Origin of the sequence: Dapis brunnea BLCC-M229 (genome assembly GCF_050015995.1) — a bacterium.
Taxonomy (GTDB): Bacteria; Cyanobacteriota; Cyanobacteriia; order Cyanobacteriales; family Microcoleaceae; genus Trichodesmium.
This window is the reverse complement of the sequence record NZ_JBNHEP010000080.1, coordinates 55,453-111,415: the sequence shown is the minus strand read 5'-3', so window position 1 is coordinate 111,415 and position 55,963 is coordinate 55,453. Positions and strand designations below refer to the sequence as shown.

The window sequence follows — 55,963 nt, the reverse complement described above, 5'->3', positions numbered from 1 at the left end:
TGATTGGTCTTGGCAGTTATAATCATTCCCTACCCCATCATATTGAGTGGATACAGTTTGAGTGTCTCCCATCAATACTTTCAATAAATTTAACGAGGCTGAGTCCGCCCATTGCAAGTCATCAAGAAATAGGGTTAGAGGATGTTCTTTTCTGGTGAAGACGGCGATAAATTTCTCAAATAGGAGATTGAATCGATTCTGGGCTGCATTGCCAGAGAGTTCCGCCACGCTTGGCTGTTCTCCAACGATCCTTTCCAGTTCGGGAATGACTTCTATGAGAACTTGCCCTTGCTCTCCTACTGCTTCTAGGATTTTCTCTTTCCACTCTTGCAATTGGGCATCACTTTCTCCGAGTAATTGCCCCATTAAATCTCGCAATGCTTGAACGAAGGCAGAAAAGGGTATATTGCGATTGAATTGGTCGTATTTCCCTTTGATAAAGTATCCCTTCTGTCTGGTGATGGGTTTGTGAACTTCATTTACCACCGCAGTTTTCCCAATACCGGAAAATCCAGCTACGAGCATGATTTCCGCTCCTCCTTCCTTACCAATGGGGGCTGCGACTCTTTCAAAAGCATCAAGAAGGTTCTGGACTTCAATTTCACGTCCGTAGAGTTTTTCTGGAAGCAAGAAGCGATCGCACAAGTCCCGCTCTCCTAAACCAAAAGGTTCGATTTTCCCAGTTTCAATATATTCAACCCGACATTTTTCCAGGTCATATTTTAGCCCCAAAGCACTTTGATACCTTTCTTCTGCATTTTTCGCCATTAATTTCATAACTATATTGGCTAAGGCTGTCGGTACTTGGGATTCAGGAATTGTTGGAGGGGTTTTGGCCATGTGTGCATGGACTAATTCCAGAGGGTCTTCGCTTTCAAAGGGCAGTTTTCCTGTCAACAGTTCGTAAAATGTTACTCCTAGAGAATAAAAATCGCTGCGATAGTCTATCCCTCTATTCATCCTTCCTGTTTGTTCCGGAGAAATATAAGCTAGAGTTCCTTCTAAGACATTGGGGGTTTGCAAACTTGTTCGTTCTTTGGGCAGTAACGATGAGATACTAAAATCTATTAATTTTACTTCTTTTGTTTCTGGATGAATTAATATATTTGCGGGTTTGATATCTTTATGAATAATTTGATTTTGATGCAGATGGTGCAGAATTTCTGTTATAGAAAGAGCAATTTCCCAAAACTGTTCGATGCACACACATAATTGTCGCTGATATTCGGCGAGGGAGATAGCTCCTATATCTTCCATGATTAGAGCATAGGCATTTTTGTAACGTAAGAGCGAGTATGGTTTAATAATACTGGGGATGTGTAGATTTTTAGCAATGGCGTATTGATTTCTAAACTGCACTAATTCGTTAAAGTTCGGATATTCGTGACCCATCAATTTGATAATTACGGGTTGCCCACTTTCGATATTTATACCGCGATAGACTAGGGTACGTTCGCTTTGGTGAATGAGTTCATGGGTTTGATAATTGCCTATTTTAATTGTTTTTGTCTCAGTCATTGGCTTGGTTTATTTGTCGTTGAGTCTAATTTTTCTCTTCCTCAGCCTAGTTTACTTCATTTTTGGCCAAAAGTCCAACTATGATAAATCTTTACCGAAAAATAAGGGTTTAAAGCCTCTCCTTTAAAGGAGAAAAAGCGGTCGTTTGCGGAGCATGGAGTAGGATGGGATAGCGAAGTTTCCCGCTCTTGCAGAACCGCTCCGCTTCATGTCGGCGACAGCCGTTTCGCTGCGCGACATGAAAAACGAAGTTGTGCGTTAGCTAAACGCCATATCCAATCTCCCCTTGAAAAGAAAAAAAATTCCCTTTTAATTAATCCTATCCGTTTTCAAGAAGAGGTAATTATTAATTATTAATTAGACCTCTCCGGAAAAGAGGGAGTAGGGAGTAGGGGAAAATAATTGATTATTTCTGGATGATAATTGATTTGATTTTTGATTATCGGAGATGTCTATTGTTAATTATTAATTATTGAAAGTTGTCGGTTTTCATCATTAATGCAGCCGGAATGCTTCGTTGGTGAATCTGGCTACAGTTTCCAGGAGGGCTATATTTTATCTAGGAATCATGATCGTAAAAATTGTACCTTGCCCAACTGTTGAATCACAGCTAATCTTGCCACCGTGTTTTTCTGTAACGATTTGATGAGCGATCGCCATTCCCAAACCCGTTCCTTTCCCCACTCCTTTAGTAGTAAATCCTTGCTCAAATATCCTAGCTTTTATTTCTTCGGGTATTCCCATAGCATTGTCAGCAATTTCCACGATAACGTTTTTTTTGTCTGCGCTCAATTCTGTGCTAATATTAATCTGATTTGGTTCTTTTTCTATTTCTGAAAAAGTTTTTCCTTGATTGCTTTCATCTAAAGCATCTATTGCATTGGCCAATAAGTTCATAAACACTTGATTTAGTTGCCCTGGATAGCATTTAACTTCCACAATATCCCCATATTTTTTGACAATTTCAATAGCAGGTCTTTGCTCGTTTGCTTTCAGGCGGTATTTTAAGATTAATAACGTGCTATCTATCCCATGGTGTAGATTAAACTGGGTTTTGCTGGCGGTATCGGTGCGAGAAAATGTTCGTAGAGATGTGCTGATATTGCGAATGATATTGCACCCCTCTTCCATTGACGCAATTAGTTTGGGGAAATCTTCGGCAATAAAATCTGGTTCTAGTTCTTCAATCTCTTCCACAATTTCTTTAGGAGGAGAGGTGTTTTGTTGATAGAGAGAAAGAATTGATAGCAAATCTTGCAAATGTTCTTGGGCTGCATCCACATTGCCACCGATAAAACCAACAGGATTATTAATTTCGTGGGCGACTCCGGCGACAAGATTGCCCAAGGTTGCCATTTTTTCACTTTGAACTAATTGCAATTGTGCCTGTTGTAAATCTGTTAATGCTTGTTGTAAATCGTTTCGTGCCAGTTGTTCTTTGTGGTATAATTGGGCATTTTGCAGTGCTATGGTGGCTTGGGAACAGAGCAAATTCAAGATTTCTATGCGATCGCTGGTGAATGCTCCCGATACTTGATTGTTTTCTAGATAAAGAATGCCGATAAGTTGGCCTCTGTCAATTAAAGGTATACATAATACTGACTGTGGTTGATGCTTTTGGATGTAGTCATCTCGGCTATAGTTGTTGTTTTCTTGGTCACGATCTAATACCAGGTAAGCTCGCGTGTTTTTGACTTGATTAACTAGAGTTAAAGGCACTTTGTTACTTGTCTCAACTGGAGTGTTCATTACAGACATTTCCTCTCCTGCAACGTGGGCTGTCAGCATGAGAGTATTTTCTTGAAAGAGCATGATAGCAACGGTTTCGGCTCCAGCATTTTCTTGGATGACTGCCATGAAGTTGGCAATGGCGCTCTTGAGGTCAATTTCTTGGGAAAGACTGCGGGATGCCTTCATTAGGGTAGCTAAATCTAATAGCTCCCCAGTGGAGGTATTGGTCTGGGCAACTGTTCCTTTTATGAGAGTCGCTATCGTACTATTAGCATTCCTCCCCAACTGTTGCCGTTCGAGAATGGGAGAGAGCAATTTGGGATAGCATTTTTCTAGGTCGTCGGTTTTGGCTTTAGCTCCCCATTGAGCGTAACAATAATAGGCATCAATTAGATAGGTGCAAGCAATTTTCTCTTTTCCCCATGCAAGATAAAATTTGCCAGCCAGTTCGTTAGCTAGAGCTTCTTCTTGAATGTATTCGTTTTCTTTGGCTCCGGCTATGGCGCGGTCGTAAGCTTCCATTGCTTCCATGTTTTTCCCTAAAACGCGATACCCTTCTGCTTCAATTAGATCGTATTTGTGTTGGTAATTTTCTGGAACTTGCCTAGCCCAATATTGCATTATTTTCTGATTGTTGGCAACTTGGGATATCCCAGGGTCACCTTGCTTGAGAACGTCAGCGATCGTAGCTAAAGTTGCCAGAGAATGATAAAAATTTTGCTCGCCGACCGTAACCATACCCACAACGGCTTCCATATATTGGGCTGCACGTTCCAAATGACTTAATGCTTCATTAAATTGATAGAAAAGATAGCAAAGTCTACCTTTAGCAAGATATAAATTAAATAATAAAGCAGCATTACGCGACTCTAAAAAAATAGGCAGCATTTTCGCCTCATCAAAAACCAAACCTGTTAATAAATAGGGACAATCATTTTGGCCTAACAAATTTTTAACAACTTGCAAGCCCATTGAATGATGTTGAATGGTATATTCTTGCTGAAGATTGATTGCTAAATTCAAATAAGCCTCACGTTTCTGATGTAAAGCATCTAAAGGTTCGCCGATCGCAAAAGTTTGATCGCTACAGTTTGTACTGGCATAACCGACATATTCAATATCTCCAACTTCTAATCCGATTTGAATTGCATCTTGCAGGGGGTTAAGGGTTGTTTTAGTATGTTCTTTCCAGTGCCGAATATTGCCGTTAAAAACTAGCAAAATTCGTGGCTCGATCTCTTTAGCTACAAATCGCTCCAATAATTTCAATGCAAGTTTACCATAACGATAGCCTAATTCGATATCTTGGAGGGGACCGCACAGTAATAATCCATAAAGCACATACCCATAACCAGAATGAAACGAGTTTCCATACTTAAGAGATAGTGCAATTGTCGTAAAGATAATTTTCGGCATCAATGGAGGATCGGCAAAATAAGCAGATGAAATCAGACTCATTAAAATTCGTATAGTTGCGAGATGATGGGAGTCTTGCATTTCAGGAAGATCGATTAAGGCTTCAACTTCTAATTGTCCGGGAGGAATTTCTACTAATTCTACTTCCAGCATATTTAATACTTTTAATCCTAAATTCACTGCTGCCATCATTTCCAGCCGAGCAACGTGCATTTGAATTTTTATTTCGTAAATTCGCACGCGATCGAGTAAGTTACGAGCATTGTTTAAGACAATTTCTGCTAAAGCACTTGCCCGTTCAAAATTAGCATTAGGATACTCAGATTCAATCGCATTAATATAACAATCAAGGGTTAGATTATATTGACTCGTCCAACAATCTCCGGGAAGCAAGCTCAAACTTTGAGATAAATATTCGCTAGCAGAAGCATAAGCCGTTGCAGTTTTCGCCTTCTTTCCTGCAATGAGATTTAAACCAGCAAGTTGCAATTTTTCAGGAGTTGAGACGAACGCATCAATTGCAATGTTTAATTGATTAACAATCATAAAAATATTTTCGCTTTGCTTTGCTTCGGAGCAGCTTTTTAACAGGATTTTTCCTATTTTCAAATGGGTTTTCCGTTTGCGAACGCTAGGAATTAAAGAATAAGCAGCTTGTTGAACGCGATCGTGTAAGAACCTATAACCTACTGTAATTTCAATTTTATCCACCAGAGCATCCTTTTTTTTCCATTCTTGGAAAAACTTGTAGGCTTCGCTCTGGGGTAAAATCAACCCTTCTCGTAGAGCATTCCACAGATCGGCTGCGACTTCCTCCAAAGGGGTTTCGCAGATAATGGCTAAGGTCTCTAGGTCGAATTGATTCCCGATGCAGGCAGCTAATTTGAGGACTTCTTGGGTTTCTTCCGGCAATTTATGCAAGCGTCCTGCCATAAATTCCACCACATCATCCGTGAGGGCAGCATCTCGCACCTTCACCAAATCGCATTCCCAATATCCCAAATTTTGATTAAAAGTAATCAAATCATCTTCATACAATCCTTTTAAGAATTGGGTAGTAAAGAAGGGATTGCCTTTTGTCTTGTGATAGACTAAATCTGTTAAGGGAGTAGCTAATTCTACCGAACAACTCAGAGTTTCCGCCACCAATTGATTGATGTGACCGACAGACAAGGGGGTGAGGGTAATTGTCGAAATTTTTGTTTGTTGTTTCTTTAATTCCCCTAAAGTTAACATCAACGGATGGGCGGGAAAAACTTCGTTATCTCGATATGCCCCCAACAGCAGCAAATATCCCCTTCGAGTATCTCCCATTAGCACTTTCAACAAATTTAACGATGCTGAGTCCACCCATTGCAAGTCATCTAGAAAAAGTGTTAAGGGATGCTCTTTGCTAGTGAAGACGGCGATAAATTTCTCAAACAGAAGGTTAAAGCGGTTCTGAGCTGCACTGCCTTCTAGTTGGGGGACGGGAGGCTGCGCTCCGATAATCCTTTCTAGTTCAGGAATAACATCAATGAGCACTTGTCCATTTTCTCCCACTGCTTCTAGGATTTTTCCTTTCCACTCTTGCAATTCGGCATCGCTTTCTCCGAGTAATTGTCCCATTAAATCTCGGAAGGCTTGGACAAAGGCAGAGAAAGGTATGTTGCGATTAAATTGGTCGAATTTGCCTTTGATAAAGTACCCTTTTTGTCTAGTTATCGGTTTGTGCACTTCATTGACCACAGCGGTTTTCCCTATCCCAGAAAATCCTGCTACTAGGAGCATTTCTGTTTGTCGTGCTGCTACTCTTTCAAAGCCATCAAGCAAAGTTTTTACTTCTTTTTCCCTTCCATACAGTTTTTCTGGGAGCAAGAAGCGATCGCACAGGTCTCGTTTTCCCAGAGTAAAATGTTCGATTTTTCCCGTTTTCAGATATTCAACCCGACATTTTTCTAGGTCATATTTTAGACCCAATGCACTTTGATACCTTTCTTCCGCATTTTTTGCCATCAATTTCATAACTATATTAGCTAAGGCTGTCGGCACTTGGGATTCAGGAATTGCTGGAGGGGTTTTGGCCATGTGTGCGTGGACCAGTTCCAGAGGCTCTTCACTTTCAAAGGGGCGTTTCCCCGTCAGCAGTTCGTAAAAGGTTACTCCTAGAGAATAAAAATCACTGCGATAGTCTATCCCTCTATTCATCCTTCCTGTTTGTTCGGGAGAAATATAAGCGAGAGTTCCTTCTAAGACATTGGGAGTTTGCAAACTTGTTCGTTCTTTGGGCAGTAACGATGAGATACTAAAGTCTATTAATTTTACTTGTTTTGTTTCTGGATGAATTAATATATTTGCTGGTTTGATATCTTTATGAATAATTTGATTTTGATGGAGATGGTGGAGAATTTCTGTTATAGAAAGAGCAATTTCCCAAAATTGTTCGATGGATACAGAGAATTGGCGCTGATATTCTGCTAGGGAGATGGCTCCTATATCTTCCATGATTAGAGCGTAGCCATTTTTGTAACGCAAGAGAGAGTATGGTTTGATAATACCGAGAATGTCTAGATTTTTGGCAATGGCGTATTGATTTCTAAACTGGACTAATTCGTTAAAGGAAGGATATTCCTGAGCCATCAATTTGATAATGATCGGTTGCCCACTTTCGATATTTATACCGCGATAGACTAGGGTACGTTCGCTTTGGTGAATGAGTTCATGGGTTTGATAATTGCCTATTTTAATTGTTTTTGTCTCAGTCATTGGCTAGGTTTATTTGTCGTTGAGTTTAATTTTTATTATATTCACCCTAGTTTACTTCATTTTTGGCCGAAACCCCAGGGATTAGACATCTCGGAAAAATCAATAAATTCTAAGTAATAATGATAAAAAAATTAATTTTTGGTAGTTCGTTAAGCAAGTTTAGGAATGGTAGAATAAAAAAGTTTCTCCTAAATAGTTTCTATACTTATGGAATGTCTTCTTTGTGCCCTTGATAAATAGAAAGATGAACTGAAAGTTGTAGATCGGGTAAAATCTGTAATCAGAAGAGATACCCGAAGTTTGTCAACTTAAGTTTGATACTTTCCTATGTAATTTTATGAGTAGTTTACCATTACCAAAAGGACAAAAGGGAGGAGATGGAGATGGGGCATTTGCACAAAAACCTAGGATTTAATTCTGCATTGATTCTTTTACTCGATTAATCCAGCCTTCACTTCGTTTCAGCACTTCAGAATAGGGAAGTTCGCTCTCCATTATCAACTCCATTGGCAGAGGATTTGTCAGCAATGGAAACCAAGGTCTTAGTTTCTTACCAACGGTCAGGCGAAAAACAAATTCTAGCATCATAGGTTTTGAGCGGGGAAAGGTATAATCTGATAGTTCTCGCAAAGCATGAACATCTGATAGTCGCTCCGCTGTAAAAGCTGGAAGAGCTTCTTCCCACTTATCCTCATACCGATCTAAACATTGAGCAAATACTTGCACATCTTGCAGTGAAGCATTACATCCTTGTCCAATTGATGGAGAAACTGCATGGACAGCATCACCAACAAGCAAAATGCGATCGCCGACGTGCATCCGGTCGCACTTCACGGTCAAAATTTTTGATACAGGGCGTTGCCGGAGGACAGCAACATCTTCTAACCGCATTACAGATTTGAGAAATGGGGTGTTCTCTTGAAAATAAGCTAGAACTTCTTCATCAGTAGTGCAATTGTCCAGTGGATTATTGTCAAGGGGAAAAATCAGCGTTCCATGAAGCCAGTCGTCAGGTTGAGGAGCTAGAACTAATCGAATTCCTTTGCCCAAAGTTGAAGTGTGAACGTAGTTTCCTACCAGCTCTACTGTTTTATCCGACGTAATTCTGGGAACGTGCAATGATTTGTATACATCTGGGATAAAATCCTGTTGACATTGGATATCCGATCTAGCACTCAATACCTCCCGTACCTGGGAACGTACTCCATCAGCTCCCACCAGACGATCGTATTTAGCCGTAAACCTTTCTCCATTGTTGTGCTCGAGGATCGCTTCGTGACTTTCTAGATTAATGTCAACGCAGGAACAATCAAATTTGACAGTCACCAACTCCTGACTATGCTTCTCTAGCAGATATTCCAATAGTGCCAAATTAAGTTGATTGCGGTCAATGAGTAGTGTAGGCATCTTCCGGTTAATCCGACGAGGTTGGCCCTGTTTGCCATGAATTAAAACTCCTTGAGACCAAACTCCTTTTTTTGCTAAAGCTACTTTTAACCCAAAAATCTGCTCAATAGCATTTAGACCTCGTGACTGTAGAGCAATTGGGAAGGTACGCTGATTTGATTGTTTTGCCAATCGAGGATCGAGCCGACTTTCATAAATCTCAACCTGGTAATTTCCTCGACTGAGTAGATAGTGGGCTAGCAATAATCCTGCTGGGCCAGATCCAATAATTATAACCTTTTGCATTTGTTATTTCTTTCTTTCTATACTCTAATTAAACGCTATATTAATTTTGTAGAGGTAGTCTTTATCCCTGATAACTGCTGTGAGGAAATGTGAAAATAATAGGTAATTTTCTCATTGTCCTTAACCCATACTCTAATGTAGATGTGCTGTGCATCAGTCCCTATTATCAAAAATCCATTGTATAAACCCCCATTGTCCAAATCCAATCCAGACATGGGGCAATAAATTTTGTCAAAGTTGTGGAACCCCACTCTTACTAAACGATCGCTACATTCCCTTGCGAAGAATAAGTACAGGTGGATTTGCCAAAATCTACATTGTTTGGGACCAAAAAACTCAAACTGAACGTATTCTAAAAGTATTACTTGAAACTTCCCCCAAGGCTCTTGAACTATTTGACCAGGAGGCGTTGGTCCTAGCTAGTTTACGTCATTCAGGCATTCCCAAAGTAGAACCAGAAAACTATTTTCACCTGCGCAAGCGAAATCGTCAGTCAGAAGGTGGCCATTCTAGCCAAGGGTTATTGCCATGTTTGGTCATGGAAAAAATAGATGGTTGTACCTTAGAGGAAATTGTCGAACAACATCCCCAAGGATGTCCCGATATATATGTTATCAACTGGCTTTCCCAAGCTGTAGAAATTTTATGGGAACTACACCGCCGAAAAATTATTCACAGGGACATTAAACCATCTAATTTAATGTTGCGAGGAGTGGAAAATTCCTCCCTGACAAAATTCTCCCAAACTTTTTCTCGTCATCAAAGAAAAAACAAGGGTCAACTGGTAATCATTGACTTTGGGGGAGTGAAACAAATGAGTAATTATAAAATCAGACCTACAGAAACTGTGGCAAAACGCAGTACAACTCGGTTAGTTTCCCCTGGATATAGTCCCCCAGAACAAATTGCTGGAGGTGAAATAGGTCCTTTTACAGATTTTTATGCTTTGGGTCGGACTTGCATTCATTTACTGACTGGTCAATATCCGGCAGAATTGGAAGACCCCTCTACTGGTAAACTGAAGTGGCGACAGTTGAAACCTGTTAATCCGACTTTGGCTAACTTACTTGATGATATGGTTAGTTTAGATTCAGCTCAACGACCAGCTACAGCAGCAGAGGTTCAAGTCCGTTTAGCTAAAATTTATCGACAGCAAAAGAGGTCTCTGGGAATATCTGCTTTTCGCACAAGGGTTAAAAATTTCTTGAAGCTTCAGTTGATAAACCTGAGCTACAATATTAGTAGACTTTCTCATACTGCATCCCAAATAGTTAATCAAACACTTGCAGGTTGTGTCGATACAATTTGGGAAATGATATTGGGAGGAGTTGGGGGAAGTATTGGGGCAATATTCGGATTAATTTTTGCTTATTGGTCGGGAGTTGGCGATCGCTTTGCTAGTTTTAGTTTATTTACTAATTTTTTGTTGATGATGTCGGGTGTTCCTGTGACTATCGGTCCGGAAATAGTTGTTTTTGGTTTGGCAGGTTTGGGAACGGGAATTGGTTTAACTGATGTGGGAGGTTTTGGTCAGCGTCGTCGTTATTGGCGCACTGCATTTATGGGAACGATCGGTTATATTTTAGGTCAGTTATGTTGGCAATTTTCTCAAGTTGCGACCACTGTCTACACGACAACAGAAGATTTAATTATTCTAGAAATTATGGGTAAATTATCTGTGGGGGTAGCGACTGGTGTGATGACTCTGGGTCTGGGTTTAAGAAAGCATAGTTCGGTTTATGCTTTGTTGGTTGCTGGTTTAACACCGATAGTTTTTCTGAGTTTGGAGCAATTAAATATATTTCCCAAGTTATTTTTAGAGTTTATTGTTGTGACTCAAAGTCATCCTAATTTATTAGAGTTTTTTGCTAGTATAAGTTTCTTTAGTTTGTTAGGTTGTATTGGTGGTTTTTGTCTGGGTGTGAGTCATTATATTATTATTCCTATTTTGCGGAAGTTGGGTTTACAATAGACCTCTCCAGAAAAGAGGGGCTAGGGAGTAGGTGGAAATAATTGATGAAGTATAGTGCCATAATTGATTTGATTTTTTATTATTGGAAATGTCTAATATCATTTTGATAAATGTTTGCTACAAATGACTAGAGTATTTTTTAGGAGTCAACCCACCCCTAACCCCTCCCAAGAGGGGAATTCAGGAGTCAGGAGTCAGAATAAATGCCTTTAATACCATGTTTTAGTTCGGAAATTATCTTTTTTGTCAAAGGAAAATCTTCTGAAAAATATTTTTATTCCCCTTACTATTCGCAACATTATTTTTTCAAATTGGTATAATAGAATAGAATTTGTAAAATTGAAATAGATTTGTTTTTCTTCTTTTCTGTTTCCTTTCACCTAAGTATAAGAATTGCTATAGCAGGGAACAGAAAACAGTTGGAAAAAAATTTCCTAGTCTAAGATTCAGTAGTCCTGCATAGTAATGGTAAATAGTAGGGACGTTGGCAACGTCTGTACAGGGATCAAGATGCTCCCATTACCATATCTCGTAACAAAAATAATTACAATGCACTACCATTAGAATGCACCACCACCACCTAAGATTCATTTAGAACCCACATTCGGAACGTCAACTTGTAATATCAAATCCGGTTAAACAGTTATAGATTGATTAATACCATGTCCGGATAAGAGCGTGATGAAAACACTTTTTTCCCTATCTCCTATCTCCTACCTCCTATCTCCTATTTCCTATCTCCTACCTCCTACCTCCTACCTCCTACCTCCTGTCTCCTGCCTAATTATTTATAACTGTTCAACCGGACATGATATAAGTCGTAATTGAGTCAACCCACCCCTAATACCAAGCGTGATAAATGTTTGCTACAAATAGCTAGGGGATTTTTGTTTGAGTCAACCCACCCCTAACCCCTCCGGTGGAGGGGAAGACAGGAGTCAGGAGTCGTATGGGAATAACTTCGATGCCATTTCTTAGTTCACAACTTATCCTATTAGTCAAAGGGATATCTCCTGTAAAATCATTTTATCCCTCTTATTATTCGTAACATTCTTTTTTAAAATTGGTATAACCCCTCCGGTGGAGGAGAAGTCAAGAGTCAGGAGTCAGAAGGGGAGAGAATTACAAAGATTGAGTAGTTATGACGATTGGAGAATTTTTTTATGTCCAATTCCCCCGGATTTGATATAACATTGAAAGTAGTATAAAAAAACGTAGCTTGGTAAGTATTTATACTATATATCTCCGATTCATTGGGCTTTCTCAGGAGTCAGATTCTCAGGAAAATATTAAGCATGGATACTTAATTACTTACTCAATTATGACCACTATAATTGTCTCCTGTCTCCTGTCTCCTGTCTCCTGTCTCCTAATTTTTTATTCTACATTTTGTCGTGGGGAATATAGATTAGAACACCAATCTTTTCTCAAGATATCAAGTTTTTCTTCCAGTTGAACTGTTAAACTTTCAAGTTGAGTATCTGAACTCAATTGTTGTCGTCCAGTTTGAGAAATTTTCAGCAGTTGTGTACCAGAAACTTGTTCTTGTTGTTGCCAAATTTGTCTGAAGTTAGGGAATTGGAGTAAACTATTTTTCCAATGACTAAAAGCATTTAGAGAGGAACGAATTCCACCTGCATATTGGGGATAAGATTTAACCAAAGGTGAAAGAAAATAAGGATAGTATTCTACAGCAATTGAAGAACACCAATCTTGCCATTTAAACGGTAAAATTCTTGGACTTGTAATAATAGGAATCCAAGGCACCCTAAAAGTATCAGCTATAATTGCGCCATGCATTGCTTCAGCTAGTAAAATTTTTGTTTGACTAATAGTAGATAAAACTTCATCTACTGAGGAGCGGGGATCTAAATAATGAAATCCGATTTGTTCACATATATTCTGCCATCTTTCTCCTGCAAAAGTGGCATGATGAATATGGGGCATAAAAGTAAAACGATAAATTTTTTCCAGTGAAGGTTGATATAAACGTCTCGTTAAAATTGCCCCGTCTGTAATTGCTAAATCAGGAGATAAACCTAACTTTTTAGCAGATAATTTTCCTCGAACACAATACAATTTCCAATTTTTATCTAAAGTTTTTAATGGTTGTTCATAACCTACGCCTGTACTAAAAATAATTAAACGTTGAGCTTGGGGAATTCGTTGAGGTAAGAGTTGATTTAATAGAGTTCCAATACCAATAAAAGTCGTTGTTTCATCTTCATCAAAAAATTCTGGTAGAAGTTTATGCCATAACCAATTATTTAATTCATCTCCAAAATTACTAAACCCATCTCGACGTTTGTAGTAAAATAGTTTCATAGTTTAATATTTGATGCCACAGACATAATTTTAGACTTTCCTCGATGAATCACCCAAGATAAATAACGAGTTTCGAGAATCATATTTTGAACTAAACTAGATTTAGAACACCAGTCATCAAAAGCAGGAATTGCAATTTCTGTGAGAAAGTAACGCCACTTTTTAGTAGTTTGAGCGGGATTAATTTGTTCTGCTTGTAATTGACCATTATTTACTAAAGTCTGACGTAAGTTTATATCTGATTTTAGCTTCTTTAAACTGTCAAGCAACTCCTTCAAAGAAGTAACTTCTAAATAATTAAAGTTAGGTTTTCCTTCTGCACGATATGCAGATTCATAACCTAATATAGCGGGAACACCTGCCAGCCAAGCATTATATAGTTTAGTTGCTGGTTTGTTTACATATTTATTCTGTTTGCCAAAACTGCGAATAGCAACTACTGCATCAACTTGACTATAATCATTCCAACGATTATCAATTTTTTGATAATCTGTTGAGTGATTTTGATTAATAATTGGACTCCAATTTAAATCGAGTTTATCGAGTTCATTCGTCCAATTAAAACTGAAAAGTTCCGGATCTAAATTATTTTTATGACCAAAAAAAACAATATTTTTAAACTCATTACCTCGTTCAATATTCCGAGGAATTAATCCTGGTTGTGTCCAGTGAGGTATATAGTAATTATAATTATTTCTAGCTGTTGTTTCTTCAGGATTTTGTACCACATGAAATTGAGCATAGGGATAAAAATTTAATTCGGCTTTAAGACAAATTAGAAGTAAATTTTTTCCTGGTTTGATGCCTTTATGAATATAAAGAGAATTGCGATGAACAATAACAATTCCAGAGTGGGGTAAATAATCTACTAATTCACAAGGAAAACCATCAGCTTTTAGACGCAGATAAGTTTGCAATGTCCAAGCGTAAATTCCTAGACCAAATCCAGCCCAATTCTCATGGGGATTTTCAGGTAACTTTTGGGGAAATAATTTACGAGGGATATAAAAGTAAATAGTCGGTTTCATCAAATATTTTATATTTTTAAGCCTTAAACCAAAACTGTGGAAATGACTTTTTTGTTTGTAGTAGGGCTTTAGCCCTATCTATAGTTATAATTAAAGCCCTACTACGAAGCTCTAATTATAACTATTTAACCGGACATGATATTACTTTGTTTCTTTCATTTATCTAAATCGATATCTATATTTTTGGAAGTATCCCAATTTGTCACGTTAGATGTTTTAAGGGTGGCTAAAATCATTGGTCATTACTTTAGGTAATGCTTTTACAAAAACTGGATTCTCCCATATTTTCCTTAAAATAGCAGTAGCTAGAACTGTTATTGTTAAGAACTCAAATTCAGTAACGACAAGGATTTTCCTCTTGACTCCTGTACGTTGCCTTTCATGTCGGCGACAGGCGAAATCTGATGGCTCTCCTGCCTGACTTTTAACTCCTGGTATAACTGCACTTTCCATAGATAAAATGGACTAACTAAAATGCTTAATAGTAGTGTCATTTCACAAGCAGCAACTATATCAGTTTTCAGCAAATTATAGTTTTTAATAAAGTAAAATAGAGCTTTCCAAGAATCATTAACTAGATAAGCGAAAAATGCTAAAGGTCTTTGCCAAGGTTCAAGTCTGATCATTCTAATATGATTTCTGTGTAACCCTGAACCACGCGCTAGGGATAGTAAATAATTCTGCTCCAATCTTGCAGAAGATATCTTGTGATGGAGATGCATTTCAGGATTGTACCAAATTTCCCATCCTGCATTTTGTATATGAGTGAAAACCTCCATATCTTCTCCTTTAAGTGCCAAAGATTTTCCAGCAGTTCCTGTTAGGAATAAATTTTCAGGAACACTTTCTAGCCATGCTTTTTTAGATACAACTGTACCAGCTCCTGGAGGCAAAACTTTTTTCTTACGCTCATTATAGCAAAAAGCTTTTTTACCTCTTTCAATAATTGCCAAATACACAGCTATCTTTTGAAAATTTTGAGGTGGTTCAACTTCAAATTCCCCATGAATTTGTCCTCCATAAGCACCTGCTTGAGGATGTGATTTACTAAAAGCATAAGCTTTAGCAACCCAGTCAAGTGCAGGTAAATTATCATCATCAATAAAACCTACTAAAGAACCTTGGGCTTTTTCCATTGCTGTCTTTCTCGCAAAAGCACATCCTTGGCGAGTTTCAGTAAAATATTTGAGAGGAAATTTTTCTCCCCAATTAGATTGGTAATTAGCAACTATTTGGGCTGTATTATCTGTGCTGTTGTTATCAACTATAACAATTTCCCAGTCTATTTCTTCTATTCCCACCTGATTTTTAAGTCTGCCCAAAATTTGAGGCAAATTCTTGGCTGAGTTATATGCTCGAATAGCAACAGTAAAATCAATCATTAGAAAAATCAATATACCTTCCCATTGGCAAAGGGAAGGAATTTGGAATCGGGTTAAAGCCAATTAAAAAATAGATGTAAAGTCTGCCTCTGTCAAGGTAGTGGTATCAATCCCGTTGAGGACAGCGAGTGTCTCGTATATTTCAAAGTTCTGAAAAAAGATCGGATAAAAATATTTATCCGATCTTTAATGTACGGTAAGTTAATCAGTAAATATTGAGGAGATATTGCCTTAATTTTTACTCATTGAACTTGAAAGGAATATTAACTTTATTCCTAAAAATACTGACCCTTAAGAATTGATTGTAGAAGCAGTATTTGAAAGTTATACGGAAGTAAAGTCACTCTCAGTTAAAGCGGTAGTATTAATACCATTGAGAATAGCGAGTGTTTCTTCACCTGAGATAATACTATTTCCAGTAAAGCTCAAGTCAGCAAAAGTTAGACCCTCAGCTAAACCGATGAAGTCAGTTCCAACTTCAAAGTCAACAATAGTATCAGTTCCTTCACCAACAGCTAAGATAAAGGTATCAGAACCTTGACCACCAGAGAAGTTATCTCCAGTGATAACGTCATCACCCAAACCACCGCGGATTAGGTCATCGCCATCATCACCCCAAATTAGGTCATCACCTTCGTCACCGTAAAGTTCGTCGTTACCGCCTTTACCTCCAATGCGGTCATTTCCTACACCACCAGAAATCGTATCATCTCCGCCAGCTTGACCTCCAGAGGAACGACCTCCCTCTCCCCGCAGAACGTCATCACCTGCGTTCCCGATAATTTCATCATCACCGAGAAGACCTGTTAAGGTGTCACTTTCAGCCGAACCGATGAGAACGTTGGGTTCAGGAGTTGGGGTCAGAAGTGGTGAAATCAGGTCTTGAACCTCGTCTCGTAAAGCTTCTGGGGCGTTCCAACTTCCATCCAAAGGGGTAACGGTAATAAACCCAGATAAAAATTGTCCGCCTTCTGAATTGGGGTCAATGTCTGCATCTGGCGGTAATTCAACTGGCGCAAAACCCAGTCCGGCGCCGCCACCGGGAAGTTCACCGAAGTCAATATCAAACGGTGTAATGTCGCTAGTTGAAGTAAATTTCACCCCTTGAATTTCCTCAATCCCTTCTGGAAAACGCACCGGAATATTAATGCTTAAACCTGTTCCTTCGGGTAAAATAGTCTCGTCTAATTCCTGAGTTGCTTGCAGTTGGGAAATTAAATTTGTAACAAAATCTGCCCCAATTTCGTAGGCTTCATCAACGAGAGTTTCATCCTCAAAATCAATCCCTGCACTAATCGCAATAGCCGGAACATCTCGTAATAAAGCCGTAACCGCCGCACTAACTGTTCCAGAAGAAACGGCACCACCCGGACCGATATTTTCGCCTTCGTTAATACCCGAAATGACTAAGTCAGGTTTATCGTCTAAAACAAAGTCTAAAGCCGCCCAAGTTGTGGTTCGAGGTGCGCCATCAACAAACCATTGATTCTCCTCAAAATTCACGACTTCTGTGGGCTGGAAAATGGCATCAACATCCAGAACTGTTCCTTTTCCACTCTGTTGTTCTTTGGGGGCAACGAGGGTAACATTATGACCTGCGACGGTTAAGGTTTCGTAGAGAACTTTTATTCCTTCTGCTTCAAAACCATCATCATTTGTAATCAGAATATCCAGGGGTTCAGCCGTGACATTTTCGGGGGCAGCTTCAATTCGTTGACTTAAACTGTCTCGAATCTCTTCACTCCCACTCCAGTCCCCATCAATAGGAGTTACGGTAATTGCACCTGCGAGGAACTGTTCTCCTTCTGAGTTAATATTCGTCACTTCATCGGGAGAAATAGGCGAATTAAAGTCAATTAAAACTCCCACACCTTCCCCAAAGGTTTCGGGTAATTCTCCAAAGCGGAGGTCAAGGGTTGAAACCTCATCTAACGCTGTGAATTTAACGCCCTGAATTTCCTCAACGCCTTCCGCAAATTCTGTGGGAATATTGACATTTAAACCCACACCATCGGGTAAGAGTTGTTCTGTGTCATTTTCTTCCAACTGTTGGATCATTTCAACAACAAAATCTGCCCCAATGTCATAGGCTTCTGCTAACTTCTCCTCATCTGAACCAGTTCCCGCACTGACCGCAATCGCTGGAATTCCGCGTTGAATTGCGGTTGAAGCTGCACTAACCGTTCCCGAAGAAATGACAATATTACTGCCAATATTTGCCCCTTCGTTAATCCCAGAAATGACTAAATCGGGTTCGTTTCCATCCAAAATAAAATCGAGTGCCGCCCAAGTTGTCACAACCGGACTGCCATCCACAAACCATTTATTTTCCTCAAAATTAACCACTTCTGTGGGTTGGAAAATCTGGTCAACGTTAATCAGAGTTCCCCGTCCACTCTGTTGTTCTTTGGGGGCGACAAGGGTGACGTTATATCCGGCTTCTGTTAACGCCTCAAACATGACGTTAATCCCGTCTGCTTCAAACCCGTCATCATTAACTAACAAAATTTCTAATGATTCTTCGCCCGGTTCAAGGTCATTTGTTGTCTGAAAATTCCAGGTCGTATCATCAGTAATACCTGCAAACGGATTACCTGAAACTGTCTCACCGCTTCCCTGAACCAAAATATTATCAACCGCCCACCACCAATCGTTTCCAGCTTCAAATACGCCGAAGTTCAAAACCGCACTACTTGCATCTTCGGGATTATTTAACGGAATAGATAATGTCTCATTAGTGGACTCATCTGGTTTGAAATTGGGGTCGTTAGGATCGGAAGTCCAACGCAAGAGTTCAATGGGTTCTCCACCATCAAAGGAAACGGTGAGATTAGCTTTCTGATTATCTTCCGGACGCCAACTGGAATCAAATGTGAGAAATGCTGTATTCGCTTCAATTTCTGTTAAGTCAATGGCTGGTGTTTGAATGAAAGCGTTGTACAAATCGGGATTGATATCAACGTCTGCATCATCATATTCATCAGGATCTGCAACCATCACTGTGCCAACCCCTTTGGTAAATTCATTCCGACGTTGACCTCCCGCTGAGGCTGCCCAAGAGTTTTTATCCAAGAACGTCCAACCAAAGAATTCAATCGGCCCACCTGTAGGGGTTGTGCTATTGTCCTGCGTCCAACCTTCCGGGGGAGTAGTTGTAAAGTCTGTACCATCTCCACCTCCTTCTGTGGGACTAACAAACGGTTCTAAAGTTAATCCTTCAAAATCTTCGGTAAACAGAGTGATGGTGTTTGCAGTGTCACGAAATGCACCCTCATCAACCTGTACGAAGTAATCAGTATTTGCTGTCAGGTTGTTATTAGGGTTGATAGTAACAGTGTCTCCCTCAACTATGACTTGAGAAGAAGTAACATCAATTGTTTCGACGATAGTATCATCAGTAGCGATCGCAATTTCACCAGCCCCTACCTGCACGTCCTCATTAAACTCTATTACAAAGTTAGTATCAACCGCCACATTGGTTGCATTATCCGCAGGAGTCAAATTTTCAATTACAGGGGGAACGGTATCAGCTTCAGTGGTGAAGTTCCAGGTTTCATTGTCAATGATTCCAGTAAAAGGATTATTACCATCTCCCAATGCACCATTCTCAATTTGGATATAATAATCAGTCTCAGGTAATAGATCGTTAACAGGATTAATAGTCACTGTATCACCATCAATTGTGACTTCTGAAGCACTAACATCTATGGTTTCAAAAACACTATCATCAGTAGATCGTTTAATCATAATATTACCTTCACCTGCTTGAATGTTTTCGCTAAACTGAATCACGAAGTCCGTATCCACTGGGACTTGAATTGCATTATCTTCAGGTGTAATAATGCTTTCGAGAACAGGGAAAATCGGGTCTGGTGCACCCAACAAAACAGAACCACTTTCTAATCCATCTTCAACTAAATCAAAGGGGATGTTTAAGTGGTCAAGAATTGTCGGGACAACTGATGTTGCAGGAACGGAATCTGAGAATACTCCTAAGTCCTGATTTGCTGCAATAAAGGTGCGTCGTTCAGAAGTTGTTTGACCTCCATGATCGAAACCTTGAAGTGGATCGCGACCATGATCGGTGGTAACTATTACTAACCAATCTTCATCCGGGTTTTCTGCTTCCCGTTGTTCCACTGCATCTAGGATCATACCCACTTGATCGTCAGCCGTTATCAGAGAGTCGTTATACTCATCGGAGAAGCCAAACGAATGACCTACTCCATCAACTTCATCAAGTTGTACAAAGGTAAAATCAGGTGCTTCTGCGAGCACTAAATCAGCAACAGTTGCTGCTGCCACATCATCAGGAAGCCCGTTTTGTTCAAAGTCAACTATGCCAGGAATACCCGGAATAAATCCCATTTCCGGGGCAAAATGTCCAGTATTAATCGGAGACCAGTTAACGATTGATGCGATGGTTGCATCGGGAATGTTATTATCAACGTATTCAAAAATACTGTCAATTTCGGCGTTGACTGGCTGGCTATTGTTACTCGGAATTCCATGTTTATCTGCCCAAACTCCTGTTAAAATAGTAGACCAACCAGGGCCACTAGAGGTAGCCTGTTCAGAAGCTGTGCCAACAATGCCTCCGATGAAGGATTCAATAATATCAAGATTGTTAATATTAGGTGCTTCTCCCTGTAAATCCAACAAAAGATATTCCTCTAATTGAGCACCATCAATTCCAATCAATATTGCTTTAGAATCAGCCATTGTTCCTCGTTGTTTTTATATTTTTAGGACTTACGCAGTACAACGTATTTCCGTCCCTATCGACCGACAGGGAAGCAATCTCAAATCCTAGTTTTTCCTACCTCATGGGTAAGTCCTGATTTTCTGGAAAGAGTTTAAATTCTCTCAATTATTTTGGAGAGTTGAAAAAAAGATCTGATAAAAATTTTTCTCAAATATTTATCCTAAATAAATTTAGGGTAAGTTAATGAGTAAAAATTTAGGATATATTGCCTAAATTTTTACTCATTGAATTTGAAAGGAATATTAACTAGGACTTATGCAGTACAAAGTATTTTCGTCCCTATCGACCGACAGTGAAGCTATCTCAAATCTTAGTTTTTCGTACCTCATGCGTAAGTCCTGATTAATTTTATTCCCAAAAATACTGATCCTTGAGAATTGATTGTAGAACCAGTATTTGAAAGTTATACAGACATAAAGTCACTCTCAGTTAAAGTGGTAGTATCAATACCATTAAGAATAGCGAGTGTCTCCTCTCCTGAGATAATACTATTTCCAGTAAAGCTCAAGTCAGCAAAAGTTAGACCCTCAGCTAAACCGATGAAGTCAGTTCCAACTTCAAAGTCAACAATAGTATCAGTTCCTTCACCAACAGCTAAGATAAACGTATCGGAACCTTGACCACCAGAGAAGTTATCTCCAGTGAGAACGTCGTCACCTAAACCACCTCGGATGAGGTCATCGCCATCATCACCCCAGATGCTATCCTCACCTTCATCACCGTAAAGCTGATCGTCGCCACCTTTACCACCGATGCGGTCATCACCTTGACCACCGAAGATAGTGTCATTTCCATCTTCAGAAGTACCAGGAGAACGACTATTCGCGTCACCTCGGAGAACATCATCACCACCAAGACCATAAATTTCATCATTGCCAAGTAAACCAGCAATTACATCGTTGTCTTGGAGACCTATTAATAGATCGTCTTCATTACTTGCATTTTCACTTGGTTCGGGGATCTCTTGAAGAAAAGCTAACTGTCCTCCTTGTACCAAATTTTCTTCTGCTATGACTCCATCCCTGAGACTGTGCGCTTGAACGTCAAACAGAAATAACTCACCAGGTTCTTGATCGAACAAACTTGAAACATCTAAAATTCCAGAAGATTCCCAGTCACCTATATCATCGGGGTCTCCATCAGTTTGAGGAATAGGTTCTCCTGGTACTGCTGAACGATCCATTTGAGCAACACGGATCAGTTCCCCAGTTGTTGGATCTAGCTTCCAGATAGATGCTTCCTCTCCAGATGTATCTCCAAATTCTCCAGTAGATCGGTCTTCATTGATGTAAATGTAACCATCATCTGCCCAATCTAAGTTATCTGGGCTACGCACACCAAAATCAGGACCGTCAAACTGTCCATCACCTGCATCATCTCCATCATAGATAATTGTTAGGTCAGCAGCGATCTCTGAATCACTAAATTCTATGTCAACGCTATATGTTGTTCCCCAAACATCATCAGGAAAACGACCGCTCCGACCGGTAGAAGCTAGCACCGCTTCCGTACCATCAGCAGGGTTTGTCGCTACATCTTCAGGACGAGAAAATTGGAAAGCACCCGCTTCTTCCGCAAGTAAATCTTGTTGAGTTTGGGTAGCAAATCCCATTTCATCATAACCTAGTTCATCTTGAATACTGCCATCGCCATCTGTATCTTCTGCAGTCCCTGCTAAGTCGCTACGATAGTAGTCAATCTCTACAAATTTTCCTGACTCGCTATTTCCTGTTCCATTAAATCCTGCTGGGTCTGGATTAGTATCTGGGTCTTCTGGGTTCCCCTCATTATCTACTACGCTATCTGGAGTATCACCTAATTCTGCATCAGGAACCCAGACATAGAGACTACCACCAGCTAGACCGTTACGTTCTAGAAAACCTGCTTCTTCAGTTGTATCTTTTTCTCCTACATAAAGAAGTAGAGGAGCTGCTTCACGGTCATCTCCTACTAATATACCTACTTCGTCAGCATCTCCAGTATCTACCTGAGTTATATTTTCCCAAGCAGCTCTTCCTAACCAAGGAACAGCATGAAGGGTGTTAGTGGCAACATCTAAAGCAAACTCAGTTCCGCCAAAAGTTTCCTCTCCAGTAAAGTAAATTTCATCGACAATTCCTGAGCCACTTTCAAATTGATTAGCTTCTATATAGTGAGAAGAACATAAACGATTTAATCCTCCAAATTCCAGGTCGGATATCTCATCTACTACTTCACCATTGCGATTGATAATAGTGTCATAAGCAAGACCTGCATCAACTACTTCTAGGGTCTCCTTATCTATATCAAAATAGCTGACCCTGGCGCCAGTGAGTTCAGTGCCATTTGCCAAAGCATAGGCATAACCAACACCGCTTCTTAACTCGTGGTTAACTAAAACACGAACTGTATCTTCCTCAAGTTCAAAAGCTCCAATACCATCAAGAATTCCTGGAGGAGTATAATTTCCTGAAGCTCCAGGAATAGTTTCACCGATGGTAATAACAGGTTTAACTTTGTAGCCGTTAAGACCTGTCATTTGAGCAGGTTGATTTGTTGTAAATGCCATCTTTAGACTCTATTTAAGATTGAAAAAATCAAGTTTTGTATCGATTCCTGAGAAACTAATTACTCAGAAAAATCTGTACAGAATGTATGCTCCCATAATTGTTTTAAGAGAAGAATATGAAAAGGATAAATTTTGGTTAAATCAATTTTTTTATCAAAAAAAATTAAAACAAACTAAAAATAACTTGTTTCTGTTTATTTTAATGATAGTTTTTAATCTTTAAGTATTTTGAATATTAAATTTGAGAGCGATTGCTGCGCTATGTAGTAATAGATATGAGAAAAATAAAAAAAGCTTTAGACTTCATTATCTGGACATGATATAAGAGACTGTTTGTCAAATAAGTATTAAGATTGCAAATAGTGACTAAAATCTAAAAGCGGTAATAGTTCAAGGGATTTAAATCTAGTAGATACCAGAGGTGTTCGGTGCATATATTCCTAGATTTTTAAGTGACAAATAGTTTTCTTGATTTCTTCCTCTTTATTCCCTATTCCCTATTCCCTGTTCCCTGTTCCCTGTTCCCTATTTCCTTTACAAACAATCTCTAAGTGCTATGTAGACAGCTTAACTGGACACGATCTGAAATTTTTTTGGAGGCGATGCTACTATTTTCCGGAATTTCCTGATGAGATTAAGGAGCTAACTAAAAGAACCTAGATAATTTTTATTTAATATTGGGAGTGGGAAAGTATGTCTGATAATTCTATATCAAAATTTCGTCCAAGAAAACATATTATTTCTCTTGGTTGGTTTAGCTTTATAATGATTAGTAGTATTGCTGGTTTAATTAAAGATGGAAACTTTGGCAGTTTACCAATCAATTTTTTGATTGGTAGTGTCCCGGTAGCTATTGGTCATAGTCTTGATATTCAGAATCAGAAAAAAGAACAGAAATTACTTGTAGCTGAACAAGAAAAACGCAAATTAAAACTTATGGAAGATTTAGCTCTGAGTCAAACTTTGTTAGAAAGAGCAGAAAATTTATAATTTTACCGAATTATTAATAATTAATAATTATTAATTAAATAATTCAGCTTTATTAGCCTCCCCTTTCAAGGGGAAAAAAAGAAACAGTATTTCCTTGTATTCAATCAAGAACGGTTTCAACCAGAGGTAATTATCCATTATCCATTATCCATTATCCATTATCCATTAATGAAACGGCTTTGTTTTATAAAAGATTATTTTTAGAAAAAATCTTCTACATCAATGTCATCATCAGAATTTTCTGACAATTTTTCATCCGTTTTTATTCCTGATACATTTTCAGGATTATTTTCATCATTTTGTTTCTCATTTCCATATTTGACCCCTGATTCTGCTGCACGTTGAGCAGCCGGATTATTAATTTCATAAATCTGTTCAGGCTGAATATTTTTTAATGGCTCAATTTCTGTTTTTTCCTGCTCTTGCTCTTGATATTTAACAGATTCTTTGTCAGAATTTTGTTTCTCATGTTCATATTTTGCTCCTGGTTCAGCAGCTAGTTTAGCAGCCGGATTATTAATTCCATAATTAGGTTCTGGCTTGACAATTTCTAATTGCTGAACTTCTGATTTTTCCTGCTTTTTATCTTGATATTTAGGAGATTTTTGTCGTCTAATTCCACCTCTACGTCTGCGAGAGGTCTGCTCTTCTGTCGTATTTTCCGTAACAACTTCATACAAAATTGCTAACTTATTTTTATCGCTACCTCGGCGCAAAACTCGACCCAATCTTTGAATATATTCTCGTTCGCTACCTGTACCAGATAAAATAATTGCTACCCTCGCATCTGGTACATCAACACCTTCATTTAAAACATGAGAAGCTACAATAGTTTTATATTCCCCAGTCCTAAATTTACTTAAAACTTCATGGCGTTCTTTGACAGGAGTTTGATGAGTAATTGCGGGAATTAAAAAGTCATGGGAAATTCGATAAACCGTAGCATTATCAGCCGTAAAAATTAAGGTACGTTCTGGAAAATGTTGAGCAAGTAAATTACCTAAAGTTCTCAATTTTCCATCTGTACCAAGAGCAATTTCCTTAGCTTGACGATGAGCTAACATTGCTCGACGACCAGCAGTGGAACGAGCGCTCGATATAACAAAATTTTTCCAACCATTTACTCCACCTAATTTAATATTTGCCTGTTTTAAAAAGTCATTTCTGATTGTCATTAATTTGTTATATTCTTCCCGCTCCTGTTGGGAAAGTTTGACCATTATTTGCACGATTTTATGGTCAGCTAAAGCGGCACCTGCTAACTCTTCAGGAGTTTTGCTGAAAACCGTAGGTCCAATTAAATAATCTAGGTCAGAATGACGACCATCCGAACGGTTAGGAGTTGCCGTAAGACCTAGACGATAAGGAGCGATCGCGTATTCGGCAATGACCCGATAAAAATCAGTGGGTAAGTGGTGACATTCATCGAAAACTAATAGAGCATATTTATTTCCTATTGCCTCTGCATGAATAGTTGCACTGTCGTAAGTCGCCACTAAAATTGGTGTTTTATCCCTAGATCCACCTCCGAGCAACCCCACCTCCACATCAGGAAAAGCAGCATTCAAATGTGCATACCATTGGTGCATCAAATCTAGAGTTGGTACAACCACCAGGGTACTGCGGGGAGTTGCCTGCATTGCGAGTTGTGCCAAATATGTTTTACCAGAAGCAGTGGGAAGAATGACAACTCCATTTCTACCACCTTGTTTCCAAGCTTTCAATGCTGCCTCTTGATGAGGATAAGGTGGCATCTCGAAACTAGGAATGAGTTCGAGAGGTGCAAATTCTTTAGCTTTATCAACAAAGTCTATTTTTGCTGCCTTTAATGACTCGACTAAAGGGCGATAGTCTATTGCCCGAACCCGAAATTTTTCCACTCTGTCATCCCAGGTGGCGTAGTCTATCCAAGCTTTTCCCTGGGGTGGGGGATGGAGGATAAGAGTGCCGCGATCGAATGAGATTGTTGTTTGACGATACATTATACCAAATTGATCGATGTTTGCTGGAAATAGCTAGGTTATTTTTTAGGAGTCAGGAGTCAGGAGTCAGGAGTCAGGAGTCAGAATGAATGGTTTTAATACCATTTTTTAGGTCATAAATTCTCTTTGTTTTGTTAAATAGACATCTCCTGTAAAGTCTTTGTAATCACACTTATTAGTTGTCGGTGGTTATTTCTTCTTTGACGAGGGCGAAATTTTTGGTTAAGAAAGGATTAAGGGTAGAAGTTGTTCAGTCATAAATTTTTAATAATGTTTAACTTATTTTATAATAATTGGGCAAAAGTTAGTGACAAGTTTTTAGACTGTTGTTATCTGTAATATTTTAGGAAAAAAAAGAAGTATTTTTATTTCATAAAAAAAATGTAGTGCAACTACAATAGAATTAATAGTTAGGCTTTGGCAAGGATTTGTTTTTGTGAGTAAACATTCTAAATCACAAATTATTGAGCTAGAGGAACGCCTTCAGCAAGCTATGTTGACATCTGATGTAGCTGAACTAGACATACTTATTGCACCAGAGTTAATCTTTACCAACCATCTTGGGCAACTTGTTACTAAGGAGCAAGACCTTGAGATGCACCGTTGTGGAGTTCTCAAGCTAACGGAGCTGATACCCTCACAACAACGCATTCAGCTCAATGAAGGCTTTTCGGTTGTTTCAGTTCAAATGCACCTTTTGGGCACATATAATGATTCAATAATTGATGAACATATTCGTTACACCCGTGTATGGTCAATATCTTCTGTAGGTTATTTACAAATTGTTGCTGGTCATGCAAGTATTATTAAAAGTTATATAATTTCTGATTAATATCACATCCATAAGCTTCTAGAGAGAAATATCCAGCTTCTAATAAAACAGTTCCAGTACCAGAAAAGGGGTCGATAACAACCGAATTTGGAAAGCAATAAACTTTGAGAATAGTCTCAATTAATCCTGGAGATAACTGACCACTCCAGGTAAATAAATTACTTCTTTTTTTATTAGCAATATCTAGAAGTTTTTGGGAAATAGGTTTGTCAAATTATTGCAATTATTACTATCCTTTTGGTGAAAATGTTAGTAGTCAGGTTGGCAAATATTGAGTAATATCATGTCCGGATAATTAGTGATAAAAAAGTTTTTGTTTGTAGTTGGGCTTTAGCCCTATAAATATCTATGTTTCGGGCTAAAGCCCAACTACGAGCTTTAATTATCACTATTCAAACGGACATGATATAATTTAGTTTTTCATTTTGCCAAAGGAAACAGACTACGAGTCTCTAGTATTTCTTCTCTTCAATATCATTGTATCATTTTTTATGATTATTCTCGCCTTTAAGCACCCTACACAAACTGAGCTTTAGCTACTGTCAGTAATTTTACTGGATTAACTTTGTTTTAGATAACCAGCAAAATTTCTCATATTATGTATAATCTCTATTGTCAATCATAAATAGAATGATTTAAACTATATTAGTTTACAAAAAAATCTCAAATAATCCAGGATTGCACGATGGGAAAAAAATGTGAATCACCTAAACAAAATACTGCTACTTCTGGCTACAAAAATTATAAAAGTGTTAATCAATTTCCTCTACATATTCAAAAGTTAAAACGGGATGAGCTAGAAGCACAGTATCAAGAATTACGCCAAAATTATAAAAGTTTATCATTGAGTAGGTCCCAGTTAGTTAGAGGTAGAAAAGAAGAGAGAGAAAAATTTTTAAAACTCAAAGATAACTTAAATAAGTCTTTAAAGGTAATTGATAAATATAAGTTAGAAAAGCAGAAATTAAGACAAGCATTATCTCATAGTGTTGAGACAAATACTAGATTACAACAAGAGGGAGATGAACTAACTAACCAAGTAGACAACTTAACAATTCAATTGGAGGCAACAAATCAATTAATAGGTGAGTTTGAATCTGTTTATGAAAATATTGAGAAAAACAAAAATGTAATGTCAGGATTGGATCGTTTTAGAGCTATAATGAAAGCTGCTAACAAACTTTTAAATACTGATATTAAAGATTTAATACCTATGAAATCAGCACAACCCAATCTAGTAAGTTGGGAAGAAGAAAGTACAATTAACATTAATCGTCAACTACTAGAGAATAAATAGAAAAAGAATATGGGTAAACTAACAGAATCACTTCAAGAAACTACTCAGCAGCTTAAAAATATAAAAAAGGGTATTAACCAAATGCAATTACTCGGTGATGAACTAACCGAAAATTCTTTTATGATTGCTGAAACTGCTCTGAAAGTTGGTTACAATTATGCTCAAAGTGAGATAGATGCAACGACTACTAATTTAGTTGAATCTCAAGCTCAACTTCCATCTTCTAATGTTTTGGATCGGGAACTACTCAAAGAAGCAAATAATTGGACAGAAAAATCTTTAAAGGCACGTTTCAAAAATTGTAATTCTGCATATAAATATCTCAAAGATACTCATGGTATTAAACTGAGTAGTCGCAGTTGGAAACAAGTTGTTACAGCATTTAATAATGGTACTAATAAGAAAACAGAAACAGGAATAGAACCTGAAGAGCAAGACTTAAAACAACAAGTAAAATTTCTAGAGAAAAGAATTATAACTTTAGAAAATCAAGTTAAAGAACAAAGTCAGTTGATACAACAATTAATAAGTCAGTTCAAGTAATTTTTTGATTAATTTTATCAAGCTAAAAATAAAATATTAAGCGGGGATTATTTTCACCCCGCGCTTCATTTATTCAGACAAAACTATTGGTTGTAAAGGATTTCAATTTTATTAATTCCCTAACACTTTTTTGTAGTGCTATAATACTTAACTCAACTGCGCCTCTGTCACCCATGCAGCATGAAAACCATAAGGCACTCGCTGGGGAATAATCACTCGCGCTACAGTTTCCCCACTCATATCCTGAGCATTCACTACTACCAACTCAGAAGTCTGAGTATTTTCATCATAAACATAAGTCACCAACCAACCATCATCTTCGCTACTAGCATTGAGTCGAGGTGCAAAGACTGCCTCTCCACTATAACGCCCTTTACCAAACTCATGGGTTTCTGACTTCCCTGTATCCAAGTCATATTTAATCAATCCGTCAAACAAAGGAGAAGTTCCTGGTGCCATTCTTGCCGAATAACCATACCGCGTCTTTCGCCCTAATAATTCTTCATTAACACGGGGAAACTCAGAAGGTACATCATCTAGCTGTTTCTCTTTTACTTCTCCAGTTTTCAAGTTAAACCGCCAACGATGTAAATAAGGAATATCTCCATCAGGGAGGCGATCGCTTTCATTAGACACAAATACATTAGTAGAGTTCACCCGACAAGTAACCAATACAACCTCATCTCCTTCCTCATAAGCATTGAGAGTATGCCAAACAAAACAACCTGGAGTTTCAAACCAACGCACTTCCCCACTATCACCATGACGTGGAATAATACCGAAGCGACTGGGTGTCTCTGACTCAAACATTAGTGGAAATTGACTTTTTTCTATTCTTTCTGGGCGAAAAGTCATCGGTAAATCGAAAAATATACTATAGTTTTCTGTAATGGCAAAGTCGTGCATCATTACTCCCACAGGCAAATCTATAGGTATTGTCCGCAGCAATTCTCCATTTGCCGAAACAACCCCATATTGTAAAAACGGAGGTTGAGCTACTGAGTAACCGAAAAACATCATTTCTCCTGTTACAGCATCAACTTTAGGATGGGCAGTAAAAGCAGATTCAAGCTTGTTGTTAAAAGTCTGTTTGCCAATAGTATCCAACTCAGGCAGTTTAATGTCGTAAGGTGCACCGCCACCACCTTCCCACAGAGCATAAAAATGATTGGCATGGTACACGAGAGCAGTGTTAGCTGTATTGACATCGGTGCTTTGGGAATTATCTGGTTGGGAGGGTTCTAATAATCCTGGCCATACTGCTTTACCTTCCTGGTTTTCTACCTGGAATTTGCTGGTGCGTACATAGCGGTTGCGATAAGATGCTTTACCGTCTTTTATTCTGACTCCATGGACCATTCCATCGCCGTCAAACCAGTGATATTGACCGATCGGTTGAAATTGTGGGTTGGGGCCATTACGCACAAACATTCCTGAGAGATCGGGAGGTAGTTCCCCGATAACTTTGAGGTCATCGGCGGTTATTTCTTCTTTAACGGGAGCGAAATTATTGGTTAAGAAAGGATTAAGGGTAGGAGTTGTTGCAGTCATAAATTTTTTGATAATGTTTAATTTAATTTTATAACAATTTGTGATAATTTGTTAGGCTGTTGGTATAGCACTACGCGCAAGTTAAAAGTTAAAAGTAATCTCTGACTGAATTTAATGTGTAGTGCTATATCTGTAATATTTTGGGACAAAAAAAGAAGTATTTTTATTTCATAAAAAAAATGCAGTGCAACTACGATATAGTTAATAGACCTCTCCGGAAAAGAGTGAGTAGGGAGTAGGGAGTAGGGAGTAGGGGGAAATAATTAATGATTTATGGACGATAATTGATTTGATTTTTAATTATCACCAGATGTCTAATAGATATCTCCAAAAATACTGATTTTGGAAGAGTGCTATAAGGGTTTCAGAACCTTTTATGGAAAGATATAATAGTTAGGATTTTACAAGGATTTGTTTTTGTGGGTAAATATTTCAAATCACAAATTATTGAGCTAGAGGAACGCCTTCGGCAAGCTATGTTGACATCTGATGTAGCTGAACTAGACATACTTATTGCGCCAGAGTTAATCTTTACGAACCATCTTGGGCAACTTGTTTCTAAGGAGCAAGATCTTGAGATGCACCGTTGTGGAGTTCTCAAGCTAACGGAGCTAATACCCTCAGAACAACACATTCAGCTCAATGAAGGTTTTTCGGTTGTTTCAGTTCAAATGCACCTTTTGGGCAAATATAATGATCAAATAATTGATGAACATATTCGTTACACCCGTGTATGGTCAATATCTTCCGCAGGTTCCTTACAGATTATTGCTGGTCATGCAAGTGTTATTAAAAGTTATATAATTTCTGATTGAATAGTTATAGCAATCCCCTGTATATTCGTGTCAAAAATCTTACTGCTTTTTAGGGAACACTTAACTGGGAATAGGGAACAGGTAAGAGTTTCAGTTTTTTTATTTACTTTTTGATTACCCGCAACCTATGCGCGGATTGCTATATAAATAATAAGAAGGAAACAGTCAGGAGGAAGAAGAAAAAAAAGAAATTATGATAAGGAGAAAGTTTGTCGATCGCGCATCTCGGAATGGAGTTTTCTCGCTAATTATCTGGACATAATATGACTTTTTAATCTGACCAAGAAATAAGGTATAAAGCCTCCCCTTTCCAGGGGATGAAAAACCGGTCGTTTGCTGATAGGATCTGCAAGAGCGGGAAACCTCGCCATCCCATCCTGACGGAATGCTTCGCAAACGACCCCTGTCTTGGTCGATTGGAGGCTAGCGTTTCGCTGCGCGACATGAAACGCGTTTGCGGAGCATTCCGTAGGATAGCGTCCCGGAGGGAACGGAGACCTCGCCATCCCATCCTACTGCCGTGTCAAGCCTGAAATGTTACTTTACGAAAATGGTACGATGCTAATTTTTCAAAGCTTTTACTCAAAAATCTATTCCACCATTTTATGCTTGACGCGCCACTACGGACTGCTCCGCAAACGACCGCTTTTTCTCCATGAATGGAGAGGCTTTATACCTTAATTTTTCGGTAAGATTATTGGTTCAATCAATCTCTTAACTATCAAAATATTGATGACTTAAAAAAGGCACTTCAACTACTTCTCCTTCTACATTTCCTACTTGCACTTTTAAACCTACTCCTCCTGCTTTTGTTCTAATATAAACTAAACCAAAATAACCATCATTAGTTTCCGTACAACTTGTTAATTTTCCAACTTTTTCATCTCCAACTTGTACGACATTTCCTAATTCTGCTTTCCCATTTAAACGCACTCCCCAAAGTCTTTGTTTTACACCTTTATATGTGTTTAAACGGGCAATAGTTTCTTGACCAATATAACAACCTTTCTCAAAAGAAATAGTATTCCATAAACCTGCTTCCAGAGGGTTGTAGTCATCGGTAAGTTCGTAGTCTGGTGCGGGGCGACCTTGTTGTATTCTCAGTTGTTGCCACAGGCGATCGCCCATAGGTACTGCTCCTACTTCTACCAACATTTGCCAAACTTCAGCAGTATTATTCACGGGTACTATCAAAGTGTATCCCTCCGTTGCTAAACCACTACCGACAGCCACTCGAATTTCTACATTTCCCAGACTCATTAACTGATGACTAGCGTCAGGTGCATCTGGAGGAGTTGTACCTGCTAATTTTGCGATCGAGTTTTTGCTTTCTACTCCAATAAGACTCAATATGGCGTATTCACTACCGATCTCTTTTACTTCTACTTTATCCATGGGGAAGAGATAACGGTCAAACCATTCCACTAACTGTTGACAACGGATGGGAGAGACTAGCAACAAAACAGCATTTTCTGTAACGTAAGCTGTTGCTAAGTCAATGGTGCGAGCGGTGGGTGTGACGAAAACTGTGTCACAACCTTGCCCTGGTTGAAGAATTTTGAAGTTATTGGTGCTTTGGTTATGGAGAAACCTTAGACGGTCATCGCCTGAAATTTCTATTAGTCCCCAATATGAGCGATCGCATATAGCTACTCCCTGTTTTATTGCTTCTATTGCTTGAGTATCGTTACCAAAACTAACTGGAATGGAGTCTTGAAAAGTTGCTCCATTAGATGTTTGAATATTTTGTAGTTTCTCGTTCATAGTTTTAATTTAATCTTGATTTTTGTTTGTACAAATATTTTTTTTTCTCAAAGAATTTCTCTAGAAATAAAATAAATTTAACGAAGTTAAAAGTTATTTTATAGGTATCTTCCCTGCTAATAGAATAGATATAACTGAACTGTTAACTGCTCACTGATTTAGTTCATTAATGAATAATTACCTCTGGTTAAAACCGACAGAATTGAACCAAGTGTAGAAATCTTATTAATTGATAATGAATACTGGATAATGAAAACTATATCTAATTATCAATTATCAATTATCCATTGGTAAATCTGCCATCATATTTTCTACTACTTTTAGAGCTTTTTCATCAAGAAGATCCCAATTAACATTTCCTTCTTGATTAAGTAGACTAATGTCAATCTCAACTTCTACTGTTTCGTCAGCAGAATGAGTAGAAAGATAGTTGCTAAAACAAACTTGATAGCAGAGTTCCCAGACATTAATACTAATTTTTTTGTCTTGATATTCTAAATCTAATCTATAACCTGGAATTGGCGTTTGTACTTCTTCATAAGTACCTTGCCAGACAGAATTTTCTAGTTTTTTCCGAATATGATCTAGAATTCTAATAAAGGCAGGTTGCATTAGTAACTCTGCTTGTTTCCAGGCAGTAACATTATTGATTTTTGGCTTCATTATATTTTGATTCAGAAATATTCTTATCTTGATTTAGGGATAATTATTTGCATTTAATGGTAAATTTAAGTCAATATTTTGATTGAAATATATCTTGTTTTATTTGTCAACTATTCATCCAATAATTACTATGAGATTTTGATCTGGTACTTTGGCATTTTTAACATCTGGGTTAAGCAAAACTTGTAGGGTGTGTATTTACGGCTAAAATTTAAGCTGTGAAAGGTATTTAGGAATCCGTCGTAACGTAATATTTTAGTTGTGTCAGTCCAGTACAAGTCAGCCGTGCGTTACGGCGCAACGTAATATTTAATAGTTCAATCGTAGTTTGTAGTAAGCGCTTAAGGCTCCCTACTGGACTAATGATAACTGAAATGACTTTTGGCTTTTGATTTTTGACTTGCGTGCAGAGAATATTCAACCAGGCACTCAATATGTTATTCTTAAGTATTAATTAATTTTGAACAACTAAAGTTAGAGAAATAATGGGTAAACAGCGCGTACTCTCTGGAGTTCAACCAACTGGAAACCTTCATATTGGTAACTATTTAGGCGCAATTCGTAACTGGGTAGAAGGACAAGAAGAATACGACAATTTTTTCTGTGTAGTAGATTTACACGCCATTACAGTACCCCATAATCCGGCTACACTAGCTACAGATACCTACACTATTGCTGCTTTATATTTGGCCTGCGGTATAGACCTGAATTATTCTACAATATTTGTACAATCTCACATTCCTGCCCATAGTGAATTGACATGGTTTCTCAACTGTATTACTCCCCTGAATTGGTTGACAGATATGATTCAATTTAAGGAAAAAGCAATTAAACAGGGAGAAAATGTAGGTACAGGTTTATTGGATTATCCAGTTTTGATGGCTGCAGATATCCTACTTTATGATGCAGATAAAGTTCCTGTGGGAGAAGACCAAAAACAACATTTAGAACTTACCCGCGATATAGCAGTTAGATTTAATCATCAATTTGGTCAGGGAGAAACTATATTAAAATTACCAGATCCTTTGATTAGAAAAGAGGGTGCGCGGGTAATGAGTTTGACAGATGGTACTAGTAAAATGTCTAAATCTGACCCTTCAGAATTGAGTAGAATTAATCTATTAGATCCACCAGATGTAATTACTAAAAAAATTAAACGTTGTAAAACAGATCCAGTTAAAGGTTTGGAATTTGATAATCCTGAAAGACCTGAATGTAATAATTTATTGACTCTTTATGGGTTATTTTCAGATAAAACAAAGGAAGAGGTAATAACAGAATGTCAAGATATGGGATGGGGTAAATTTAAGCCTTTATTAACTGAGGCAACTATTGAAGCTTTAACTCCAATTCAAACAAAATATAAGGCAGTAATGGATGATAAAGGTTATCTGGAATCTATTTTAGCTGAAGGAAAGGAAAAAGCAGGAGCGATCGCTAATCAAACTCTAGAAAAAGTTAAAAAAGCTTTGGGTTATTCATTAATAGGGAATAGGTAATAGGGAATAGGAAAAAATAATTAGTTAATAACTTCATAGCTAATATATGAATGCTTCAATATTGATTAATAACTAACAACAATTATCATCATAGTTAATCTATACAGTTAAACATAGTAAAGAAATAATATAAATGAATAAATTTCGTAATGCCGTAAAATCTGGAGAATTTTTAATCACTGCTGAAGTAGCACCACCCAAGGGAGCTGACCCCACTCACATGATTAAAATGGCTGAAACTCTCAAGGGTAGAGTTCATGCAGTTAATATTACTGATGGTAGTCGTGCCGTATTGAGAATGTCCTCATTAGCAGCTTCCATCATCTTGAAAAATATTGGCCTAGAGCCAATATTTCAAGTAGCTTGTCGCGATCGCAATCGTATAGCTTTACAAGCTGACTTGATGGGAGCTTCAGCTTTAGGACTTCACAATATTTTGGCCCTAACTGGCGACCCTGTAAAAGCAGGAGACCACAAAGACGCCAGAAGTGTATTTGACATGGAGTCTACACGTCTATTAAAAATGATTGCTAAGTTAAATCAAGGCATGGACTGGAATGAGAAAGCTTTACCAGATGGACCAACAGATTTATTTGTAGGTGCTGCGGTAGACCCTCAGTCCCCTAGTTGGTCAGGATTAAAAAGACGATTTGAACGTAAATTATTAGCAGGGTCTCAATTTTTTCAAAGTCAATTAATTTCTGATTTTGATAAACTAGAAAAATTTATGAATCAAGTTGCAGTAGATAGTAATAAGCCAATTTTAGCGGGAATATTTTTACTAAAATCTGCCAAAAATGCTGCTTTTCTGAATAAGTATGTGCCGGGAGTTGATATACCAGAACATATTATTAATCGTTTGGCAAATGCGGAAAAACCTTTACAAGAAGGAATAAAAATTGCTGCCGAACAAGTGAAGATGGCAAGCAATATTTGTCATGGAGTTCATCTCATGGCAATTAAGCGAGAAGACTTAATTCCCCAAATATTAGATATGGCTGAAATTTCTCCAATTAGAGACTAAAGATAGCGAAATATTTTCAGGGGAGTGTGTTTTGCTTGCCCTAATAATTACAGCAATTTCCTACTTGATAAAGTACATATATTGATGGTTTTAGGGAGTAGGAAAGATGGGGAATTTTATAGGAAACAAGCAAAAAAATATTTACCCTATCAAATGTACCATATTAATCTGGAATCTGCTGTATTGTACAAACAACTTCTTAAGTTGTATCATTTCCGCTTGAATAGTTATAATTAAAGCTTGTAGTAGGGCTTTAGCCCTATCTATCTATTATCGGGCTAAAGCCCTACTACAAACAAAAACTTTAACTTTTTTTATTACTAATTATCCGGACACGATATTACAGGAATAATTTATAGCAAATTTCATCTCAGTCAGGTACACTACTAGCGGGCAAGATGCCCGCATAATTAGCATAGTTATAGAGATTTTTTGACAAGAAACACAGTCGGTCAATTTCCGGATAAAACCGATGATTTTCTTGAATAATATGTCTCTGAACTAACTTCATAAATCAAGGGGTTAAAATTACTAAATGCTCTGAGAAGTTCGGAATTTTTATAATTATTGAGTCGGCAATTCTGAGCCAATTTCATTGTACCATTAAACATCAGGTCGAGAGTTCTTAAATTTTGTCAAATATTTACTATCTGCTTAGTACAAATAAACCAAAATATTTGACATTATTTTACTGTATATGACTATATTTATGTACAACGTTTATTATCCCAATTACCATGGATTAATACTATACTTCGCCGAGACTTCAAAACTCAAGTAATTAGCCGAATTAAAAGTCTATTTTTGACAATTATCAGCCAGTAAGTATAGATTATTCCTATATTTACCAATGGATAATTTATAATTGATAATTAATTAATTCGGCTTTATTGCCTTCTATTTCAAGAGAAAAAAGTGCTAGGATATTTCCTTATCTTCAATTCCCGAACGGTTTTAACCAGAGGTAATTATCCATTATTCATTATCCATTATCAATTATCAATTAATGAACTCTCCCTACACCTCCCACACTCCCTAAACTTCTCCACCCAATCAGATGTAGCAAAATTTTTGAGATTTGGTATTATCCCTTCTGGAAAAACTGCTTTAATATTTCACCTGGTTTCCTATCCCAAGTATCAATATGTTCATAAATCAATCCATCTTGATTAAACTTATAAGTAGAATAACCATTAAAAAAAATCTTAGCTTTCCAAGGAACTCTTAACACACCACGCACAGTCCAATTTGCCAAAATTATATCTTCTGCTGTTTGCTGAACATCATGTAAATCAAAATAGAGTTCCGTAAAAAATAGCCCACCGTGAAAGCGTAAAGTCCAAAAAATAATCCGATAATTAAACTTCCACTTAAAAGTATTTACCGGGTCTTTAAAAAAAATATCTCTAGTATAGATATCGTAGGAAATATCTTTTTCAAACAAAGTTGGTAAATCTAACTTTAGCGTCTCAATAACTTGTTTAACTTGCACTTAAATTTTCCTCACTACAAAACTAACTATATTTAGGGTTTGCTGAAAAAGTCTTATGGGTAAGGGTAGGAGTCAGGAGTCAGGAGTCAGGAGTCAGGAGGAATTACAGAGTATGTAGGAGAAACAATTGTCCCTCAGTTTTTCCGCCCTTATCTACTCAAAATCCTCATATTTTCAGCTTCAGGGAGCAAAAAGCTGGCACTTTTTTACCACAAAAAAGGCTAAAACCTTTGTCTGTAAATGCTTTTAGATTTATTCAGCAAACCCTATTTAATTTTCCTAAATTAATCAATTATCAATTAATAAGTTTGCCATAATTATCATAAGATAATAAAGCTTTTTCATATAGCAGTCGAAGCAAAGGACGCGGACATTGCTAAATAATGAAACTCAGTCATAGATGACTTCTGAGGAGTAGATAAGGATAAAAAAATCGAGGGATATTTCTGCCTCCTAACTCCTCTAAATTCAGACTTCTAAATTCTACCTTCAACCATAAGACTTTTTCAGCAAACTCTAGTTATAGAACCCCTGAAGGTATCTCTCTCCCCCCGGGATTAAATTTTTGAGGCACGGAGTCCAGAGTGGGAATTAGGCAATACGAGAAAAATATTGAAAAATACTCCAATACACCCCATCTCTCCATCTCCCCCCTCTCTTTTTAAATAGATCTCAAATGAGTTATATATCAACATTAACTTTCATCTTTTGCCACTGCACCCAGTGTTTCCAACCCAAATACAAACCAAATAATAATATCGCCCAAACAAAACTAGGTTCTGGAATACCCATCATCCCATCAGGAGTCTGTTTTTTCACTTCCGCTTGACGACTGGGGTTATTGGGGTCAACTCGTTGGTCATCACTCACCGCCACAAATGCAGTATATTTCGACATCAACTGATAACCTAAAGCAAAATTTGTTATAGCATTTATTGTTTCTGGTGTCTCCCCATTAGTCGTTGACAACATTAACTGTTTAATTTTTGCTCGTCCCCAAAGTTGAGCGATCGCTTCATTGCCACTATTGGAGTCGAAGCGCAAGGGAAAGGTTTTTTGATAACGTTTACCACCAGCAGCAACTGCGGTTATTTGTAAATTTCCGTTGAGTCGGTCTTGTTTGCGTCCGTACAAAACTAAGGGTTCTTGAGCAAACAAGTCAGCGGGTTTAAGGGGGAAAATTTCTGGCGTTTCTCCCAAACCTTGCCATTTCACCTCAATATTTGTCAGCACTGGGTTATTTATTTCATTGAAAAACTTTTCTGTTACTGCATTGACAGACTCATCGTGACGGACTACATGAACTGTACCCTGACCTACTTCTGCGAGTCGGTTCAATAAATAACGGTTGACGGAACTACCGACACCAAAACTATAAAGACGGTTGCCTGGTTGCAGTTGTTTTTGTATTCGAGAAATGATTTGATTTTCATTACCTATTAAGCCATCTGTTAATAAGACAATACTGCGCAACCGACCATTTTTTGCAGGGGGAAAATTCAGGACAGTATCAATACCATTTAATAATTCTGTACCTCCATTAACTGCCAATTTGTTAACATAATTTATGGCTTTTTTCCGGTTAGCTGGAGTATTAGCTAGAGGTTTGCTTGATAATGTTCGACTACTATTTGCAAAGTCAATAATAGTAAAGGTATCGTCAGGATTTAATCCCTGAAGAAAACGGCGCATTAATACTTTTGATTGTTCGAGGGGGCACCGCTTTGGGAACCGGATGTATCCATCAAGAAGACTACATCTTTCGGGACAATTTCTTTGGCTTGATATTCCAGGGCTGGAATTAAATAAACTGCAAAATGCCCGCCTTTATTGTCGGCTTGGGAGACAACTGTGGATTGGGTTTCTTTGCCAGCTACTTGGTAACGGAGAACTAAATCTTTATTGGGGATAGTATCAGCTTGGTTGAGTTGTATCTGAGTAATAGATGGTAATCCTTCAGCAGAAATTGTTTGTGTTTGGATTTGATGTGAGGGAGAAATAATATTAGAAATTGGTACTCCAGCGTCAATTTCAATTGTGACATTTATATCATTGTCTGAGCGTTCTTTTGGTGGAGTTTCTAAAGTTTGAGAAAGTAAGTTAGGAATGGAGCTTGTTCCAGGTAAACTTGCTAAATGAATTGATTTTTCTGGGAAGCTTCCTAAATTAGAATTTCCAGGATTATAACGAGGTCCGACAACCATAGGAAAGACAAATTCATAGTCGCCTCCGGTAAATTTTAAGGCGTCGGTGTAGCGAATTACTACTTCTGTAGGGATGTTCCATGGAAGATTTCTACTGTGGTCTACTTAAGTGAAAACTGCTATAAAAGCCCTAAGTGTATCTCCGCAAAGGTGAGGTTTTTTGGCAAAGGAGTCAGTAGTCAGGAGATTGAGAAATAAAATAGGAGAAATAAAGTAGAAAAATGCCGCCATCTCCCCAAGTTCCCCACACCTCCCACACTTCCCATACTATTGGCACCACCAACGTAATTAGTATTAATCATCAGTATTTAACAGGGTATTTTTGGTACAGCTTTTACAACCATCATTCCCCAAATAACTCCGAAACGAAATTTAGTTGCACCATGTAGTTTAAAGTTGGCAGATACCAAGAACTGATGTAATTCAGCTTGGGTATAACATTGTTGATAAGCAGGATCGAAAATTTGTAATAACCAGTCGCAAATTCTACAAAAAAAATAATCTTTGTTCCAGTCAAGAATTATCACTTTTCCATTATGTTTTACTACCCGTTTCATTTCTTCTAATGCTAATTGAGGTTTGTCAAAAAAATGAAAAGAATTACCACATACAACTACATCAAAATAATGACTTTCAAAGGGTAGTGAATGAACTGAAGCTTGTTTAAACTCGACATTAGAAAAAGTATCAAATTTTTGCCTAGCTAAATCTAACATTTTTTCAGATATATCAATTCCTACAATTTTCTGTGTCGGATTTTTTTCGAGCAAGAGTCTTTCAAATTCCCCTGTTCCACAAGCAACATCTAGAATTCTTGCTTGTGGCTGAATTTTCTCCCAATTGTAGAGAAAAGTAAGAGTATTAATAATATAACTCCGCCAGCGTAAATCGTAAGTATTAGCAAGTCGATCATATTCCCTTTGAATTTTAACTTCGTTCATATCAATTTTAAAAAATTCTAGCTTGCCTAAACTTTTTAAATATAGCGCTACTAGTCTGCCATAAAAATTATGATAGGTAATTAGATTCTAACATCTAAGTATTTTCAGAAAGGCAACTTGTCAAAATCATTGTGGTTGACTACTACGCATTAAGGTTAGGACATTTATATATCTTGAAACTCTTTGACAGTTTACTATTCCCTATTCCCTATTGCCTATTACCTAGGGCTACGCCCTATATAGCAATCCGCGCATAGGTTGCGGGTAATCAAAAACTAAATAAAAAAACTGAAACTCTTACCTGTTTCTTGTTCCCTGTTCCCTGTTCCCTGTTCCCTAAAAAGCAGTAAGATTTTTGAGACGAATAAAATAAGATTGCTATATATATACTTGCGGATATTTAAATAATAATTTCACAAAATATACTTGACCAAACATTGATATTAAAAGTAAACTCTAGGAAAAATTAATTAATCATTTAACTAATTAAGCATTATGATTTCTCTGAATAATTTAGCAGTGACTTATCCAGATGGAACAATAGCTTTACATAACATTTCTGTTGAATTTATTCAAGGGGAATTTACGGTAATTTTAGGGTCTTCTGGAGCTGGAAAATCTACTCTCTTACGCTGTATAAACTTTCTTACTTACCCTACCAGTGGACAAGTCATTGCTGAAGGATTAGCTAATTTAGATCGCTCCAAAATATTACAAAAACATCGTCAAAGAACAGGAATGATTTTTCAACAACATCAATTAATTCCTCGACAAACTGCTCTAAAAAATGTTCTAGTAGGTCGTTTAGCTTATCATTCTACTCTGAGAAGTTTATTTCCTCTTCCTAAAAAAGATCAATATATTGCCTTAAACTGTCTAGAAAGATTAGGTTTATTAGACAAAGCTTTAACACCCGTTAAAGCTTTAAGTGGAGGACAACAACAACGAGTAGGAATTGCTCGTGCTTTAGCCCAACAACCTAAATTTCTCTTAGCTGATGAACCCATCGCTAGTTTAGACCCTACCAGTTCTCATCAAGTTTTATCCAATTTACGAAAGATTTGTCAAGAAGATGGAATTGGAGCTTTAGTTAGTTTACATCAAGTTGATTTAGCTTTAGAATATGCCGACCGTATTATTGGATTAGGTAAAGGGACAATTCTCTTTGATGGTAGTCCTTCAGAGATAAAAAACCACCAACTTGAAGAAATTTATCAAACACTATCGTTAAGTAATAACAATTCACTTTAAAGATGTCACAAATAGTTTCAAACTTTAAATGTGAAATAATTTCCTGAAATTACTGTATAGTTAAAGTTTTGAGCCGATAAAATCTTAATGCATGACTTTTGACTTTTGACTTTTGACTTCCGTGAAATGGTCAAAGTTTTGAGCTTATGAAATCTTACTTTTGACTGTAGTTCACCCAGTTAGGATAACACCTGCAATGCAAGAGGATATGTCATATTTGACTATATTTTTATGAACTATAAGACTGCATAAATGTTATCTACAACACATTAAAAAAAAGGGGATTGACTTTTTATAGATAATACTTATAATTATTTCGTTAATTGTTTAAGAAAGAAAGATTATGTTCAGTTTAATCCTCAAAAAAAATTTTTTGACAGTGCTTTTTTTAGCTTGGTTAGGTTTAGTCAGTTGTAGTAATTCTAATACTCAAACATCAAATACAGAAAATCAATCTACACAAGCAGATACAAAAGCCAACCCTGAAAAATTAATTGTTGCTTTATTACCAGATGAATCTGCAAATACTGTAATTCAAAATAATAAAGGACTTGAGACTTATTTAGAAAATCAACTAAATAAAGATATTGAATTATTTGTCAGTACCGATTATTCTTCTATGATTGAAGTAGCTAGTAAAGGACGTTTAGATTTAGCCTATTTTGGTCCGTTATCTTACGTTTTAGCGAAAACTAAAAGTGATATTGAACCCTTTGCTGCTTTAGAAAAAGATGGAAAAACTACCTATAAAGCCGTAGTTATTGGTAATGCAGAATCAGGAATTGATTCATATCAAAAAATAGAAGGAAAAGTCATGGCTTATGGGGATCAAGCTTCTACTTCTAGTCACCTAATTCCCAAGTCAATGTTAATGGAAAAAGGATTAAAACCTGGGGAAAATTATCAAGAAGTTTTTGCGGGTGCCCATGATGCGGTTGCTGTTGCTGTTGCCAATGGAAATGCACAAGCAGGAGGTTTGAGTAAACCAATTTTTAATGCTTTAATTGAGAAGGGAACAATTGATAAAAATAAGGTAATTGTTATTGCTGAATCTCAACCTTTCCCTCAATATCCTTGGACAATGCGTTCTGATTTAAAACCTGAACTTAAAACACAAATTAAACAGGCATTTTTAGAATTAGAAGATGAAGCGATACTAAAACCATTTAAAGCAGATGGATTTCAATTAATTACAGATAAAGATTATGATGTGGTGAGAGACTTAGGAAAACTACTCGATCTTGATTTTGCTAAATTGAGTAAATAATAGACTAAACGGAAGTATTCAGCTATTAGCTATAGCAATCTTATTTCAATTGTAATATTTTTGTGGTAGGGGCGTTTCATGTTGCGGAGCAAAACGGCCGTTAGCTTACGCATAACTATCGTTAACGCCCCTACAGGAGTCAGGATTCATAATTTTCAAGATTTTTCATCAGTCTTAACTATTATAAAAATTCTCACAAATCGTTTAGGATTGCTATATTAACTTCTGAAACATATCTAAAAATTATCGTTACACAATTGTGTAAGTTAACAACTTAAATTAGTCATTATTGTGTTTCAATTCTGTGGTTGAAAATGTAGTAGAAGTCAAACGAAAAGCTTGCTTCATTTATGAACAATGTTAAAAAGCTGAGAGCTGACTGCTAATAACTGAATGCTTACAAAAAATTAGTCAATTTTCTTCTAAGTAGGTAGGTGGGAAAATTTACAAGTACGTCATTGCGACTGGAACGGAGTGGAAGGAAGCAATCTCAAAGGTTTGGACTGCATAAACATTTCGTTACATAGTGAGGTTTATTCGCGCCTACCTACTTAAAAATTATCTTAACTGATAACTGATAACTGATAACTGATAACTGAAATAATGGTTACTCCCAATAAATTTGATAGTTTGCTCCGTCAACAACAAAGAAGTTGGTATATTTCTTTGACTAAAACATTGACCTTATTAGCCATTATTTTAGTCAGCTTTGGGAGTGTGGGATTATTGGATGGACAACGATTATCTGAGGGAATTCCCGATTTAATTGAGATGGTTTGGGAAATGTTTCCGCCAGATTTTAGTCGCGCTCTATACTGGATTAAACCTTTAATTGATACTATTGCTATGAGTATTGCTGGTACAGGTATGGCTGTAGCTATTTCTCTTCCCCTTTCTTTAGGAGCTGCTCGTAATACGACACCTCATCCTGTTGTTTATTTCCTATCAAGAATGATTCTGAATATAACTAGGGCAATTCCCGAATTAATTGTAGGAATTCTTTTTGTAGCAGCAGTTGGATTTGGCACACTTCCTGGGGTATTAGCATTAGGATTTCATTCAATTGGCATGGTAGGAAAATTCTTTGCTGAGGCTATAGAACATACAGATAATGCTCCTATTGAAGCTGCAAAATCTGCGGGTGCTAATCATTTACAAATTATTTTTCATAGCATTTTTCCTCAAATTTTTCCTCAAATTGCTGACGTGACTTTTTACCGTTGGGAATACAATTTTCGAGCCTCAATGGTATTAGGAGCTGTTGGAGCTGGTGGCATTGGATTTGAAATTCTTGGAGCCTTACGTTTACTCAAATATGAGGAAGTTTCAGCACTTTTATTGGTTGTGTTAATAATGGTTACTTTAGTTGATAGTTTAAGTAATTATTTACGTCAAAAATTTAATTAAGGAAGAAAGAAGAGGGAAGAAGGAAGAAGGAGTAAATATTGAAAAAAAGGGAAAAACGTATAGATATAACTATCTAAAATTAATTAGGGCTTACCGATCAAATCTAAAAACGTTGACAGATAAAGGTAATATTATCAGAACTTACGCATAACCACTATATCTTGTATGGGCGAATGGCATTCGCCCCTACACATAACAGTTTAGATAAGCCCTGATTATTAAAAATTAACTTTCTTCTGTCTTCCTTTCTTTTGTCTTCCTTTCTTCTTTCCTTCTTCCTTTTTCCTTCTTCCCTCTTCCTTCTTCCTCATTATGAATAAAAAACCTAAAGTTGTTATTACCCATTGGATTCATACTCAAGTTATTGATTATTTAAGTCAAACTTGTGAAGTTATTCTCAATCAAACTCAAGAAACATTATCTCGTGAAGAAATTATCAATCGAACCAAAGAATCTGAAGGTTTAATGGTATTTATGCCTGACTATATTGAATCTAGTTTCTTAGATGCTTGTCCCCAATTAAAAGTTATTGCAGGAGCTTTAAGAGGGTATGATAATTTTGATATAGATGCTTGTACAAAACGAGGTATTTGGTTCACAATTGTTCCCGATTTATTAGCAGCACCCACAGCAGAATTAACTATTGGTTTACTAATTGGATTAGGTCGTCGAATATTAGAAGGCGATCGCCTAATTCGTGATGGTAATTTTCAAGGATGGAAACCACAACTTTATAGTACCGGATTATTGCATAAAACTCTGGGAATTGTAGGGATGGGAAAATTAGGAAAAGCTTTGGCTCAAAGATTAGTAGGTTTTGAAATGAATTTACTTTACAGCGACCCTATTCCCTTATCTGTACAACAAGAAACTGCCTGGAAAATCTCTAGAGTTTCTTTAGAAGAACTCTTAAAAAGTAGTGATTATGTAGTGTTAATGGTACCTTTAATTCCTAATACCTATCATCTGATTAATCAAGATACCTTAGCCAAAATGAAACCAAAAAGTTTCCTAATTAATCCATGTCGGGGGTCAGTTGTAGATGAGAAAGCGATCGCCTCGGCAATTCAATCTGGACATTTAGCTGGATATGCTGCTGATGTATTTGAGATGGAAGATTGGGCAATTTATCATCGTCCTCAAGAAATTTGTGAGGCATTAATAACAGAGAAAAATAAGACTTTTTTTACTCCTCATCTAGGTTCTGCTGTTGATGAAATTCGCCACGATATTGCTTTTGAAGCTGCTAAAAATATTGTGCAAGTTTTATCAGAAAATATTCCTCAAGGAGCAGTTAACGAACTATAAATTTAATCAAAATATATCATAACTATTTAATGCTACGCAAACAGCCGTCAGTTATTAGCTATCAGCTATTAATTTTGTAGAAGGTAAAAGCAACCTTTGAAATTGAGAAAGAGTAAAAACTTAATGCTAAAGTCCCCTGCTCTAACTTTAGAAGTAATTATTCATTACTAATTACTGAATGCTGAATGCTCATAACTGAATGCTTACCTATTTAGTGACTTTCTTAGGGACACTATTAAATCTGTTGGTAATCAAAAATATATTGAGAACCCCGATCCATTTTAATGTGTAAATAACCTGCTGTATCCCAATACCATTTTTACTATTCATTTCCTCTGGCTGGGTGCTTCATAAAATGTGTTGACTATTGCGTAGGTCGCAATAGAAGAGAAATTTGACTATTCATCTCCTCTGGCTGGGTGCTTCATAAAATGTATTGACTATTGCGTAGGTCGCAATAGAAGAGAAATTTGACTATTCATCTCCTCTGGCTGGGTGCTTCATAAAATGTGTTGACTATTGCGTAGGTCGCAATAGAAGAGAAATTTGACTATTCATCTCCTCTGGCTGGGTGCTTCATAAAATGTATTGACTATTGCGTAGGTCGCAATAGAAGAGAAATTTCACTATTCATCATTAGCTTTTTTCGTAATCACCCCATCCCCCCATTTTCTAATGCACCATTTAAGGTGTGTCGGTCCACTACATTAATGCACTAAAATTTTGCTGTAAAGTTGATGGAATTTTCTTCAAAATAATAGGGACGTTCCACGGAACGTCCCTACAATAATTTGATTTTTATCCTATCAAGGTGTCAAATTAAAACCGCAAAATTTCTCGACTAAAATGATCAGGAATCGGCTCAATTTCCCAGATTAAACCTTCCCCTGGTTCTAAAATTACATCTACATAAAGATTTTCTACAGCATGAGTAGATACAGCTTCATTCTTTTCAAAACTTTCTGCATTTTCTGTCAGTAATCGCAACTTAAAGCCTGCCGGAATTAAACCTCCCACAGCTATATTTTGCAGTTCAAATCGCCAGATAATTTCATCCTTTTTCACCAGACTAAAGACCTGCAAAGTAAAATATTGTCCGGCAATTTTGAGTTGTTTGGATAAAATTTTATCTGTAGGAATTTCTAATTCTTCTGTAGGTGCTTTCCTGGCATAAGCTGAATCTGTTTGTTTGTTCAGTAATAGCCAACCAATTTGTTCGGCTAGTTCATCAATTCCTTGTTTAAGCAATTCCAAGACATTGACTTCTAATACTTCTGACTCATTTTGCAATTTTAATTCTTCTAAAACAGAAAACAAATTATCCAGAGGGTGTAGTTTTTCCAGAAGAATAGTTTCTGGTAAATTATCGACGTTTGTTACAGGGAAATATCCTAAGACTTTGGCTTTATCCAAAACTTGCTCGAACTGTACCGCTACAAAACCAATAATGTTTTCTGGTACATCGGGAGGTACAGAAAATTCTGTTTTTTCAGGCAAAATTGGAATGCAAAATAATCTCTTGTTTTCTACTACTAAGTCTGTGGCATTCAAAACTCCGCTCAGAATTGGATTTAAACTTTTAACCTGTTGTAAATCTGTAGAAAAATCTAACCATTTCAATAAATTATTAACAGCCTTAACCGCCAGAATATTCAAATAAGTTTGTTTACCAATTTCTGGGTTAGATTGTTCGGCTGCTATACTGGCAGCTTGTTGATGTGTTTCAGCATCTAAAGTTACAAAAACTGGTTGTAATTCTGTTCTATTCATCATTGTCATTTTCTCCTAATATTTCTTTTATTTGTTGTGCAAATAGTTTGATATACTTGTCGAAATTCTGCTCAATATCCTGATTGATTTCCTCAAATAAACTCTCTCTATGTCTGTTCCAACAGGATTTGATGGTTTGATATTTTATGTCATGCTCTTTAGCAAAAATTGTCCAATTCTTTTTCTTCTCTGGTTCAGAGAGATTGATGATTTTTTTGCTTTTTCTAATGTATTTTGCCTTTGGCTTATCAACAATAATCCAGTCTTCTTTTACTGTTATTTTGTCACCTGGATTGCTCAAATAAAAATACTGCATGATTGTTTGAGCGTTACATTCTGGATATCCTTTGGGATGAATTTCCTGTAATTTTCCTTCTGGATCGTTCTCAATATAAAGTTCTACAATTAAACCTTTTCTTTGAGTTTTATGATTTTGTAGATGGGTAATATAAGTTTCAAAACCATCTGATGTAGAAAGATTAAATCCTTCATTAGCTAATAAGTCTATCCAATCTTCTTTTTGCTCTCCACCCACTAGAGTATTGAGACTAATTTCTTGATTTGTTTTGCTGTATAAGTCAAAAATGTCATACTTTAAATATCCATTTATCCACATTACATAACGCTGTCGCACCAATAGGGGTGAATTTTGACTAATATCAATTCTCCATCTTTTTTTGTATTCCTGGAGAAACCTATCAATATTTTGTTTGACAGAGAATAAAGTGTTATTAACTGCCTGTAAATAATCTGAATGTTTGTCTTTACGAATTCCTGGCAACCTGGGAGTAATATTTAGTAAATTGTTAATAGTTTGGTTTCTTTGGTCTCCCCTTTGGTTTTTGATTTCGGTTAAAAGTTGTTTGACTTTTGCATCTTTGTCCATAATTTTAGTTTCATAGAATATTAGGGTTTGAGCGTCTCTATATTTAATGTCGATATCTCTGGAAAAAGTTATTCATATTTAGAGGGAAGCCAAGGGTAGGTTGGGTTGAGGAACTCCGAAACCCAACACTAAACAACTAAAATCGTGCATTATATCATGTCCGGTTAAATAGTTATAATTAGAGCTAGTAGTTGGGCTTTAGCCCTAAGTATGGATATTTAATAGACATCTCCAACAATAAAAAATAAAATCAATTATCGTACAGAAGTTATTAGTTATTTTCTCCTATTGCCTATGCTCTCTTTTCTAGAGATGTCTAATGGGCTAAAGCCCAACTACAAACAAAAAATTATTTATCATTAGATTATTAAATCCTTTTCACATCTTAAATTATGACTGTCTAACGCACCCTACACCTACTATATTTTTGTACCTCACGACTGATAAAAATTGCTATAATTGTTAATTATTAATTGGGATAAAAAATACTGTAACGAGCTTTCTTAAATTTCGTATTAGAGGTAAAAATGGTACAGGTAAAAAATCAACTCACATTACAAGAATTTCTCGAACTTCCACCAGGAGAGGGAGATATTATTTATGAATTTATTAATGGAATAGCAGTAGCAAAAATGTCGCCCAAAAAATTTCATTCTAAACTGACTCGTGCTTTACTTTATTTAATTGATGAATGGTGTCAAGAAAAGGGAGAAGTATATCCAGAATTGGCAGTTAAATTAATCAGAAAAGGAAAAGATTGGATGCCTGTTCCAGAATTATTATATCTTGCTGCCGAACGTTTTCCTGAAGATTGGGAAGAAGATGTTGCTTGTTCCGTACCGCCAGATTTAGTAATAGAAATTATTTCTCCCGGTCAAACTTATGGTCAACTTAATGCTAAAGCTAAAGATTATTTAGATGCGGGTGTATTAAGAGTGTGGGTTATTGATAGTAAAGCTAGAAGTATTACAGTTTTTTATCCAGATGCACCGCCACAAACTTATATGGGAGATACTCTACTGATAGATTCTTTATTTGCAGGATTAGAGTTAACTGCTGAACAAGTGTTTAAAAAAGCTGGAATTGCTAATTAAATTATTCCCAATCTTGAGAAAAAATTCATTTATATCTATAAAAAAAGTTCAGTATCGTTGCTAGAATATTTACTAGAATTTCTGGCTTGAAAAGGAGAAAAAATACTATGAAATTTGTTAGTCCTAAGATAGATTATGCTTTTAAAAAAATCTTCGGTTCAGAAAAAAGGCGTAGGTTGGGTTGACCTTAAGGAAACCCAACACAAATTTATAGTTGTTGGGTTACGCTGTCGCTTAACCCAACCTACATCTCTTGTAAGTAGAGTTGCTAAAATATTTACTATAATTCCTGGCTTAAAAAGGAGAAAAAATACTATGAAATTTGTTAGTCCCAAGATAGATTATGCTTTTAAAAAAATCTTCGGTTCGGCACAAAGTCAAGACATCTTAATCAGTTTTCTCAATGCGATTATTTATGGAGGAGAAAAAATTATTCAGTCTTTGACAATCGTTAATCCTTTTAATCCTGGTCAAGTAATCTCATTAAAAGATACTTATTTGGATGTCAAAGCTGTTTTAGTTGATGGTTCTCTTGTGATGATTGAAATGCAAGTAGCATGGATGGCTGCTTTTAACAAACGGGTAGCTTACAATTTAGCTAAAGCTTATGCTAATCAGTTAGAAAAAGGAGAAAATTACCCTCGACTAAATCCGGCGATCGCTGTCACAATTACGGATTTTATTTTGTTTAAAGAGACTGAGAATGTGGTGAATAAGTTTGTGTTTAAAGAAGAAGATAAAAACTTTGAATGTTTGGATAAAGAATGGCGATTAATTTTTGTAGAATTACCCAAGTTTAAGAAAAGTTTGTCTGAGTTAGATAGTTTGAGTGATAAGTGGATTTATTTTTTGAAAGATGCTAGCCGTTTAGATGAGATACCGGAGAATTTAGGAGAAGTTTCGGAAATAAAAAAGGCTTTAAATATTGCTAATCAAATTAACATGACAGCGGAAGAGTTAGATATGCTTGACCGTCGAGGAATGATGCTCCAAGATGAAATAGGACGGATAAGTTATGCGGAAAAAAAAGGGGAATTACGGTTAATAATGCGTCTAATTAAAAAGCGTTTTGGAGAAATTCCAGAGGCAATAATTAGTCAAATTGAGAATTTATCTGTTGAAGATTTAGATAATTTAGGGGAAGATTTTTTAGACTTCAATAGTTTGGAAGATTTGTTGAGTTGGTTGCAGGAACGTTAGTTATACAGCGCTTTCCCTTGTTATGAGGTACATCCATCGCGGGCAAGATGCCCGCACTACAATATTTTTATCATTGACCCTGTATATCATTTCTCCGAAATTTGCTGTAATACGTAGGTTGGGTTTCGGCTGTCGCCGACATGAAAAGCGACAGCGCAACCCAACACCCAACAGCATACTCCTATTTTGTTGGGTTTCTTAAACGTCAACTTTTGTTGGGTTTCCTAAACGTCAACCCAACCTACAAAGTTTACAATAACTCAATGCTTACGATTGCTATATAATATATTCAAAACTTACGCAGCTAACTCTACCTTTAGGTTAGGTTACAACTGAGCTGATACTAAAGTTAGTGTAGGAGAATATTTTGCATAAGTCCTGATATTAAACAATTACTAAATCAATCTGGAGGTAATTATGTCAGAAAAATTGACTATTCTGCCCCATGAATATCCAGATACCAGTCACATGATTCTGGAGGATGACGCTCCCTTGGATAGTTTTATTAATGAAAAACAACAACGTTTACTCACAACTGTATTTTATAGTGGTGCTGAAATACCAATAAATGTTCCTTTTATTGTTGCTGCTAATGTGGGTTTATTTTCTCATATCCGAGACTCAGGAATTGTACCTGATGTGTTTTTAAGTTTGAATATTATTGGTGAAAAAGAATGGTGGGAACGTAATGTTCGTTCTTATTTATTCTGGGAATTTGGCAAACCACCAGATGTGGTAATTGAAATTGTTTCTCCGACTCCGGGCAATGAATTAGGAACTAAATTAACAGACTATGCTCAGTTAAGAATTCCTTATTATGTTGTCTACGATCCATTACAAAAACTAAGTGAAACTGTACTGCAAGTATTTCAACTGCAATTTAATTCTTATATTCCTAAAAATGATGCTTGGTTTACCAATGTTAATTTGGGATTAACTCTGTGGAATGGTAGGTTTGAAAATATTAATGGTACTTGGTTGCGTTGGTGCGATGCTGATGGGAATGTGATTAAAACAGGAGATGAAATAGCAGCAGAAAAAGACGTTCAAATTAAACAGGCGTTATTATTAGCAGTTGAAATGGGATTAAAATTCAAGTTTGCTGATGAATATATGGAGATATTATCCGAAATTTCAGCAATTAATGATGTGAAATTATTAGAGAGAATTATTGCTCAAATTCCCCAGGTTTCTTCAATGGATGAATTGCGAAAACTATATTCTGAATAGCTCAAAAATACGAACAAGGAATGCCTAGTATGGGAGCAAGATGCTCCCACTGCCATTTCTGATGACAAAAGTAATTACAACTGGACATAACATTACTTCTGACTTCTAACTTCTGACTTCTGACTTCCTATGGCGATCGCTCAATTTTAGAAAAAATACCGTAGGTTGGGTTAAGCGACAGCGCAACCCAACACCCAACAGCATACTCGTATTTTGTTGGGTTTCCTTAACGTCAACCCAACCTACAAAGTTTACTATTAGGAAATTCTTGTTCCTCTCAAATACAGTCACAGCAATAATTTTACTTCTAACTTCTAACTTCTGACTTCTGACTTCTGACTTCATCTAGCCACTGCCTCTTGATGCTGGCGTTATTTGCAGATGTTTTTTTGGTGGGGATAAATAACCACGTTGAGTTAGAAATTCTTCTACTGCTGCTTGTATAACTATATTGGGAGTGGGGGAGTCTTGGCGATCGCGCATATAGGATAATAATGCACTTGCTAGGGGTTCTGGTAGGTTTATGGTTTGTGGTTCCATTTGTTTTGAGTGTGAGGTTTTGGTTGATGATTTTTTAACACAGATTTTGAATTTTGTCAATTGGGGAGCGATCGCTCAATTTTACTACTGACATATCGCAACTGTAGGGGCGGGTTCCGCGTTAAATTAACAATGCCAACAATTAGATCGGCTAAACCCGCCCCGATTTTCATTAATTAAATCAATGGTGGGGGGCGGGTTTACATTACTCAACGACTAATTGACACAATTTTCGGTTGAACCCGCCCCTACAATTTTTTTGTTTGGTTTCTAACTTCTAACTTCAGATGAACCCGCCCCCATTTTCGTTCATTAAATCAATGGTGGGGGGCGGGTTTACATTACTCAACGACTAATTGACACAACTTTCGGCTAAACCCGCCCCTACAATTTTTTTGTTTGGTTTCTAACTTCTGACTTCTGACTTCAAACTTCTGACTTCTATTAAATTCCCTCACACAAACGTTTATCTTCTTCGCTGACATTGGGATTATTCCTCACATGATCGCCCACCCAGTCGCAGCCTTGTTTGAGGAGGGAGTCGAGGTCGAAATTCCATAGGCGCACGGTGCCGTCACGGCTAACAGCAGCCAGTAACTTACCATCAGGGCTGAAACTGAGGTGCCTTACCCAATCTTTATGCCCTTCTAAAGTAGCAACAGCAGTGCCATCTGTTTGCCATAAACGCACCGTGCCGTCACTGCTAGCAGAAGCCAGTAACTTGCCATCTGAGCTGAAACTAATGTGGTTGACCGAATCTTTGTGCCCTTCTAAAGTAACAACAGCAGTGCCATCTGTTTGCCATAAACGCACCGTGCCGTCACTGCTAGCAGAAGCCAGTAACTTGCCATCTGAGCTGAAACTAATGTGGTTGACCGAATCTTGATGTCCTTCTAAAGTAGCAACAGCAGTGCCATCTGTTTGCCATAGACGCACTGTGTTGTCACTGCCAGCAGAAGCTAGTAACTTGCTATCGGGGCTGAAACTGACATGGCTGACCAAAACTTTATGTCCCTCTAAAGTAGCAACAGGAGTACCATCTACTTGCCACACACGCACTTTTTTATCAATAGGAAAAGCCAACAGCTTGCCATCAGGGCTGAAACTGACTTGGTAGAAACCTTTACGCCCCTCTAAAGTAGCAACAGGGGTACCATCTACTTGCCACACACGCACTGTGTTGTCCCAACTAGCAGAAGCCAATAACTTGCCATCAGGGCTGAAACTAACGTGGTTTACTGTATCTTTATGCCCATCTAAAGTAGCAACAAGAGTACCATCTACTTGCCACACACGCACTGTGCTGTCACCGCTAGCAGAAGCCAATAACTTGCTATCAGGGCTGAAAGTGACGTGTTCGCTCATTTTTTTATGCCCCTTTAAAGTAGCAACAGAAGTGCCATCAATTTGCCACACATTCACCGTCCCGTCCCTGTTAGCAGAAGCGAGTAATTTGCCATCGGGGCTGAAACTGATGTCTTGGATATGATTGAAGGTGGCAACAGGAGTACCATCAGTTTGCCATAGACGTACTGTGTGGTCGCCACCAGCAGAAGCAAGTAACTTGCCATCGGGGCTGAAAGTGACGTGTTCGCCCCATTTTTTATGCCCTTTTAAAGTAGCAACAGGAGTGCCATCAATTTGCCACACATGCACCGTACTATCATTGCTAGCAGAAGCGAGTAACCTGCCATCGGGGCTAAAATCGATGTGGCTAAAATTGTCTATATGCCCATCTAAAGTAGCAACAGGAGTGCCATCAATTTTCCACAGACGCACTGTGTTATAACCGCCAGAAGCGAGTAACTTACCATCGGGGCTGAAACTGACATGGTTGACCCAAGTTTTATGCCCCTCTAAAGTAGCAACAAGAGTTCCATCTACTTGCCACACACGCACTGTGCTATCACGGCTGCCATCAGAACTTCTAGTGGGTTGACCGCCACCAGAAGCGAGTAACTTGCCATCGGGGCTGAAACTGACATGGTTGACCACACCTTTATGTCCCTCTAAAGTATGAACAGGAGTGCCATCTACTTGCCATAAACGCACTGTTTTGTCATGGCTTGCAGAAGCGAGCAACTTGCTATCGGGACTGAAACTAAAGTGGTTAATCCTATCTTTATGCCCCTCTAAAGTAGCAACAGGAGTACCATCAGCTTGCCATAGACGTACTGTGTGGTCGCCACCAGCAGAAGCTAGTAGCTTGCCATCGGGGCTGAAACTGACACTAACGTGCCTGAACCAACCTTTATGCCCCTCTAAAGTAGTAACAGGAGTGCCATCTGTTTGCCACACACGCACGATACCGTCAGCGCTTGCAGAAGCGAGCAACTTGCTATCAGGACTGAAACTGACTTGGAATACCTCAGCTTTATGTCCCTCTAAAGTAACAACAGGAGTGCCATCTACTTGCCACAGACGCACTGTTTTGTCATGGCTGGCAGAAGCGATAAACTTGCCATCAGGGCTGAAAATGACGTGATCGATTCCATCTTTATGCCCCTCTAAAGTCTTAAATTCTTTCCATTTCTCAAAATCAAAGGTCTGTTGCAGCAACACCATACCCCGTACCCTATTTTCTAGACTAACCCAACCAGCTTTTAATTTTTTCCCCAAGGCAATAACATCTAACTGTCGCTCTAAACTCGTAGCTCCCACATATTCTAAAGTTGAAATCTCTTCTTTAAGTACAACATTATTCTTCTCATCAACAGCCCGACGCCACTGCCACACCGCCCCCACAGCAAACACAGACACTGCCACCAAACCACTCACTAACCCCAATATCGTCCTTCGCCTACGCAGTCGCTTCTCCTCTTCCTGCCGTTGACGCAACGCCATCCCCGCCTCAATAAACTCCTGAGTCAACTCAGACAACTCATCACCATACTTAATATAAAGTTCCTCTCCATTCTGTAACGCTACACCCCGCTGCAAAAAATCATCCACTCGCCCATGTTGCACCCATTTATTAGCATCCTGCTCCATCTGTCGTTGCTGTTGTAGGCGACTTCTATTGTTATCCAACCACCAACGTAAAGTTGACCAATGACGGATTAAGATTTCGTGGGCGACTTCCACGGTGATTTTTAATTCCTGTAAATTGACCTCTCCCCCAACCCCTCTCCTACGAGGAGAGGGGAGAAGAGGGGAAACTTTTTCATCCTCTAATCTTTCCTCTCCCCCTTCCCTTGCAGGGAAGGGGGTTGGGGGGTTAGGTGACTCTAAAGAGCTGACCTCTCCCCCAACCCCTCTCCTACGAGGAGAGGGGAGAAGAGGGGAAACTTT

38 protein-coding genes are annotated in these 55,963 nt (G+C 37.5%); 15 read left to right on the top strand and 23 right to left on the bottom strand.

What is annotated here, in order from left to right:
• The 3 genes from ACP6PM_RS09235 to ACP6PM_RS09225 all read right to left on the bottom strand — a co-directional run.
• Positions 1-1,518, bottom strand: a 1,518-nt coding sequence (locus tag ACP6PM_RS09235) for an ATP-binding protein (RefSeq protein WP_426583897.1), incomplete at its 3' end; no start/stop codon positions are given.
• Positions 1,519-2,073: 555 nt separating this feature from the next.
• Positions 2,074-7,410, bottom strand: a complete 5,337-nt coding sequence (locus tag ACP6PM_RS09230; protein WP_426583895.1) for a trifunctional serine/threonine-protein kinase/ATP-binding protein/sensor histidine kinase — start codon at positions 7,408-7,410, stop codon at positions 2,074-2,076.
• Positions 7,411-7,821: 411 nt separating this feature from the next.
• Positions 7,822-9,102 (bottom strand): FAD-dependent oxidoreductase, encoded by a 1,281-nt coding sequence (locus ACP6PM_RS09225; protein ID WP_426583893.1) that lies wholly within the window; start codon positions 9,100-9,102, stop codon positions 7,822-7,824.
• 148 nt (positions 9,103-9,250) lie between these two features.
• Here ACP6PM_RS09225 and ACP6PM_RS09220 point away from each other — a divergent pair, with 148 nt between their 5' ends.
• Positions 9,251-11,074 (top strand): serine/threonine protein kinase, encoded by a 1,824-nt coding sequence (locus ACP6PM_RS09220; protein WP_426583891.1) that lies wholly within the window; start codon positions 9,251-9,253, stop codon positions 11,072-11,074.
• Between the two features lie 1,377 nt (positions 11,075-12,451).
• Here the strand turns inward: ACP6PM_RS09220 and ACP6PM_RS09215 are convergent.
• From ACP6PM_RS09215 to ACP6PM_RS09195, 5 genes are all read right to left on the bottom strand, one after another.
• Positions 12,452-13,399, bottom strand: a complete 948-nt coding sequence (locus tag ACP6PM_RS09215; RefSeq protein WP_426583889.1) for a polysaccharide pyruvyl transferase family protein — start codon at positions 13,397-13,399, stop codon at positions 12,452-12,454.
• Complete coding sequence (locus tag ACP6PM_RS09210) at positions 13,396-14,427, bottom strand: hypothetical protein (protein WP_426583888.1); 1,032 nt, start codon at positions 14,425-14,427, stop codon at positions 13,396-13,398. The genes ACP6PM_RS09215 and ACP6PM_RS09210 overlap by 4 nt, the downstream gene beginning before the upstream one ends.
• 320 nt (positions 14,428-14,747) lie before the next feature.
• Positions 14,748-15,809, bottom strand: coding sequence for a hormogonium polysaccharide biosynthesis glycosyltransferase HpsE (hpsE, locus tag ACP6PM_RS09205; RefSeq protein ID WP_426583886.1), 1,062 nt, complete (start codon positions 15,807-15,809; stop codon positions 14,748-14,750).
• A gap of 324 nt (positions 15,810-16,133) precedes the next feature.
• Positions 16,134-20,531, bottom strand: a complete 4,398-nt coding sequence (gene surE / locus ACP6PM_RS09200) for a 5'/3'-nucleotidase SurE (RefSeq protein WP_426583884.1) — start codon at positions 20,529-20,531, stop codon at positions 16,134-16,136.
• A 446-nt stretch (positions 20,532-20,977) separates the two neighbouring features.
• Positions 20,978-23,122 carry a hypothetical protein gene (locus ACP6PM_RS09195; protein WP_426583882.1) on the bottom strand — a complete coding sequence of 715 codons (2,145 nt, stop codon included), beginning with the start codon at positions 23,120-23,122 and terminating at the stop codon, positions 20,978-20,980.
• Positions 23,123-23,815: 693 nt separating this feature from the next.
• Between ACP6PM_RS09195 and ACP6PM_RS09190 the strand changes: the two genes are divergently transcribed.
• Positions 23,816-24,112, top strand: coding sequence for a hypothetical protein (locus tag ACP6PM_RS09190; RefSeq protein ID WP_426583880.1), 297 nt, complete (start codon positions 23,816-23,818; stop codon positions 24,110-24,112).
• A gap of 200 nt (positions 24,113-24,312) precedes the next feature.
• Here ACP6PM_RS09190 and ACP6PM_RS09185 read toward each other — a convergent pair whose 3' ends face one another.
• A complete protein-coding gene (locus ACP6PM_RS09185) occupies positions 24,313-26,094 on the bottom strand; it encodes a DEAD/DEAH box helicase (protein WP_426583878.1) in 1,782 nt (593 codons plus the stop codon).
• 436 nt (positions 26,095-26,530) lie between these two features.
• On the opposite strand from ACP6PM_RS09185, the gene ACP6PM_RS09180 reads away from it, so the two are divergent.
• Positions 26,531-26,926 carry a nuclear transport factor 2 family protein gene (locus ACP6PM_RS09180; RefSeq protein ID WP_426583876.1) on the top strand — a complete coding sequence of 132 codons (396 nt, stop codon included), beginning with the start codon at positions 26,531-26,533 and terminating at the stop codon, positions 26,924-26,926.
• Here the strand turns inward: ACP6PM_RS09180 and ACP6PM_RS09175 are convergent.
• A complete protein-coding gene (locus ACP6PM_RS09175) occupies positions 26,901-27,047 on the bottom strand; it encodes a DNA methyltransferase (RefSeq protein ID WP_426583901.1) in 147 nt (48 codons plus the stop codon). The two genes, ACP6PM_RS09180 and ACP6PM_RS09175, sit on opposite strands and share 26 nt — an antisense overlap.
• 564 nt (positions 27,048-27,611) lie before the next feature.
• Here ACP6PM_RS09175 and ACP6PM_RS09170 point away from each other — a divergent pair.
• Positions 27,612-28,223, top strand: coding sequence for a hypothetical protein (locus ACP6PM_RS09170; RefSeq protein ID WP_426583874.1), 612 nt, complete (start codon positions 27,612-27,614; stop codon positions 28,221-28,223).
• A 9-nt stretch (positions 28,224-28,232) separates the two neighbouring features.
• Positions 28,233-28,766 carry a hypothetical protein gene (locus ACP6PM_RS09165; protein ID WP_426583872.1) on the top strand — a complete coding sequence of 178 codons (534 nt, stop codon included), beginning with the start codon at positions 28,233-28,235 and terminating at the stop codon, positions 28,764-28,766.
• A 147-nt stretch (positions 28,767-28,913) separates the two neighbouring features.
• Here the strand turns inward: ACP6PM_RS09165 and ACP6PM_RS09160 are convergent, their stop codons facing one another.
• Positions 28,914-30,317: a carotenoid oxygenase family protein gene (locus ACP6PM_RS09160; RefSeq protein ID WP_426583870.1), complete on the bottom strand. Its 1,404-nt coding sequence runs from the start codon at positions 30,315-30,317 to the stop codon at positions 28,914-28,916.
• 419 nt (positions 30,318-30,736) lie between these two features.
• On the opposite strand from ACP6PM_RS09160, the gene ACP6PM_RS09155 reads away from it, so the two are divergent.
• Positions 30,737-31,132: a nuclear transport factor 2 family protein gene (locus ACP6PM_RS09155; RefSeq protein WP_426583868.1), complete on the top strand. Its 396-nt coding sequence runs from the start codon at positions 30,737-30,739 to the stop codon at positions 31,130-31,132.
• Positions 31,133-31,846: 714 nt separating this feature from the next.
• On the opposite strand, the gene ygfZ is transcribed toward ACP6PM_RS09155, so the two are convergent.
• Together ygfZ and ACP6PM_RS09145 are read right to left on the bottom strand one after the other, a co-directional pair.
• Positions 31,847-32,896, bottom strand: a complete 1,050-nt coding sequence (gene ygfZ / locus ACP6PM_RS09150) for a CAF17-like 4Fe-4S cluster assembly/insertion protein YgfZ (RefSeq protein WP_426583866.1) — start codon at positions 32,894-32,896, stop codon at positions 31,847-31,849.
• A gap of 276 nt (positions 32,897-33,172) precedes the next feature.
• Positions 33,173-33,559, bottom strand: a complete 387-nt coding sequence (locus tag ACP6PM_RS09145) for a hypothetical protein (RefSeq protein WP_426583864.1) — start codon at positions 33,557-33,559, stop codon at positions 33,173-33,175.
• A 485-nt stretch (positions 33,560-34,044) separates the two neighbouring features.
• Between ACP6PM_RS09145 and trpS the strand changes: the two genes are divergently transcribed.
• Together trpS and ACP6PM_RS09135 are read left to right on the top strand one after the other, a co-directional pair.
• Complete coding sequence (gene trpS, locus ACP6PM_RS09140; protein WP_426583862.1) at positions 34,045-35,058, top strand: tryptophan--tRNA ligase; 1,014 nt, start codon at positions 34,045-34,047, stop codon at positions 35,056-35,058.
• A gap of 133 nt (positions 35,059-35,191) precedes the next feature.
• Complete coding sequence (locus ACP6PM_RS09135; RefSeq protein ID WP_426583860.1) at positions 35,192-36,082, top strand: methylenetetrahydrofolate reductase; 891 nt, start codon at positions 35,192-35,194, stop codon at positions 36,080-36,082.
• A 370-nt stretch (positions 36,083-36,452) separates the two neighbouring features.
• Here the strand turns inward: ACP6PM_RS09135 and ACP6PM_RS09130 are convergent, their stop codons facing one another.
• From ACP6PM_RS09130 to ACP6PM_RS09110, 5 genes are all read right to left on the bottom strand, one after another.
• Positions 36,453-36,593 (bottom strand): hypothetical protein, encoded by a 141-nt coding sequence (locus ACP6PM_RS09130; protein ID WP_426583858.1) that lies wholly within the window; start codon positions 36,591-36,593, stop codon positions 36,453-36,455.
• Between the two features lie 573 nt (positions 36,594-37,166).
• Complete coding sequence (locus ACP6PM_RS09125) at positions 37,167-37,574, bottom strand: DUF2358 domain-containing protein (RefSeq protein WP_426583857.1); 408 nt, start codon at positions 37,572-37,574, stop codon at positions 37,167-37,169.
• A gap of 681 nt (positions 37,575-38,255) precedes the next feature.
• Positions 38,256-39,266, bottom strand: coding sequence for a VWA domain-containing protein (locus ACP6PM_RS09120; RefSeq protein WP_426583855.1), 1,011 nt, complete (start codon positions 39,264-39,266; stop codon positions 38,256-38,258).
• Positions 39,266-39,778 carry a hypothetical protein gene (locus ACP6PM_RS09115; protein ID WP_426583853.1) on the bottom strand — a complete coding sequence of 171 codons (513 nt, stop codon included), beginning with the start codon at positions 39,776-39,778 and terminating at the stop codon, positions 39,266-39,268. The genes ACP6PM_RS09120 and ACP6PM_RS09115 overlap by 1 nt, the downstream gene beginning before the upstream one ends.
• A 308-nt stretch (positions 39,779-40,086) precedes the next feature.
• The gene (locus ACP6PM_RS09110) at positions 40,087-40,719 is read right to left on the bottom strand and encodes a class I SAM-dependent methyltransferase (protein ID WP_426583851.1); all 633 of its coding nucleotides are present in this window, start codon (positions 40,717-40,719) and stop codon (positions 40,087-40,089) included.
• Between the two features lie 495 nt (positions 40,720-41,214).
• Between ACP6PM_RS09110 and phnC the strand changes: the two genes are divergently transcribed.
• From phnC to ACP6PM_RS09090, 4 genes are all read left to right on the top strand, one after another.
• The gene (gene phnC, locus ACP6PM_RS09105) at positions 41,215-41,970 is read left to right on the top strand and encodes a phosphonate ABC transporter ATP-binding protein (protein ID WP_426583849.1); all 756 of its coding nucleotides are present in this window, start codon (positions 41,215-41,217) and stop codon (positions 41,968-41,970) included.
• Between the two features lie 343 nt (positions 41,971-42,313).
• Positions 42,314-43,237, top strand: coding sequence for a phosphate/phosphite/phosphonate ABC transporter substrate-binding protein (gene phnD, locus ACP6PM_RS09100; RefSeq protein WP_426583847.1), 924 nt, complete (start codon positions 42,314-42,316; stop codon positions 43,235-43,237).
• Between the two features lie 603 nt (positions 43,238-43,840).
• Complete coding sequence (phnE, locus tag ACP6PM_RS09095; RefSeq protein ID WP_426583845.1) at positions 43,841-44,644, top strand: phosphonate ABC transporter, permease protein PhnE; 804 nt, start codon at positions 43,841-43,843, stop codon at positions 44,642-44,644.
• Positions 44,645-44,956: 312 nt separating this feature from the next.
• Positions 44,957-45,952 (top strand): phosphonate dehydrogenase, encoded by a 996-nt coding sequence (locus tag ACP6PM_RS09090; protein ID WP_426583843.1) that lies wholly within the window; start codon positions 44,957-44,959, stop codon positions 45,950-45,952.
• Positions 45,953-46,771: 819 nt separating this feature from the next.
• Here ACP6PM_RS09090 and ACP6PM_RS09085 read toward each other — a convergent pair.
• Complete coding sequence (locus ACP6PM_RS09085; RefSeq protein ID WP_426583841.1) at positions 46,772-47,725, bottom strand: DUF1822 family protein; 954 nt, start codon at positions 47,723-47,725, stop codon at positions 46,772-46,774.
• Positions 47,715-48,608: a hypothetical protein gene (locus ACP6PM_RS09080; RefSeq protein ID WP_426583840.1), complete on the bottom strand. Its 894-nt coding sequence runs from the start codon at positions 48,606-48,608 to the stop codon at positions 47,715-47,717. Before ACP6PM_RS09080 ends, ACP6PM_RS09085 begins: the two co-directional genes overlap by 11 nt.
• A gap of 527 nt (positions 48,609-49,135) precedes the next feature.
• Here ACP6PM_RS09080 and ACP6PM_RS09075 point away from each other — a divergent pair.
• The 3 genes from ACP6PM_RS09075 to ACP6PM_RS09065 all read left to right on the top strand — a co-directional run bounded on the left by ACP6PM_RS09075 (position 49,136) and on the right by ACP6PM_RS09065 (position 52,132).
• A complete protein-coding gene (locus ACP6PM_RS09075) occupies positions 49,136-49,702 on the top strand; it encodes a Uma2 family endonuclease (RefSeq protein WP_426583838.1) in 567 nt (188 codons plus the stop codon).
• Positions 49,703-50,017: 315 nt separating this feature from the next.
• Positions 50,018-50,902, top strand: coding sequence for an Rpn family recombination-promoting nuclease/putative transposase (locus ACP6PM_RS09070; RefSeq protein WP_426583836.1), 885 nt, complete (start codon positions 50,018-50,020; stop codon positions 50,900-50,902).
• Positions 50,903-51,319: 417 nt separating this feature from the next.
• The gene (locus ACP6PM_RS09065) at positions 51,320-52,132 is read left to right on the top strand and encodes a Uma2 family endonuclease (RefSeq protein ID WP_426583834.1); all 813 of its coding nucleotides are present in this window, start codon (positions 51,320-51,322) and stop codon (positions 52,130-52,132) included.
• 105 nt (positions 52,133-52,237) lie between these two features.
• Here the strand turns inward: ACP6PM_RS09065 and ACP6PM_RS09060 are convergent, their stop codons facing one another.
• The 3 genes from ACP6PM_RS09060 to ACP6PM_RS09050 form a co-directional block, all read right to left on the bottom strand.
• The gene (locus tag ACP6PM_RS09060) at positions 52,238-52,477 is read right to left on the bottom strand and encodes a hypothetical protein (RefSeq protein ID WP_426583832.1); all 240 of its coding nucleotides are present in this window, start codon (positions 52,475-52,477) and stop codon (positions 52,238-52,240) included.
• Complete coding sequence (locus tag ACP6PM_RS09055; protein WP_426583830.1) at positions 52,478-52,672, bottom strand: hypothetical protein; 195 nt, start codon at positions 52,670-52,672, stop codon at positions 52,478-52,480.
• 444 nt (positions 52,673-53,116) lie between these two features.
• A complete protein-coding gene (locus ACP6PM_RS09050) occupies positions 53,117-55,756 on the bottom strand; it encodes a WD40 repeat domain-containing protein (protein ID WP_426583828.1) in 2,640 nt (879 codons plus the stop codon).
• Positions 55,757-55,963: the final 207 nt, after the last annotated feature.

Excerpts from the sequence above, each read along its gene's own strand:
- ACP6PM_RS09230 (WP_426583895.1), bottom strand. The coding sequence starts at position 7,410 with ATGACTGAGACAAAAACAATTAAAATAGGCAATTATCAAACCCATGAA.
- ACP6PM_RS09225 (WP_426583893.1), bottom strand. The coding sequence starts at position 9,102 with ATGCAAAAGGTTATAATTATTGGATCTGGCCCAGCAGGATTATTGCTA.
- ACP6PM_RS09215 (WP_426583889.1), bottom strand. The coding sequence starts at position 13,399 with ATGAAACTATTTTACTACAAACGTCGAGATGGGTTTAGTAATTTTGGA.
- ACP6PM_RS09210 (WP_426583888.1), bottom strand. The coding sequence starts at position 14,427 with ATGAAACCGACTATTTACTTTTATATCCCTCGTAAATTATTTCCCCAA.
- hpsE (WP_426583886.1), bottom strand. The coding sequence starts at position 15,809 with ATGATTGATTTTACTGTTGCTATTCGAGCATATAACTCAGCCAAGAAT.
- surE (WP_426583884.1), bottom strand. The coding sequence starts at position 20,531 with ATGGCTGATTCTAAAGCAATATTGATTGGAATTGATGGTGCTCAATTA.
- ACP6PM_RS09195 (WP_426583882.1), bottom strand. The coding sequence starts at position 23,122 with ATGGCATTTACAACAAATCAACCTGCTCAAATGACAGGTCTTAACGGC.
- ACP6PM_RS09190 (WP_426583880.1), top strand. The coding sequence starts at position 23,816 with ATGTCTGATAATTCTATATCAAAATTTCGTCCAAGAAAACATATTATT.
- ACP6PM_RS09185 (WP_426583878.1), bottom strand. The coding sequence starts at position 26,094 with ATGTATCGTCAAACAACAATCTCATTCGATCGCGGCACTCTTATCCTC.
- ACP6PM_RS09170 (WP_426583874.1), top strand. The coding sequence starts at position 27,612 with ATGGGAAAAAAATGTGAATCACCTAAACAAAATACTGCTACTTCTGGC.
- ACP6PM_RS09165 (WP_426583872.1), top strand. The coding sequence starts at position 28,233 with ATGGGTAAACTAACAGAATCACTTCAAGAAACTACTCAGCAGCTTAAA.
- ACP6PM_RS09160 (WP_426583870.1), bottom strand. The coding sequence starts at position 30,317 with ATGACTGCAACAACTCCTACCCTTAATCCTTTCTTAACCAATAATTTC.
- ygfZ (WP_426583866.1), bottom strand. The coding sequence starts at position 32,896 with ATGAACGAGAAACTACAAAATATTCAAACATCTAATGGAGCAACTTTT.
- ACP6PM_RS09145 (WP_426583864.1), bottom strand. The coding sequence starts at position 33,559 with ATGAAGCCAAAAATCAATAATGTTACTGCCTGGAAACAAGCAGAGTTA.
- trpS (WP_426583862.1), top strand. The coding sequence starts at position 34,045 with ATGGGTAAACAGCGCGTACTCTCTGGAGTTCAACCAACTGGAAACCTT.
- ACP6PM_RS09135 (WP_426583860.1), top strand. The coding sequence starts at position 35,192 with ATGAATAAATTTCGTAATGCCGTAAAATCTGGAGAATTTTTAATCACT.
- ACP6PM_RS09130 (WP_426583858.1), bottom strand. The coding sequence starts at position 36,593 with ATGAAGTTAGTTCAGAGACATATTATTCAAGAAAATCATCGGTTTTAT.
- ACP6PM_RS09120 (WP_426583855.1), bottom strand. The coding sequence starts at position 39,266 with ATGCGCCGTTTTCTTCAGGGATTAAATCCTGACGATACCTTTACTATT.
- ACP6PM_RS09115 (WP_426583853.1), bottom strand. The coding sequence starts at position 39,778 with ATGGTTGTCGGACCTCGTTATAATCCTGGAAATTCTAATTTAGGAAGC.
- ACP6PM_RS09110 (WP_426583851.1), bottom strand. The coding sequence starts at position 40,719 with ATGAACGAAGTTAAAATTCAAAGGGAATATGATCGACTTGCTAATACT.
- phnC (WP_426583849.1), top strand. The coding sequence starts at position 41,215 with ATGATTTCTCTGAATAATTTAGCAGTGACTTATCCAGATGGAACAATA.
- phnD (WP_426583847.1), top strand. The coding sequence starts at position 42,314 with ATGTTCAGTTTAATCCTCAAAAAAAATTTTTTGACAGTGCTTTTTTTA.
- phnE (WP_426583845.1), top strand. The coding sequence starts at position 43,841 with ATGGTTACTCCCAATAAATTTGATAGTTTGCTCCGTCAACAACAAAGA.
- ACP6PM_RS09090 (WP_426583843.1), top strand. The coding sequence starts at position 44,957 with ATGAATAAAAAACCTAAAGTTGTTATTACCCATTGGATTCATACTCAA.
- ACP6PM_RS09085 (WP_426583841.1), bottom strand. The coding sequence starts at position 47,725 with ATGATGAATAGAACAGAATTACAACCAGTTTTTGTAACTTTAGATGCT.
- ACP6PM_RS09080 (WP_426583840.1), bottom strand. The coding sequence starts at position 48,608 with ATGGACAAAGATGCAAAAGTCAAACAACTTTTAACCGAAATCAAAAAC.
- ACP6PM_RS09075 (WP_426583838.1), top strand. The coding sequence starts at position 49,136 with ATGGTACAGGTAAAAAATCAACTCACATTACAAGAATTTCTCGAACTT.
- ACP6PM_RS09070 (WP_426583836.1), top strand. The coding sequence starts at position 50,018 with ATGAAATTTGTTAGTCCCAAGATAGATTATGCTTTTAAAAAAATCTTC.
- ACP6PM_RS09065 (WP_426583834.1), top strand. The coding sequence starts at position 51,320 with ATGTCAGAAAAATTGACTATTCTGCCCCATGAATATCCAGATACCAGT.
- ACP6PM_RS09060 (WP_426583832.1), bottom strand. The coding sequence starts at position 52,477 with ATGAAGTCAGAAGTCAGAAGTCAGAAGTTAGAAGTTAGAAGTAAAATT.
- ACP6PM_RS09055 (WP_426583830.1), bottom strand. The coding sequence starts at position 52,672 with ATGGAACCACAAACCATAAACCTACCAGAACCCCTAGCAAGTGCATTA.